Genomic DNA, 52,497 nt, shown 5'->3' on the forward strand with positions numbered 1-52,497 from the left:
TGCTCAGCGCCGACGGCACGCCCCACGACGTCGTCGTCACCATTACCGGCACCAACGACCTGCCCGTCGTCAGCAGCAATTCGCTGACCGTGGCGGAAGGAAGCGTGGGCACCCCGCTGGGCCTCCAGGCGCCCACCGACGTCGACGGCGATGCGCTGAGCATCACCGTCACCGGCCTGCCCACCCTGGGCAGCGTCACCCTGGCCGACGGCACCGCCGTCAGCAACGGCCAGACGCTGACCAGCGCCGAACTGCAGGGCCTGAAGTACAACGGGCCGGCCGACTACACCAGCGGTCAAGCGGTCGGCAACTTCACCTACAGCGTCAACGATGGCACGGCCACCGTCACGGGTACCGTCACCCTGGGCGCGACCCCGGTCAACGACAACCCGGATGCCGTGGACGACCCGAGCGGCGTGGCCTACAGCGTTGCCCTCGGTCAACTGGCCGGCGGCACCAGCGCTTCCCATTGGGATGCGCTGGACAGCAAGGGGCTGGGCATCACGCCGGTCGCGCTGAACGCCGACGGAACGCCCGGAACCCTCTACGCGGGGAATGTGGATGGCGATCGCAACGCGCTCGGCGTGGCAGGCACGCCGCGTGATTCCACCGCCGTCGCCAACCAGATCGAATACGACCGGGCTACCGACAGGAGCGAATCCGTCGAGCTGAACTTCAACGGCAACCTCAACCAGGCCGAGTTCACCGTCAGCCATCTGATCGCCAACGAAAACGGCGGCGAGATTGGTCAATGGGTCGCCCTGTACAACGGCTCGGTAGTCGCCAGCGGCACCTTCAGCGCCGCGACTGGCGGCACCACGACCGTGCAGATCGATACCGGTGATCTGGTCTTCGACAGCATCCGCTTCGAGTCCGTGGATACCGCCAACCGGAGCGGGGACGGCTCCGACTACTACCTCACCGGCTTCAAGGGAACCGGGCCTGCCAGCGCCAACACCGCCTACACGATCAACGAGAACGCCACGCTGTCGATTGCCGATGGCAAGCGCGATCTGCTGGCCAATGACACCGACGCCGATGGCGACACGCTCACCGTCATCCAGATCAACGGCAGCAACCTCACCAGCGGTGCGATCACGCTCGCCAGCGGCGCATTGCTCGTCGCGAATGCCAACGGCAGCTTCAGCTACGACCCCAACGGCAAGTTCGACGGTCTGAAAGCCGGTCAGGTCGCCACCGACACCTTCACCTACACCGTCAGCGACGGGCATGGCGGTACCGATACCGCCACGGCGACCATCACCATCATCGGCACCAACGATGCGCCCGTGGCTACCGGCACCTATGCCAGCACCATCAACGACACTCCGGCGACCGACGACTTCGCCAACATCACCGGCACCCTGGTGGCCACCGATGCCGATGACAGCGTGCTCACCTGGAGCGGCAGCGCTTCGGGCACCTATGGGCAACTGATCGTCGAAGCCAACGGCAACTACACCTACGTGGTGAACGACGCGGCGGTCAACGGGCTCAACGCAGGTCAGTCGGTCACCGAGAACTTCACCGCGACGGTCACCGACCCGAATGGTGCGACCGATACCCGGACCATCGCGATCACCCTCAACGGGGCGAACGACATCCCGGTGATCACCTCCTCCGCCGCCGCGGCTACCGGTTCGGTAACCGAAGCGGGCGTCAACGGAAACGGCCAGCCCAGCGTTTCCGGCACCCTCGCCTCGAGCGACGCCGACGCAGGAGCCACCGCGTCCTGGTCACTGGCGTCCACTGCCGGCACCTACGGCAACATCGCCATGACCAGCGCCGGCGTGTGGACCTATACCCTGGACAACAACGCTGCGGCCACGCAGGCGTTGAAAGAGGGCGAGTCCAAACTGGAGACCTTCCAGGCGACGGTTTCCGACGGCCACGGCGGCACCGCCACGCAGACCATCACGGTCAACGTGCTGGGCGCCAACGACGCGCCGGTTGCCGTGGACGATCACTACAGCCTGGGTCTCACCGGTCAGTACTTCGGCTATGCCCAGGGCGGTTCCAACGCCAACCTGACCAGCATCGCCCAGGTGGAGGGGTTCATCGCCGGCAAGACGCCGAACGCCACCTTCACCGCCACGTCGATCAACTACGGCTCGGTGGGTGGGGACCTTGGCCGCGCCGACCACCTGCAGCAGTTCCTCGGCAACGACAAGGGCAGCCTGTCGCAGGACCCGGGCGACACCTCTGACGCGATCATCAAGCTGAGCGGCCAGGTGACCCTGGCAGCGGGCAGCTACGACTTCAAGGTCACCTCGGACGATGGCTTCATCCTGCGCATCGACGGGCAGGACGTGGTCAAGTTCGACGGCATCCGCAGCCAGGGCGTGACCACCTCCACCGTTCCCTACACCATCGCCACCGGCGGCGCGCACCAGGTCGAGATCATCTATTGGGATCAGGGCGGCGACGCCATTCTCAAGGTGGAAAGCAAACCCGCCGGCGCGCCCGACAGCGCTTACAGCGTACTCGGCGCGAGCGGCGGCACCAGCTCGCTGGTGACCACCGAAGACACGCCGCTGACCATCAGCGCCGCTTCGCTGCTGGCCAACGACAAGGACGTCGACGGCACGCTGCTGACCCTCAAGAGCGTGCAGTCCGCCGAGCACGGCAGCGTGTCACTGGTCAACGGGGTGGTCACCTTCACCCCGACCGCCAACTACAACGGCGAAGCGACCTTCACCTACACCGTGCAGGACGCCAACGGCGCCACCGCCGATGCGAAGGTCACGCTCTACGTCACCGCCGCGACCGACGCCTTCAACGACACCGCCTCGGTCAAGGAAGACACGCCGATCACCCTCGACGTGCTGGCCAACGACACCTTCGGCACGGCGGCGAAGACCATCACCGCCATCGACGGCAAGGCCTTCGGCAGCGACGGCACCGTGAGCGTCGAGCACGGCGTCGTCAAGCTCGGCGCCGACGGCAAGCTGACCTTCACCCCGGCCGCCGACTACCACGGTGCCGCGACCTTCACCTACACCGTCTCCTCCGGCGGCGTAAGCGAAACGGCTACCGTCAACCTCGATGTGGTGTCGACCAACGATGCCGTCAACCCGACGCTGAACGTCACGCCGAAAGGCTTCTGGACCTTCAATGAAGCGCCTGGCAGCAGCGTCACGACCAACCAGTCCAGCGGCGCCAAAGGCACCCTGGCGGACAGCGACAGCGCGGGCGGGACCGGCCTGCCGACCTTCGTCACCACCCCGCGCGCCGAAGGGGCCGGCAACTACATCTCGCTGAACGACACCGGCGACCGCATCAACCTCGACGCCAGCGCGACCCATGCGCTGATGGGAGCCGCGGCCACCCTCACCTTCTGGATCAAGGCGGCTGCCCAGCCAGACAGCGGCAACGATGGCGCAGGAAGATCCTGGGACCTGCCGAGCGTGATCGGCAGCGAACACAACGGTGGCGGCAACGACATCCAGTGGGGCGCGATCAACAACGCTGGCCAGATCGGGCTGGCGGTCGGCAACGCCGCTGGCGTCTACAGCACCACCTCGGTGACCGACAACCAATGGCACAACGTGGCGATCACTCACAGCGGGTCGACCGTCGACATCTACATCGACGGTGTTCTCAACGCTAGCGGATCGACCAGCGACTCGGCGTTCAACGGCCTGTACAACCAGTTGCTGTCGATCGGCGCGACCAACCGCTTCGACCTCAACGGCAGTAACGTGACCGATTTGACGGACACCAAGTACCTGACGGCCGCCCTCGATGACCTGCGGATCTACAGCGGCGTGCTGAGCGCCGGCCAGATCGCGGCGATCCACAACGTCGAGAACGGTTACGAGCACACCGCCATCGCCAACGCCTGGGGTTCGGCCGCCGACAAGCTCAGCCTGGGCCTGGCGGAAAGCGCCGGAGTGACCTCCACCACCGTCAGCGGTCTGGCCAAGGACATCGTCATCAGCGACGGCACCCACAGCCACACGTCGACAGGGGTCAACGACAACGTCGACCTGACCGGCTGGACTTTGGGCTCGCTGACCCTGAGCAACACGGGTACGGAATCCGGCACCCTGGTGTTCACCGCCACCAGCACCCTGCCCAACGGCGACTCCGCCAGCACCAGCGAGTACCTGACGCTGGCCAACGGCAACTCGGTGCTCAGCACCGGAACCTCGGGCAACGACACGCTGAAAGGCTCCGAAACCCTCGCCGCGGCTGACCTGCTGCGCGGTGGAGACGGCAACGACACGCTGTATGGCTACGGTGGCGACGATCGCCTCGAAGGCGGCAACGGTAACGACACGCTGTATGGCGGTGGCGGCAACGACATCCTCATCGGTGGAAAAGGCAACGATGTACTGTGGGGGGGGGCCGGCGCGGATACCTTCGTCTGGAAATCCGGCGATGCCGGCAGCATCGGGTCGCCGGCTGCCGACATCATCAAGGACTTCAGCCTGAGCCAGAAGGACAGCATCGACCTGCGCGACCTGCTGCAGGGCGAGACCACGGACTCCATCGACCACTTCCTGCAAATGAGCACGCAGAATGGCATCAGTACGTTGCTGGTCAGCACCACCGGCCAGTTCGATACCGCTGCCAGCGCCACCGCCAACACCGGCAAGGCCGACCTGACCATCCAGCTCGACGGGGTTGACCTGAGTAGCAGCAACCTGGGCGCCAACTCGTCGCAGATCATCAACTCGCTGATTCAAAGCGAACACCTGAAGGTCGACCACTAAGCGGCGAGGTCTCCGGCAGCACCCCAGCGGGTGCTGCCGGGATCGGCCGTTCGATAACGAGGATCAGCGATGCTTTACGTGCAACGCGACATGCAGGGACAGCTGGTTCGCGTGGAAGCGGCCGATTTTCCTGGCAGGACCGAGACGCTTCCGGCGGACGATCAGGAGGTGCTGGCCTGGTATTCCAACCAGTCGGTGGAGACCAGCCTGCTGCAACTCAAGCAGAGCGACCTGGACATGATCCGGGTGCTCGACGACCTGTTGCAGTTGCTGATGATCAAGGGCGTCATTCGCCTCACCGATCTGCCGGCCGCGGCCCAGGCCAAGCTGCTCAACCGTACCCAGGCGCGTGAAGCCCTGGGCGGGTTGAACAGCCTGATCAACGAGGAAGAAGACGGGATGATCTGAACGGCAACGCCGGGAAGAAGGCCGTTACATCCACCGCAATGAAAAAGGACGCGACCTTGGCCGCGTCCTTTTTTCATTTCAGCCCTGCCAGACGGCGATCAGTTGCCCACCCACGGCCCCGGTTCGCCGAACAGGCGGCCCTGCACGCCCTGGATGCCCATCTCGCGCAGCACCTGCAACTCACCCTCGGTTTCCACGCGTTCGGCGATCAGGGGCAGATCGATGCTGTTGGCGGCGCGCTGGACAGCCTCGATGAACAGGCGCTTGTCGCTTTCCTGGTCGATATTGCGGATGTAGCTGCCGTCGAGCTTCAGCCAGGCGAGGCCGAGGCGCGCCAGGTTTCCGATCATGCTGAAACGTCCGCCGAAATGCTGCAGGCTGAGGCTGAAGCCCAGCTCGTGCAGGCGCTTGTTCAGGCGCTCCAGCGCCGCCTGCTCGGGCAGACGATTCTCTTCCAGCTCCAGGGTCAGACGTGAGCCGAAGGCGCTGTACTGGGCCAGTTTTCCCAGCACCGCGTCGAGCGCCGTCGAGTCCTCCAGCGTCGCGCCGGAAAGGCTCAAGGCCAGCGACGCGTCATGGTTGACCATCTGCGCCAGCACCAGGTCCAGCATGACCAGATCGAGCCGCCCGGCCCAGCCGAAACGCTCGATCCAGGGCAGGAAGCGACCCGCGGGAATCAGCGCGCCCTCACCGTTCTGCAAACGCGACAGCACCTTGTAATGGAGCACGCGGCCGGTCTCGTGACTGCCCACCACCGGCTGGAAGAACAGCTGGAAGCGCTTGTGCAGTAGTGCCTGATCGAGCAGCGCATGCCAGGCGTGAGTCTCGTCGCCCGGCTGCGGCTCGCCTCCGAGTTCCACGCAGGTCCAGCAACGCTCGGTCAGTCCTTCGGCCTGGGTCAGCGCTTCGTCCACCTGGCTCAACAGCGTCGCCGGGGAACTTGCCGGGCTGAAGGGCGCCAACCCCATGGTGGCTACCGGCAGCACATCGGTGGCACCGGTGGCATGCAGGCTGGCCAGCGCGCTTTCCAGGCTGGTCGCCAGTTGCTCGGCCTCTTCGCGCACCAGGCCCGGCACCAGCAAGGCGAACTCACCGCCGCGGATCCGGGCGATCAGTACGTCACTGCGCGTCGGCGCAATCTGTTGGCGCAGCAGTTCGCCGATGGCCGTAAGCAACTGGTCGGTCCGCTGACCGCCCAGCCGGGCATTCAGCCCGACCAGGTCGTTGACCCGCAGCAACAGCAGATAACCGTGACTGGCCCGCTCCTCGGTGCCCAGTCGGCTGTGCAGTTGCATGTCGAAATAGCGCCGGTTGGCCAGGCCGGTGAGGCTGTCCTGGTACGCCTCCTCGCGCAGCTTCTCGCTGCGCAGTGCCTGCTCCTGGAACAGCGTCTTGAGCTTCTCGACCATCTGGTTCATGGCCTGCACGACCCGGCGCAGCTCCGGCGTGCGCGGCAGGTTCGGCAGGCTGAGGAATTCGCGACGGGCGATGGCGTGGGACTGTTCGACCATGTAGTCGAGCGGGCGCAGCTGACGACGCAGGAGGAACGCGCCGAGCAGGCAGCTGACGACGCCGCAGACCGCCAGCCAGGCCAGGCTGCCGAGGGCGTTGCGCCACAGCCGGGCGACGGCGAACATCGGATGGCTGACCACCTCGACCCGCGCCGCCTGCTCCCAGCCGCGGCTGACGATGGCATCGCCGCCGGCCGGTTCGAGGCCGATCAGCTTGACGAACCAGGCGGGCACCGAGGGCACGTCCGGCGTGCCGCTGCGTTCGACGATCACGTTGCCGCTGGCCAGGTCGACCACACGGATGCTCTCGTAGTAGCCACTGTCGAAGATGGAGCTGACCATCAGCTCGACCATTGCCGGATCATCGATGTTCGGCGTCAGCGACAGGCCAAGCGCCGTCGCAGCATCCTGCGCGTGGGAACGCAACTGGTTGACGTACTGCTCGCGCGAGCTTTCCAGGCCAACCAGGAAACTTCCGCTGAACGCCACTACCAGGAACAGGCAGATGGCAAGCAAGAGCTGTTTGAACAGGGACATCGTTTCTCCTATTGGGGCAAGTCCATGGGGAAACCCTCGGCTTCCATCTTCTTCAGCAGGTCCTGCCAGCGCGACAGCCGTTTGGCGTCGCCGACACGTTTGTTGCCCGCGGCGCCCTGCAACCAGAGACCGTCGGCGTTGAAGGCATAGACCGGTAGCAGATCCTTGCGTTGACTCGCCGGCCGAATGCTGTCGATCAGGTTGTCCAGCACAAGGGGCACCGCCTCAGGCGTTTCGTAATACGTCAGCACCATGTGTGCCTGATTCAGCTTCAACGCCTTGACGTAGGTGATGCGCAGCTTCTCGCTGGGAATCCCCAGGTGACGCAAACTCATGTACTTGGCGATGGCGAAATCCTCGCAATCGCCGCCCCCAACCCGCAGCGCCTCGATCGGCGTTGCCCAGTAATCCTCGGTGTTCCACAGCGAGCGGTCGTCGGTGAACTCCAGCGAACGGTTGAAGAAGTCGTTCACTTCGCGCATCTGCTCATCCACGGGCTTACCGGCCTCCTGTTCGAGCAGACGCTGCCAGGCGTTGATCCGCCCACGGCCGCTACCCAGCGGACCGTACAGCGATTCGGCGCGTTCGGTGATCAGGGAGAAATTCCAGTCCGCCTGCAGCGAGCCGATCAGCACGCCCAGCAGCAGGCACAGCAGCACCCTCAGCGAACAGCGCCGACGCCATGCGCAGAACCTGACGGACCCTTTGAACACAGCCTGGATTCCAAAAAAGTAACGCTGGCTCGTCAAGCGACCGATGGTCGTCCAGCGAGGCCCTTATGGGGTAGGAATGGTGCGGGCTGGCGGGTGAAAAGACAATGGCACTCTGGAATCACCGCGAACGCCATTCATCGCGGCAGCAGGGCGCCGCCGCGGCGTCCGTGACCTGCCGACGCCGCCGTCAGCGGCGCGGCATGCCATGGATCACGCCGCCCTGCGGGCGGCCCTGGGGACGCGGACCGCCATAGCCAGGCGGACCGTAGTGACGCGGCGGCTGATAGTGCCGCGGCGGCGGTGGCGGACGGCGGTAATGGTGGCGCGGCGGCGCCTGACGATAGCGGTAATTGTCGTTGCGGAAATCCTCGCGGTAGTAATACCGGCCATCGTTCCAGCGACGTTCGATGGGAGTGGCCCGCTAGTACTCGTAGGAATCGTAGCGCTGCACGTTGTAACCGCCATAGCCACCGCCACTGTAGATACGCACGCCATCGGCGTCGGCATAGGGCGAGGCGCAGCCGACCAGCGAGAGACCCATCACGGCGAACAGCATTGCTTTGAATGACATGGGCGGCCTCCTGCGACCGCTGGAGAACCTGCTCACGAACCACGGTGGTGGCATTCGCAGGCGGTTCTGGGAAAGCGTCGACGGGCGTCGACACCCGGGATTCACTCCCTGCCAGCTTGGACAACGAATCGGCGATTTTGCTGTGTGACGGCGCAAAATCTTGATTTCCAGTTATGTCGCGCACCGTTAGGGAGCACAAATGGCAACCTGCCCTTTGCGTGGAAAGCCGGCGAAACGCCCAGCCCGTGCGGATCGCCCCCAGGTTGGCACGTCATTCGCTTTGACCTTGGCGTGCAGGAGCTGCCCAGGACACCGGGTACGGCACCACAATTTGCAAATAGCCGACTAGGGTTCCGGCTCGCCACCTTCGAGTGCGACGAGTGTCTGGTCCGAGAGTTGGCGACCTCCAGTCGAGGTTACACGGCGGGATAAAAGCCCGGGAGAACGCGCGCCCCTCAACGCTTGGGGGACAGATCGCGAAGCTCCTGCCCGCCCCGAAACGAACTGGAGGTTACATGCACGATCCCCGCTCAATCGCCTTCCTCGTTGCCCGGCACCCGGGCGCCACGGCTCACCTCGCGCTGCGTTCCGCCACCCACGGCGGCAGGCGCTGATGCACGCGCCTGCCCGACGACGCCCCGCTTCCCGCACGAGGACACGCCCATGCGCCTGATCAACCGCTATCCGGATCGGCCCAGCCGGCTGCTTCTGGTGCTCATGCCGTTCGCCCTGGTGTTGCTGGTGTACTTCATCGGCTCGGCCGACAGGCTCGCGGAAAACCCCAACGACAAGCTGCTGCCCAGCGCCGCGCAGATGGTCGATGCCGTCCACCGGCTGGCTTTCGAAGCGGACAAGCGCTCCGGCGACTACCTGTTCTGGGGCGATACCCTGTCCAGCCTGCAACGCCTCGGCATGGGCCTGGGCATCGCCGCGCTGGTCGGCCTGTGCCTGGGCATCGCCGCCGGTAGCCTGCCGCTGTTCGGCGCACCGCTGTCGCCACTGATCGGCGTGCTGTCGATGGTGCCGCCGCTGGCGATCCTGCCGATCCTGTTCATCGTCTTCGGCCTCGGCGAACTATCCAAGGTGATGCTGATCGTGATCGGCGTCGCCCCGGTGCTGGCCCGGGACCTCGAACAGCGCGCCCGCGAGATCCCCAGCGAGCTGCTGGTCAAGGCTCAGACGCTGGGCGCTACCACCTGGACGCTGATCCTCCGGGTGATCCTGCCGCAGTTGCTGCCGCGCCTGCTGATCGCCCTGCGCCTGGCGCTCGGCTCGGCCTGGCTGTTCCTCATCGCGGCCGAGGCGATCGCCTCCACCGATGGCCTCGGCTACCGGATCTTCCTGGTGCGCCGCTACCTGGCGATGGACGTGATCCTCCCCTACGTCGCCTGGATCACCCTGCTCGCCTGGCTGATGGACCTCGGCCTCAAGCACCTCACCCGCCTGGCCTTTCCCTGGTACGAAGGGGGCCGGGCATGATCGAAGTACGCAATCTGTGGAAGCAGTACGGCGACCAGACCGTGCTCGAACGCATCAACCTGACCATCAAGGAAGGCGAGTTCTGCTCGCTGGTCGGCGCCTCCGGCTGCGGAAAGTCGACCTTCCTGCGCATGCTGCTCGGCCAGGAGCGCCCCTCGCGCGGCGAAATCCTCCTCGACGGCAAGCCACTGGCCGATGAGCCGGACAGCAGCCGAGGCGTGGTCTTCCAGCGCTACTCGGTGTTTCCGCACCTGTCGGTGCTGGACAACGTCGCCCTCGGCCTGGAACTGCCGCGCGCGCCCCTGCTCGGCCGCCTGCTCGGCAGTGCCAAGGCCGAAGCCCGCGAACAGGCGCGCCAGCTGTTGCAGCGCGTCGGCCTCGGGCATGCGCTGGAGAAGTACCCGGCGCAGCTCTCCGGCGGCATGCAGCAGCGTCTGGCGATCGCCCAGGCGCTGATCATGAAACCGCGCGTGCTGCTCCTCGACGAACCTTTCGGCGCGCTCGATCCGGGCATCCGCAAGGACATGCACGCGCTGTTGCGCGAGCTCTGGCAGGAAACCCGGCTGACCGTGTTCATGGTCACCCACGACCTCAACGAAGGCTTCAGCCTGGCCAGCCGCGTGCTGGTCTTCGACAAGCTGCGCGTAGATCCGCACGAACCGGGCGCCTATGGCGCACGCATCACTTACAACATCCCGCTCAGCCGCCGCCGCGAACCGGTGTCGCTGGCTGCAGTGGTCACGTCGCCCGGCGCTTCAGCCGCGGCCCTGATCCCGAGGTAATCGCCATGACTTCGAGCTTGCCCCTGCGCCCCGCCCTCTACCAGGAAACCGTTCCGGGCGGCGGCCACACCTCCTTCGTGCTCAAGCGCGGCCAACTGCTGCGCATCACCGATCTCGAAGGCGGCGCCAACGTCAGCCTGATGCTGCTAAACGCCACCGAGAAGAGCGAACGGCTGAACCTGCCGGACACCCTCAAGTGCCAGCACACCGCCAAACTGACCACCGGTCACTGCCTGTATTCGGACATGGGCCGCGTGCTGGCGGCGATCACCGCCGACACCTGCGGCTGGCACGACAGCTTCGGCGGCCTGCTCAACGCCGCCGAGGTGAAGGAGAAGTACGGCGAGGGCCGCTATCAGGAACTGCGCAACGGCTTCTTCCGCAACGGCGTGGACAACCTGCTGGTGGAAATGGGCAAGTGGAACCTCGGCCTGGCCGACCTGCTGATGGTGCTCAACCTGTTCAGCAAGGTCAGCGTCGATGCCGAGGGCTACTTCCATTTCGAGGCGGAGAACTCCAAGGCCGGCGACTACATCGAGCTATACGCGCCGATGGACTGCCTGGTGGTGCTCACCGCCCTGCAGCACCCGATGGACCCGACCCCCGAGTACGCGCCCAAGCCGGTCCAGCTGAGCTGGAGCCAGGTCGCCAGCGATGGCATCAGCGTGCTCTGCCGCACGTCGCGCCCGGAAAACGGCCGCGGCTTCCACAACACCGAACGTCTGTACCTCTGAGGGCTGCCGCCATGTCCCTGACCACCAGCGAAAAACATTCCGACGCCGCCACCCGCACCTACATCCCGGCGGGCGAACCGAGCCTGACCGAGCTGAAAGCCGGGCAGACCCTGCGCATCCACGACCTGGAGGGCAACCAGGCGGTCGACACGCTGTTCTTCAGCGCGCGCAACCCGCGCGAGCGCTACGACGCCCAGCGCACCCTGCGCAAACAGAACCGCGTCTACCTCACCACCGGCACGGTGCTCTGGTCCAACCTCGGCAACCCGATGCTGACCATCGTCGCCGACACCTGCGGTCGCCACGACACCCTCGGCGGCGCCTGTGCGCAGGAGAGCAACACCGTGCGCTACGCCCTCGACAAGCGCTACATGCACAGCTGCCGCGACAACTTCCTGCGCGCCAGCCTGCACGACGGCCGCCTGAGCAAGCCGGACATCGCGCCGAACATCAACTTCTTCATGAACGTCCCGGTGACCCCGGAAGGCGGGCTGACCTTCGAGGACGGCATCTCCGCACCGGGCAAGTACGTCGAACTGCGCGCCGAGATGGACGTGATCGTGCTGATCTCCAACTGCCCGCAGTTGAACAACCCGTGCAACGGCTGGAACCCCACGGCGGCCGAGCTGCTGGTCTGGGAGTGACGCGACGTCACGAAAGGACAACCGGAGGATGGGTTGAGCCCGCGATACCCATCGCTTTCCAACGCCGGTCCTGATGGGTATCGCTTCGCCCGACCCAGCCCCCGAATACGCAACGCCCTCACCGTCCGAAAGGGATGAGGAAATACAGAGATACCACCCACCACGGACGACCGTGGTGTCAACCGAATAGCGGCGGGACGCCCCGCCCCTTCATGGGGAACACCTCATGTTCAGCACGCTGCTGATCGCCAACCGCGGCGCGATTGCCTGCCGCATCCTGCGAACCCTGCGCACGCTGCAGGTGCGCGGCGTCGCCGTGTACTCGGAAGCCGACGCCGCCAGCCTGCACATCAGCCAGGCCGACGAAGCCTTCAGCCTCGGTGAAGGCCCCGCGGCCGGCACCTATCTGGACGTCGCCAAGCTGCTCGACATCGCCAAACGCAGCGGCGCTCAGGCGATCCATCCCGGCTACGGTTTCCTCTCCGAAAACGCGGCGTTCGCCGAAGCCTGCGAGGCCGCCGGCATCGCCTTCGTCGGGCCGACGCCCGAACAGCTGCGCGTGTTCGGCCTCAAGCACACCGCCCGCGCGCTGGCCAGGCAGCACGACGTGCCGATGCTGGAAGGCACCGAGTTGCTGGAAAACCTCGACGCCGCGCTCAGCGCCGGCGAACAGGTCGGCTACCCGGTGATGCTGAAAAGCACAGCCGGCGGTGGCGGCATCGGCATGCGCGTGTGCCGCTCGGCGCAGGAGCTGGCCGATGCGTTCGACGCGGTCAAGCGCCTCGGGCAGAACAACTTCAGCGACTCGGGCGTATTCATCGAGAAATACATCCAGCGCGCCCGCCATCTGGAAGTCCAGGTGTTCGGGGACGGCCAGGGCGAAGTCATCGCCCTCGGCGTGCGCGACTGCTCGGTGCAACGGCGCAACCAGAAGGTGCTGGAGGAAACCCCGGCACCGAACCTGCCGGCCGGCATGGCCGACGAACTGTGCGCGGCAGCGATCAAGCTGGCCAAGGCGGTCAGCTACCGCAGCGCCGGCACCGTGGAGTTCGTCTACGACAGCGAGGCCGAGCGCTTCTACTTCCTGGAAGTGAACACCCGCCTGCAGGTCGAGCACGGCGTCACCGAACAGGTCTGGGGCGTCGACCTGGTGCGCTGGATGATCGAGCTGGCGGCCGGCGACCTGGCGCCGCTGAGCGAACTGACGAAGCACCTGAAACCCAGCGGCCACGCCATCCAGGCACGCCTGTATGCCGAAGATCCGGGCCGCGACTTCCAGCCCAGCCCCGGCCTGCTCACCGCCGTGGACTTCCCCGAGACCGACGGCAAGGCCCTGCGCATCGACACCTGGGTCGAGGCCGGCTGCGAGATTCCGCCCTACTTCGACCCGATGATCGCCAAGCTCATCGCCTGGGCACCGACCCGCGAGGCCGCCAGCGTCGGGCTGGATCGGGCGCTGGCCGACACGCGGCTGTACGGCGTGGAATCCAACCGCGACTACCTGCGGCAGATCATCGAAGACGCGCCCTTCGCCAGCGGCTCGCCCTGGACCCGCTGTCTGGAAAACCTGGTCTACCGGGCCAACACCTTCGAGGTGCTCTCCGCCGGCACCCAGACCACAGTGCAGGACTTCCCCGGCCGCCTCGGCTACTGGGCGGTCGGCGTGCCGCCCTCGGGGCCGATGGACGACCGCGCGCTGCGCCTGGGCAACCGCCTGCTGGGCAACGACGAAGGCGCCGCCGGCCTGGAAATCACCATGAGCGGGCCGTCGCTGCGCTTCAACACCGACGCAGTGGTGGCAGTCACCGGCGCGACGATCCCGTTGAGCGTGGATGGCGTCGAACGCCCGATGAACACCGCGCTGCTGATCGAGGCCGGCAGCACGTTGAGCCTCGGCACCCTCGCCGGCAGCGGCGCGCGCACCTACCTGACCCTGCGCGGCGGCCTGCAGGTACCGCAATACCTGGGCAGTAAAAGCACCTTCACCCTCGGCCAGTTCGGCGGCCACGCGGGCCGCGCCCTGCGCGCCGGCGACGTGCTGCACCTTCCGGCCCTGAGCGACGCCAGCAACGGCGCGCAACTGCCTGCCGAGCTGTGCCCCGCCTTGCCCGCCGTGCGCGAAATCCGCGTGATCTACGGCCCGCACGGTGCGCCGGAATACTTCACGCCGGCCTACATCGACACCTTCCTCGCCACCCATTGGGAAGTGCACTTCAACTCCAGCCGCACCGGCGTGCGCCTGATCGGCCCGAAACCGGAATGGGTTCGCGACAGCGGCGGCGAAGCCGGCCTGCACCCGTCGAACATCCACGACAACCCCTATGCCATCGGCGCGGTGGACTTCACCGGCGACATGCCGGTAATCCTCGGCCCGGACGGCCCGAGCCTGGGCGGCTTCGTCTGCCCAGTGACCATCATCGAGGCCGATCTCTGGCAGCTTGGCCAGCTCAAGGCCGGCGACAAGCTGCGCTTCGTGCCGGTGAACATCGAGACCGCCCGCACGCTGGCCAAGGCACGCAAAGCAGAAGTGGCCGGACTGGAAGCGGTCGCGGTGAACTGGCAGCCAATCCCGCTGGAGCCGCCGGTGATCCTCGACATCGGCAGCCAGGACAAGCGCCTGGTCGCCCGCCTCTCCGGCGACACCCACCTGCTGCTGGAAATCGGCCAGCCGGAACTGGACCTGGTGCTGCGCTTCCGCGGTCATGCGCTGATGCAGGCGCTGGAAGCCAAGAGCCTGAAGGGAGTGATCGACCTGACCCCCGGCATCCGCTCGCTGCAGGTGCACTACCAGCCGGAAACCCTGTCGCTGGCGAACCTGCTGGCGGTGGTGATCGGCGAGTGGGACGCGGTGTGCAACACCCGCGACCTCAAGGTGCCGTCGCGCATCGTCCACCTGCCGCTGTCCTGGGACGATCCGGCCTGCCAGCTGGCCATCGACAAGTACATGACCACAGTGCGCAAGGACGCGCCCTGGTGCCCGAGCAACCTGGAGTTCATCCGCCGCATCAACGACCTGCCCGACCTGGATGAGGTCTACAAGACCGTCTTCGACGCCAGCTACCTGGTGATGGGCCTGGGCGACGTCTACCTCGGCGCGCCGGTGGCCACGCCGTTGGACCCGCGCCACCGCCTGGTCACCACCAAGTACAACCCGGCGCGCACCTGGACCGCGGAGAACTCGGTGGGCATCGGCGGCGCCTACCTGTGCGTGTACGGCATGGAAGGCCCCGGCGGTTACCAGTTCGTCGGCCGCACCCTGCAGATGTGGAACCGCTACCGCGAAGTCGGCGCCTTCCACGGCAAACCCTGGCTGCTGCGCTTCTTCGACCAGATCCGCTTCTACCCGGTGGGCGCCGAAGAGCTGCTGCAGATCCGCCGCGACTTCCCGCTCGGGCGCTTCGACCTGCGCATCGAGGACAGCGAGCTGGCCCTGGCCGATTACCAGGGATTCCTCAACGAGGAAGCCGAGGGCATCGACGCCTTCCGCACCCAGCAACGCGCCGCCTTCGACGCCGAACGCCAGCGCTGGATCGCCTCCGGCCAGGCCCATTACGAAAGCGAGGAAGTGCTCGCCGAGCTGGGCGACGACGCCCCGCTCGCGGCCGGCCAGCACAGCATCGACAGCCATATCGCCGGCAACCTCTGGCAGGTGCAGGTCGAGGAAGGCAGCGCGGTGAAAGCCGGCGACGTGCTGGTGATCCTCGAGTCGATGAAGATGGAAATCCCGCTCACCGCCCCACGCGATGGCGTGGTCCGCGAAGTCCGCGTGCAACCCGGCTCGCCGGTACGCGCCGGGCAGCGCGTGGTGGTGCTCGAAGAGGCCTGAAACCGATCCGGGAGGCGGCTGGGGACACACCCTCCGCCCCGAAACTCACAGACGCGCGGTGCCCTAGGGTGCGCCGCGCGCACCAACCGAACCTGCGGTGCGCACGGCGCACCCTACGAGGGAACTGCGATGACCCATGAATTCGACCTGCGCCTCGGCGCTCTGAAAACCGCCTATGCCGAAGGCCGCCTGAACCCACGCCAGTTGATCCTCGCCCTGCGCGAAAAAGCCGCCGCGCTGAACCCGGACTTCAACCTGTTCATCCACCTGCTCAGCGTGGAAGAGCTGGAGCCCTACCTCGCCGCGCTGGACGGCAAGGCCGCCGACAGCCTGCCGCTGTTCGGCGTGCCCTTCGCGCTGAAGGACAACATCGACCTGGCCGGCATTCCCACCACCGCCGCCTGCCCGGCCTTCGCCTACACGGCGGAGCGCTCGGCGACGCTGGTCGAGCAACTGATCGCCCTCGGCGCGGTGCCGATTGGCAAGACCAACCTCGACCAGTTCGCCACCGGCCTCAACGGCACCCGCTCGCCCTATGGCGAATGCCGCAACAGCGTGCACCCGGATTACCCATCGGGCGGCTCCAGCGCCGGCTCCTCGCTGGCCGTGGCGCTGGGCGTGGCGAGCTTCTCGCTGGGCACCGACACCGCCGGTTCCGGCCGCGTGCCGGCGGCGCTGAACAACCTGGTCGGGCTGAAGGCGACCAAGGGCCTGGTGTCCACCGCCGGCGTGGTGCCGGCCTGCCGCACCCTGGACGTGGTCAGCTTCTTCACCGCCAGCGCCCGCGAAGCCAGCCAGCTGCTCGCCCTGACCGCCGCCCTCGACCCGCGCGACGCCTACAGCCGCGCCAACCCGCTGTGGAACGACGGCAGCGCCTTCGGCAAGCCACGTCCGTTCCGCTTCGGGGTGCCGACCCAGCTGGAGTTCCTCGGCTGCACGGAAAGCCCGGCGCTGTTCGCCGAGGCCGTCGCCAGCCTGGAAGCCCTCGGCGGCACCCCCGTGCCGCTGGACTTCGCGCCCTTCCTCGAGGCCGCGCGCCTGCTCTACGAAGGCCCGTGGGTCGCCGAGCGCTACAGCGTCGCCGGCGAGCTGATGGAGAAGGACCCGGAAACCGTGCTGCCGGTGATCCGCGCGGTGCTGGCCAAGGCGCCGGGCACCACGGCTGTCGAGGCGTTCCGCGCGCAGTACCGTCTGCAGGAACTCAAGGCGATCTGCGACAAGGCGCTCGAGGGTCTGGATTGCGTGCTGACGCCAAGCATTCCACGCCCGGTAACGCTGGCAGAACTGCACGCCGAACCGGTCGCGCGCAACTCCGACCTCGGCTACTACACCAACTTCATGAACCTGCTGGACTACGCCGCCGTCGCCGTGCCGAGCGCCTTCATGGCCAACGGTCTGCCGTGGGGCGTGACGCTGTTCGGCCGCGCCTTCACCGACCAGTACCTGCTCGGCATCGCCGACGCACTGCAGGGCGAACGCAACCTGCCGCTGGTGGGTGAATGGGCGCTGGACGCCGTCGCCTCGGCCACGCCGGCACGCAACGACAGGGCCCGCGTGGTGGTCTGCGGTGCGCACCTCGACGGCCTGCCGCTGAACTGGCAGCTGCGCAAGCGTGGCGGGCGGTTGCTGCAGACCACACACAGCTCGCCTGACTACCAGCTCCATGCGCTGGCCGGCGGCCCGCCGTTCCGCCCGGGCATGGTGCGGGTCGCCGAGGGCGGCGTGGCCATCGAAGTGGAAGTCTGGGAGCTGCCGAGCGCCGAGCTGGGCTCCTTCCTCACCGGCATCCCCGCGCCACTCGGCCTGGGCAAGGTGCAACTGGCCGATGGCAGTTGGGAAACCGGTTTCATCTGCGAGCCCTACGGCCTGCAAGGCGCCACCGACATCACCTCGTTCGGCGGCTGGCGCGCCTACATGAAGAGCCGCTGACCCCGGCGCGTGACGCCCCGGCGGCGCCACGCTAGCATGGCGGCGCGTTCAACCAGGCCCGCCGTCCATGCCGCTGCCCACCGATTCCGGCGCTCGCGCCGCATCCTCCGTCGATCCCGCTCGCTGCCCGTTGTGCGGGCAAGCCAACCGCTGCGCGCAGAGCGACCCGGCGACCCGCGAGCTGCCCTGCTGGTGCTTCTCTACGCCGGTTTCGCCAGGCGCCCTCGCGCGCCTGCCGGAGGAGGCACGCGACAAGGCCTGCCTGTGCCCGAACTGCGCCGCGCTCGACGAGCCGAGCTGACGCGTGCGTCTGGATCGTTTTCTCGCCAACCTGCCGCAGCTAAACCGCCAGCAGACCCGGCGCCTGCTGGCGGAGCGACGTATACGGGTCGACGGCGAGCCGGTTACCGACGGCCGCCACGAAGTGCGCGTGTTCAGCCGCATCGAGCTGGGCGATCAGCTGTTGCAGGCCGGCAAGCCGGCGCGCTACTTCATGCTGCACAAGCCGGCCGGCTGGGTCAGCGCCACCGAGCATGACGAACATCCCACGGTCCTCGACCTGCTGGACGAGCCGGACAAGCACGAGCTGCACCTGGCCGGGCGCCTCGACCTGAACACCACCGGGCTGCTGCTGATCACCAATGACGGCCAGTGGTCGAGACGACTGACCCAGCCGCAGACGCACCTGCCCAAGGTCTACCGTGTCGAGACCGGCGAGCCGATCCTTGAGGAATACGTCGAGGCGTTCGCCCGCGGCCTGTATTTTCGCTTCGAGGACCTCACCACCCGCCCCGCCCGGCTGCGGATTCTCGACAGTCATCACGCGCTGCTGACACTGGTCGAGGGTCGTTATCACCAGGTCAAGCGCATGTTCGGTCACTTCCAAAACCCCGTGCTGCGCCTGCACCGGCAGAGCATCGGGCCGCTGCAGCTGGACCCTGCGCTGGCCGAAGGTGCCTACCGCGCACTGCGCGCGGATGAACTGCAGGCGTTGCAGCGCGCGGTGGCAGACGCCTCCTCGGCCGACGGCCTGGCGGATGGCATCGAACCGGACTAGTCGCCCGACGCGAGGCATCCAGCCGCGGGCAAGCCACCACGGCCCTCAGCAGATCCCAGCCTGAAAGGCGCGACCAGGCCACACAAGCCGCTTTTCGCGCTCGGCCGGGTCGCGCGCCAACGCCCCGCAGGCCGCCAACCACGGTGCCTGCAGCCGCCCGTCCGAGCCGATAGGTGGCAGTTGGCCGTTACCGGGAAACGGCGCATGCTCTGGCTCGCAGCTGTCCCTGTTCGCGGCACGTCCGACCTTTTCTGGCAGGAACCCCGAACGCCATCTGCGTCTTCGGTCCAGACTTAACTGAATGCCTCGTCAGCCCGTGCTCCCGCCAGCAACGGGCCGTTCGTGGTAGGGGGGTGGATGGCCATGGGTATCTGCTCGATCCGCAACGCCGCAGGCGCCCCTACGCCTATTCCTCGGTCCGGGCGATCGCCAGCATGGGCCGCAGGCATATTTTCAAAACCGCCGAACGTTATTGCGAGAAACCGGGTCAATTTCCGTGGCGGGATACGGGTGTTACGCACGACATGCAGTCCGGGGATAAAAATGCGCAAAGGATGGGGCTGGTATGAAAAAGTCTGATAGCGAGATCACCAAGATCGCGTTCGTTTTCGTGCCCATGGTCCTGCAACCGCTGCTGAACTTCCTCTTCCTGATCCTCGTGGCCAAGCATTCTTCGCTGGAGGAATACGGCTCGCTGGCGCTGAGCATGGTGCTGGTGTCGGTGGTGGTCGGCTTCTCGGATTTCGGCCTGCGCGATTACCTACTGAGCAAGGGCGCCATCGCCAAGGGCCTTTCCAGCGGCGAGAACCTTTTCCTGCCGGCGACCGTGGGCTACCTGATCCTGGTCATGGCCACGATGTTCTACCTGGGCCAGGTCGGCGGCACCAATGCGTCCTACTACCTGCTGATCTGCTTCCTGCCCGAGGCGCTGGCCTTCGCCGTCCTGCAGCGCTGCCTGTTCTTTCACTACCAGCGCCAGGACCGGCTGGTGCGTTTCTCCTCGCTGGACTCGCTCTTCAAATCGCTGCCCTTCGCGGTGAAGATCGGCGTATTCCTGCTCAGCGACAACCTGGTCCTGTCCGTGTCGCTCGGCGCGAGCGTGGCGATGCTGTCCTACCTGGCCTGGTTCTACCTGCGTTGCATCCGCGAGCCGGGTTTCTTCGCCGCCAATACCCAGGTCTTCGCCACGCTGGGCAAGATGCTGACGCTGTGGCGCTCCTGGCTGCCGTTCACCATCTCCTTCTTCGCCTTCTTCCTCTACTTCGGCGCGGACCGGATTCTTATCGAGGCCCTGCTCGACGCCGAGCACCTGGCGGTGTACGCCGCCGCCACCTCGTTCATTGCCATCGGCCAGATCGCCGTCACCGCCTTCTGGTCGCTGTACATGCCGCGCATCTCCCGCGGCTACAACGAACTCGGCCAGCGCAAGTTCATCCTGCTCGCCTTCGGCCTTTCGCTGGCGATGTTCGCCGCGTACCAGATCTTCGCCCTGTTCCTGTTCCACCTGTTCTATCCGAACACCTACGAAGAGGCCTCGCTGATCCTCAAGATCATGGCCTGCTTCTTCATCTTCCGGCTGGTCAACGTGGTGTTCGAGATGTACTGGGTGGCCAAGGAGCGCTACGCGATCTTCGTCAAGATGCGGGTGTTCTGCGGGCTGCTCAGCGTCGGCCTGAACTGGGTCTTCATCCCCGTCTTCGGGCTGATCGCGCCCGCGGTCATCGTGGTCCTCTGCGAACTGACGCTGACGCTGTTCATTCTCGTCGCCGAGTACCGCTGGAAAGCCCTGCCCGTCGCCGAATTCCAGGAAACGCCGGTGGAGATTCAGCCGGCGGCCATACCGCTCGAGGTCAACGCCGAATCGCCGCCGGGCGCGATCGCCAGCAACACCTTCGTCGAGCAGACGGTGCTGGGCTCCGGCCGGCCCGGCGCTTGACCCGCCCCGCCGCTCAGCGACGGCTGCGCAGCGCGCGTTCGCGCAGGTAATCCACCAGTTCGTCCTGCTTGCCGGCGAATTCGATGCGCTCGGCCTTGCTCTCGCGCTGGAAGGCGTACATCGGATCGTAATACTCGCGCAGAAGCCCCTCGATCCAGCCGCGGTGCAGGTCCACCGCGCCGCTGCGGCGCTGCTCGTCGAGCGCCTCCTGCATGATCGCCAGCAAGCGCTGGTAGCGCTCGCCGCCGAGGCGCTTGTGGATGTTGCCCAGGCTCTCCAGCAGCCGTGCGGCATACTGCTCGAAGCCGGCCTCGCCCTGAAGGTCGACGAATTCGGCGCACAGATCGACCACGTAATCGCGCAGGATGCGCTCCACCCGGTCGTCGAACGCATCCTCCAGCCAGACCAGCGGGAACCCCTGCATGCCCTGGTGCAGTTCCAGCGGCAGCGCGCAGCGACCGATCATCCGCCCCTCGTCCTCGACCACGAACTGCTCGATGCCGGCGGCGCGCTTCTTCAGTACGTCGACGGCCAGGCGGTTCTCGAAATCGATGTTCGACGGCTGCCCGGTGGCGCGCTTGCCGAAGCTGGAGCCACGGTGGTTCGCGTGGCCCTCGAGATCGAGGCTGTTGTCCAGCCGGGCGATGACGTCGGTCTTGCCGGTTCCGGTCAGCCCGCCGACGACGACGAACGCGCACTGCTCCAGCGCCTCGCGGGTGGTTTCGAGGAGAAAGGTACGCATCGCCTTGTAGCCGCCGACCACCCGCGGATAGGTGATGCCCGCCTCGCTCTGCAGCCACTGCTGGACGATCTGCGAGCGCAACCCTCCGCGGAAACAGTACAGGTAGCCCTGCGGGTTGGCCTGGGCGAACGCCGCCCAACGGGCGATGCGCTCGGCCTTGGTGGCGCCGGAAACCAGCTGGTGGCCCAGCTCGATGGCGGCCTGCTGGCCGTGCTGCTTGTAGCAGGTGCCGACGCGCTGGCGCTCGGTATCGGTCATCAGCGGCAGGTTGACGGCGCCGGGGAAGGCGCCCTTGTCGAATTCGACCGGTGCGCGGGCGTCCATCATCGGCAGGTCGTTGAGGAAGATTTCGCGGTAGTCGGCGCTGTTGTCTCGCATCAGCAGACCTCGACCGCGTAACGCTGTCGCTCGACCAGCTCGCCGATCGGCGCCAGGTCCAGCCCGAGTTCGGCGGCAACGGCGAGGAACTTTGCTTCCCCCTCGGCACTCACCGCCACCAGCAGGCCGCCACTGGTCTGCGGGTCGCAGAGCAGGTGCTGCTGCTCCTCGCTGAGCGCGCCGATGCGCTCGCCGTAGCTTTCGTAATTGCGCAGGGTGCCGCCGGGCACGCAGCCTTCGGCGAGGTAGTGCTCGACGCCGGGTAGCCGCGGGACCCGGGCGTACTCCAGGCGCGCGCTGAGCCCGCTGCCGTCGGCCATCTCCACCAGGTGACCGAGCAGGCCGAAGCCGGTGACGTCGGTCATCGCGGTGACTCCGGCCAGCTTGCCGAAGCGGCTGCCGGGCTTGTTCAGCGTGCACATCCAGTCACGCGCCAGGCCGACGTCCTCGGCACGCAGCCTGGCCTTCTTCTCCGCGGTGGTGAGGATGCCGATGCCCAGCGGCTTGGTCAGGTAGAGGCGGCTGCCGACGCGGGCGGTGTCGTTGCGCTTCATGTGGCGCTTGTCCACCACGCCGGTGACGGCGAGGCCGAAGATCGGCTCGGGCGCATCGATGGAGTGCCCGCCGGCCAGGGGAATTCCGGCGGCGTCGCACACCGCGCGGCCGCCGCGGATCACCTCGCGCGCCACTTCCGCGGGCAACAGGTTGACCGGCCAGCCGAGGATGGCGATGGCCATCAGCGGGTCGCCGCCCATGGCGTAGATGTCGCTGATGGCATTGGTCGCGGCGATGCGGCCGAAGTCGAACGGATCGTCGACGATCGGCATGAAGAAGTCGGTGGTGGAAACCACGCCGCGCTCCTCGTCCAGCGCGTAGACCGCCGCGTCGTCGCGCGACGCGTTGCCGACCCAGAGTTTCGGGTCGAGGTTTTGCGCGCCGCTGCCGGCGAGGATCACTTCCAGGACCTTGGGAGAAATCTTGCAGCCGCAGCCGGCGCCGTGGCTGTACTGGGTCAGACGAATCGGCTCGCTCATCGGGGTTACCTCGGGACTGTGGCGGCGGATTCTAGCAAAGCTGACCCGTGCCCCTCGCCTCCTCTATACTCGCGCCGCCCGAATACAAGGTGCGAACGCCCGACCAGGCGTCGCCCATTCCGTTTTTTCCGCTATTGAACCGGAGAACTCCCATGCTCAAGCGCTCCCTCGCGCTCGCCGCCGGCTTTGCCTTTTGCCTGTCCGCCACCCTCGCCAGCGCCGCCGACGTGCTGCGCGTCAGCGCGATTCCGGACGAAGCCCCCACCGAACTGCTGCGCAAGTTCAAGCCGCTGGGCGAATACCTGGAGAAGCAGATCGGCATGAAGGTCGAGTTCGTCCCGGTCGCCGACTATCCGGCGGTGGTCGAGGCGCTCGCCACCGATCGCCTGGACATGGCCTGGCTCGGCGGTTTCACCTTCGTGCAGGTGCACCTGAAAGCCAAGGACGCTATTCCGCTGGTGCAGCGCGAGCAGGATGCGCAGTTCACCAGCAAATTCATCAGCGCCGATCCGGCGGTGAAATCCCTCGCCGACCTCAAGGGCAAGACCTTCGCCTTCGGCTCGATCTCGTCCACCTCCGGCAGCCTGATGCCGCGCTACTTCATGTTGCAGGACGGCATCAAGCCGGAAACCTACTTCAGCCGCGTGGCCTACTCCGGCGCGCATGACGCCACCGCCGCCTGGGTCCAGGCCGGCAAGGTCGACGCCGGCGTGCTCAATGCGAGCGTCTGGCAGAAGCTGGTGGACAGCGGCAAGGTCGACACCGGCAAGGTGCACGTCTTCGCCACCACGCCCAGCTACTACGACTACAACTGGACCGTGCGCGGCAGCCTCGACCCGGCCATCACCGCCAAGCTGAAGGCCGCGTTCCTCGCCCTCGACCCGGCCGTCCCGGAGCAGAAGGCCATCCTCGACCTGCAGGCGGCCAGCCGCTTCATCGAAACCAGCCCGGACAACTACAAGGGCATCGAGGAAGCCGCGCGCGCCGCCGATCTGCTGAAATGACCCTGCGCCTCACCCAGGCCGGCCTGCAGCATCGCGACGGCAGCCACGCCCTGCACAGCGTGGACCTGAGCATCGAAGCCGGCGAACGGGTCGCCATCATCGGCCCGTCCGGCGCCGGCAAGTCGAGCCTGCTGAACTTGCTGGGCACCGCCACGCCGCCCAGTTCGGGGCGGCTCGAGGTGCTCGGCCAGCAGCCCTGGCAGTTGACCGGCCGCCAGCGGCAGAAGCTGCGCGCACGCATCGGCCTGATCCACCAGGCGCCGCCCCTGCCGCCGCGCCAGCGGGTGGTCACCGCGGTGCTGGCGGGCAAGCTCGGCCGGTGGGGGCTGGGCAAAAGCCTGCTCAACCTGCTCTATCCGCTGGACATTCCCGGCGCCCGCGGGCAACTGGCGAAGCTGGATCTGGCGGACAAACTGTTCGCCCAGTGCCAGCAACTGTCCGGCGGCCAGCTACAGCGCGTCGGCATCGCCCGCGTGCTGTACCAGGCGCCGGAACTGCTGCTGGCCGACGAGCCGGTGTCGGCGATGGACCCGGTGCTGGCCGATCACACGCTGTCGGTGCTCTGCCGGCATGCCGGCGAGCATGGCGTGACGCTGGTCGCCAGCCTGCATACGGTGGAACTGGCGCTGGCGCACTTCCCCCGGGTGATCGGCCTGCGCGAAGGACGAATCGTCTTCGACCGCCCCGCCGCGGAGGTCGACCGGGGGTTGCTTGACGCCCTCTATGCCAACGAGCAGTTGCTCCCGCCGGCCCCGCCGCACGTCGGGGCCACGGCCGTACAGATTCCCCGATGCTGAAGACTGCCGAACGCGACCCCGCCGCCCTGCCGCGCCTGATGATCGCGTTGCTGGCCATTGCCCTGCTGTGGCCGGGCGTGCGCCTGAGCGAGCTGGACCTCGGGGTATTCCTGCAGTCCGGCAGCAGCGAGGTCGGCCGCTTCCTCGCCGGTTTCTGGCCGCCGGCGCGGGATGCCGAGCTTCTGCAGATCCTGCTCGACGCCACTCTGCAGACCCTGGCCATCGCCACCGCGGGGATGACCCTGGCGCTGCTCATCGCGCTGCCCGCCAGCCTGATCGCCAGCCGCGCGCTGTCGCTGTCCGCCGCGGTGCGCGGCGGCCAGCCGCTGTGGTGGGCGCAGTTGCTGCGCTGGCCGGTGCGCGGCCTGCTGATCTTCCTGCGCAGCGTGCCGGAGATCGTCTGGGCGCTGCTGTTCGTGCGCGCCGTCGGCCTCGGCCCCACGGCCGGCGTGCTGGCCATCGCCATCACTTACAGCGGCATGCTCGGCAAGGTCTATGCGGAAATCTTCGAATCAGTGGACCAGCGCCCGGCCCACGCCCTGATGCAGGCTGGCAGCGGTCGGCTGGCGGCCTTCCTCTATGGCGTACTGCCGAATGCCGCGGCGGAAATGCTCTCCTACAGCGTCTACCGCTGGGAGTGCGCGATCCGCGCCTCGGTGGTGATGGGTTTCGTCGGCGCCGGCGGCCTCGGCCAGCAGATCGACCTCTCGCTGCGCATGTTCGCCGGCGGCGAGGTCGCCAGCATCCTGCTGACCTTCTTCGTCCTGGTGCTGCTGGCCGACCTGCTCAGCCGCCTATTGCGCGGGAGGCTGGGATGAAGCGCCTGCTCGACGCCGGCCTGCTGCTGGCATTGCTGGCGGCAGTGATTGCCGCATTCGCCTACCTGCGCATCGATCTCGGCGCCCTGACCGGCAGCGAGAACCTCGGCCGCATGGGCGACTACGCCAGGCGCTTCCTCAGCCCGGACCTCAGCGCCGGGCACCTCGGGGCGATCGGCAAGGGCGCACTGGAAACCCTGGCGATGTCGGCCGTGGGCACGCTGCTCTCGGCCGTCTTCGGCCTGCTGCTCGCGCTGCCCGCTTCCGGGCGTTTCGGCTGGGCCGCGGCGAACCTGGCGCGGCTGCTGCTGAACGCACTGCGGGCGATTCCGGAACTGGTCTGGGCGGCGCTGATGGTATTCGCCGCCGGCCTCGGGCCGAATGCCGGCACCCTCGCCCTCGCCCTGCACACCACCGGCGTACTCGGCCGGTTGTTCGCCGAAGCGCTGGAAAACACCCCGCCGGCGCCGGCCCAGGCGATCCGCCTGCAGGGCGGCGGCGCCGTGCTGGCGTTCGTCTACGGCACCTTGCCGATCCTCTGGCCGCAACTGCTCGCCTACAGCCTGTATCGCTGGGAAAACAACATCCGCATGGCCAGCGTGCTCGGTTTCGTCGGCGCCGGCGGCCTCGGGCAGATGCTCTACGTGCACCTGAGCCTGTTCCAGGAGGCCCAGGCCAGCAGCGTGATCATTGCCATGCTGGCGCTGGTATTCGCCGTCGACGCCTTGAGCGGCTGGAGCCGTCAGCGCTGGGTCAAGGCCTGAGCGCGGGAGTGCTCGGTTAGCGCGAATCCGCTCAGCGTTCTTCGCGCCGGGGCGCCAGTTCGTCGGCCTGGAGGTCCAGCCCCCAGTCGCCGGAGGCATGCCAGTCCTCGCCGAAGAGTTCCGCCGGATGCTGAGTGCGGCTGGCGCCATTGCCGCAGTCCATCGCATCGGCCGCGCAGTAGCGGTCGCAGCCCCAGCAGATGCGCTCAGGATGCCCGGGGTTCAGGGGAAATTTCTTGGCCATTGGCGTGGTGTCTTGTTCTGTCGATTTCACGTTCGCAGAGGATGCGCCAACGGCTTTTCCAGGAGCTTGACCATGCTCAAGACGTCGGCCGAAGCCGCGACATTTTGCCCGCGGTGCGACCGCCCGGAACCCTTGCTGCGTCATTCTGTCTGAGCCTCGGCTCCCCCTCATCCGCCGCCCCGTCAGGCCTGCCGATCCGCGAGAACGAAGCGACGGCGCGCCTGTCCACCGCTTAGCTACCTCGACTCCGGAACCGCCGAACGACGGGGCCTGTGCTACGCTTGAAGTCACTCACCGGCTCCATTGCGATAGGGCCGGAGCGGCCGGAAACGGAGGTTGGGAAGCTGGATCGTTCATGACCAATGACCCGGACCGCAGACTGATCCGGCCCCCATTCAAGCGGCAGAGAAGCGCTGCAATGATAGGAAGAGTGAAGGGATTGTGGCTGACAGTGATGTCGGTGCCCCGCGACAATCCTCGGCTGTTGAGGGCCCAGTACGTCGCCTTGTCCCGTCAGTTGCCGATGATGTATTTCATCCTGCTGGTGAATACCTGGGCGCTCGCCGTCACCCACTTCGACACGGCGCCCGGCTGGCTGACCCTTGCAATGCCGGCGTTGCTCACGATCATCAGTTTCTGGCGTGCGCAGATTTGGTGGCGCAACCGGAACGACCCGGTTTCCGGGGTCGACATTCTCGCCACCCTGACGCGCACCAATCAGTTGGCGCCGTTCATCGCCGCCGGATTCACCGCCTGGTCCCTGGCCCTCTATCCCTATGGCGATGCCTACGCCCAGGCGCATGTGGCGTTTTTCATGGGCATCACGGTGATCGTCTGCATCTTTTGCCTGATGCACCTGCGCTCGGCGGCGCTGATCACCACGCTGGTGGTTGACGTGGCGTTCGTGGTGTTCTTCGCCTCCACCCATAACCCGACGTTCATCGCGACGTCCATCAACATCCTGCTGGTATCGTCGGCGATGCTCATCGTCCTGCAGAACAACTACCGCGATTTCACCAGCCTGGTGAACGTACAGGCGAAAACCGAGCAGCTGAGCAACGAGAACCTTCGCCTGGCCAATCTGGACAGCCTCACCGGCCTGCCGAACCGGCGCCAATTCTTCACCACCCTCGACGACGCGGCGTCCGAGGCATTGAAAAATCGCAAACGCCTGGCAGTGGGCATTCTCGATCTCGATGGCTTCAAGCCGGTCAACGACCTGTACGGCCACAGCGTCGGAGACAAGGTGCTGACGCTGGTCGCCGAACGCCTGCTGGAACTGTCCAGCCCGACCGTGCACGTGGCGCGGCTGGGTGGCGACGAGTTCGCCCTGGTGATGAAGGACGACCTCAGCGATGAATCGCTGCAGGCCTTCGGTCGCAAGGCCTGCGGTCTGCTGCGCACCGAGTTCATGCTCGCCGACGTGCCCATCCACATCGGAGCGACCCTGGGCATCGCCACGTTTCCCGGCTCGGCCTCCGACACCACGCAGCTCTATGAGTACGCCGACTACGCGCTTTACCAGGGCAAGCGCAGCAATCCGGGCACCGTCTGCCTGTTCTCCGCCAGCCACCACGAACAACTGCATCGCGACGCCATGACCGAGCAGGCGTTGCGTCGCGCCGACATGGAGGAAGAGTTCTACGTCCTGTTCCAGCCGATCCTCAACAGCCACAGCCATGAGACCGTGGCATTCGAGGCGCTGGCCCGATGGAACAGCCCCGAGCTGGGTCCGGTCGCGCCCGGGGTGTTCATACCCGTGGCCGAACACACGGGCCTGATCAGCCGCCTGACGCCTCCGCTGCTCGGCAAGGCGCTCCGCGAAGCCCACGCCTGGCCGGAGGGCATACGCCTTTCCTTCAATCTCTCCGCGATCGACTGTGGGTCACACGAAAGCGTCCAACAGATCATCGCGCTGATCCGGGAGAGCGGATTCGACCCTGCCCGCCTGGACCTGGAGATCACCGAAACCGCCATCGTCCAGGACATGGCGCAGATGCAGCGCGCGATCATCCAGTTCCGCCAACTGGGCTGCGGCATCTCGCTGGACGACTTCGGCACCGGCTATTCCAGCCTCAGCCAGCTGCACGCGTTGTCCCTCACCAAGCTGAAGATCGACCGCAGCTTCGTCGCCGGCATCCAGCACAATCCGGCGACCTTCAAGATCGTCAAATCGCTGGTGGGCCTGACCCACGACATGGATCTGGAGTGCGTCATCGAAGGCGTCGAAACCCGTGAGGAGCTTGCCGCCCTCACCAGCCTGGGATGCACCCAGGTACAGGGCTACCTGTTCAGCCGCCCCATCCCCGCCGCCGAAACGCTGGCCTGGCTGGGGCGGGCCCGTGTGGAACGGCTATCGAGCTAGACCCACGAATCCCCCGCAAGCAATCGCCAGAGCCTTCCCGCCCCGCAACCCACCAAAAGCCAGACTCCAGAAACGACAAAGCCCCGAAAACGGGGCTTTAACACAGCGATTCTGGAGCGGGCGAAGGGAATCGAACCCTGTTCTTTGCGTTTCGTTCTGAACCTATGGGGCGTATTCCGAGGCTTTCAGGTCCACCGCCGATGCCGATTCGTGCCTTTTAGGCTCGTTCGCTTCGACACTTTTTCGACATTGCCTGCTAGGATATTTGGCAAAATTTGGCAAAGGAGGTCGCAGCTATGAGCACCATGAACATTTCCCTGCCGGACACCTTGAAAAGCTTCGTCGACGATCAGGTCAATCAGCGCGGCTATGGCACCAGTAGTGAATACGTCCGCGAGTTGATCCGCAAGGATCAGGACCGCCAGCACCTGCGTGGCCTGCTCCTGGCCGGCGCCGCCTCGGCTCCGACCGCTCCCGTCGATGCCGGTTACTTCGACGCGCTTCGCCAAAGGGTTCGGAACGTCCAGGAATGAAAGCCAAACCCGTCATTCCGAGGCAACAGGCCAATCAGGACGTTGAAGACGCTGTCAGCTACTACCTGGGCGAACACGCCGAGACGGCGGCCTTAGGCTTCATCGACGAACTGGAGCGCGCCTACGCTCATATCGCCCGCAACCCAAACGCGGGATCTACCCGCTACGCACACGAACTCGATTTGCCGGGGCTGCGCTCATGGCCGTTGAAGTGCTACCCGCATCTGGTGTTCTACGTTGAGCGGAACGATCACATCGATGTATGGCGGGTACTGCACGGCATGAGGGATCTTCCCGCTTGGCTTGAGGGTGACGTGTAGCTAAATCACCAGAACCGCTATCGGTTCCTCGCATCTAGGTTGATACGCGCCTTGCAGTTCCTTTGCTCGATGCTTCCTTTCGCAAACGGGCAATAATCACTGAACTTGGGATCAGGTTTGCCCACAACGACAATCTCCTGTTTCTTCGCCGGCGCCTTGAAAGGCTCCTTAGGCAGCGGTGTAGCTGGCACAACATTCCTTGCCCCCTGGGGCACATAGCTCGCGTCACTGAATGAGGTTTGCCGCTCTTGCTGCTTCTCCGCCTGGGCGTTAGACCATTGAAGCTCGCGCTGTGCTTGAGCGTTCCGCTGCGCAACGTCGCTGGATCTGATCCAGTTCTTCTCCTCCATGGGTGGAGGCTGGTAGCGCTGTTGGCTGGCTAGCTGGAGCGCTCGCACTTTCTCGTTGTGTTTCCGTATCGCTTCGGCATTCAAGCGTGCCACTTGGGCCTCTGCTCGCGGGTTCGGTTTCATCTGCCCTGATGCCAGATAAAGCCCCCCTCCTGTAATGCTTAATCCGAACGCCAACGATACGCACCACATAATGGCGTTTTCAGCTTTGCGCTGGATTCTTGAGGGCGCGTCTTCCCAGTCTGCATTCATATCAAAGCCCTATCCCTGGATCCTATTAAGTTCTAGCTTCCCTAAATACATCTAAGAACGCTTATTACGACTCATCCATTTAGAGAATCGTTTATCCAAAATACCAACCCTACCCGTATGACTTTGCAAGTCATTGGTACTTCGATTAAAATTATCATATTCGACCATCTCCGGATCTAAAATAACTCCGGAACTCTTATCACGATTCATGCTTCTATCATTCTCAAACTTCACCAAGAACTCACGAACAAGATGATATTCAGACTCTTCTCTATTTTTAATAAACCAAAAGTACACTGGTACAACCCCAGCGTTGGACAAAAGTTTATCTTTAGGCAAAAAGATTTGGGACATATCATCAATAGTCGTCAAGACGCGCCTCAGTGCCAACTCAAGTTTACCTTTACTGCTAGAGCTTTCTGACACAAAGTCATCCAAGGTTTTCTTCTTGGTCTCTACCAATTGCTCATTATATTCAAACATTAGTAGTTTCGCCGCAGCATTAAGGTCAGCACCACGCTTGACTGAAAAATTTATATTTGTTTCAAAGAAATCATGCTTTGATATCTCCCGTATTGCCTCCGGGGCTTTGCCAACCATCGCATTTCTAATTTCTGCACCAGTCAAGCTTTTGCTTCTATTTAGCCTTACGAAGAGCTCATTAATTGGCTCATCAGAATTCGCAACTACGCTCACTATAGACAGCGGAAAGGTCTCAAATATCTCAGCAATCTCGTAGTAGTTATCAACCAAATCCTTGTAACCTAGACCACCTAGCTTTAGGCCAGGATCTGCCAGATATATGAAATCCTCATTGAGAACAATTGCCCCATCAAAAAAATCAAAAATAGCTTCGAGCCTTTGCTTCCCATCTACAATGGCATATGGAAGACGGTTTATGTTTAGTGGAGAATCCCCCCATGTAAAATCTGCCATATACAGTTTAGGTACGTCATACCCATTTAAAATTGAGTCAATGAGATACGCCTTATCTGTATCCGACCACAACCTACCGCGTCGCTGATATGATGGATTCATGTCAATCTTGCTTCTACGACTTTTCCACCACGTTAGAGGCTTAGGCTCCATCAACTGAATTTTGAAATTCCGATCTCTCATACTCAAGCCTCAAATCCAAAGTAGCGACGCATTTCCGCAGCGACACCATCCAAATCCGGGTAAATAACGGACTCGGTTATTCCGTAGGAGAGAATAGACCGTCGCAAATCACCCAAAATATCTTTTCCTAGTATTATCTTTTTTAACGAGCTTTCAGGGAATCCATGCTCATCATATGCATCATCCATTGCCTGAAAGTTCTGACCAAAAATCGTGAAGACACCCCTCTGAGCGACTATCCGCGGGCTATTGTGCGCCCCATATAATGCCACCGCATGATTATTCATCTTTGAAAAGATAGTTGTTGGTTGGTATCCATTTAGCTCAGCGTCCTTAGTCACTAGAATTCCGCCATCAAAACTTTGATGCGATAGAGCATGCCGGTTCCACGCGACAGGATCTAGAGCCCAGACGACAGCATCTTCTTTAAATTTCTTAATGCCACCTTTACCGGTCGAGAAGTATGCACTCATTACAGCAAAGTAGAATGCAACAAAAGGGTTCTCACTCCAATCCAAAAGACGCGTGGGAACCCTATGATGCTGCATAAAAAACAGTGCATCCCAGTCATCCACCAATGACTTATCAGTAAAGGGAATACTTCTTTGTCTGAAACGAGTCATTGTATCTCGTTCTAAGCCTGCAATTTCTGCAACCAATTTTTTGCTCGGATGGCGATAAAGCCCCGGCAGTAATTTATAGCTTGCCTTACCCGCACCACGAAACCAAATGGGTGTATCACCAACAGAATTAATTTCTTCTATAGCCCGAATGTATTCAGAAAAATTGGCAGGATGTATCTCCGTAACGTTCGCCATCTGCATTCCTTTTTAAATTATCTTTCCACCGGCTTTGCCTTTGGCATACCAAAAATTTTTCCACTTAACAATCTTATCGCTATCCCGCATTTTGATTGGGAAATTTTATGTTTGTTTCTTCGTAAGCGGGGCTTAATTGACCTTTGTCTGGCATTACTTCGCCCGTCATTAGCCACCACCTAAACTGAGGGTACTTTTCACCGAGCACCTCTAACTCTTCCGCGCTGATTCTCGCCCGCCCTCTTTTGATACTCTGCCATCGCACGTAGTCCTTGCTGTTCACTTCTGCAAGTTCTTTAAGGCTCGTTCGTTCTAGCAATTGAAGGGCTCTATCAGCCATTCCAGAAGCCATTGAAAAATACCATTTATGGACTATTGTCATAAGCAATTTCTCATGTACAGTGTCCATATGGACTATATCCATGAGGCAAGCTCAATTGCCATTAATTGACACGAATAGTGACGGAACGAGCATGGAACTGGAAGAGCTGGACCCTTCAAAGCTGATCGGCCCGCAACAGGACGTTGAAACCATCGAATCCTGGGCAGACAGAAACGGCCTTGCCTACGGCGTAGCCCGCGCCTGGGCCATGAAAGGCGTCCTCCCCACCGTAAAGCTCGGCAAACGCCGCATGGTCAACAGCGCCATGCTCCGTCACTGGCTGCTGGAACAGGAATGGACCGCATGATCTACGCGCACCTTGATAAGCCAGGGAGGGGCATGACCTATGGTCACCCTCGTCAGTTATCTGCGGATCACCCACGCGCCGGACTGCTCCTGCTCTGTGTGCTGGTCCAAAGCCGCTTTTCGGCACCACGCACCCTCCCCGTGCACACCCTGTCCCGACTGCACGCCCCGTGGCGAGCCGTATCAGGTCGATGGCCGGTGGTACTGCCAGACGGCCTCCTTCTGCGCGAAACACACGCCGTCCAAGCGTCCGCCGAAGTTCTGGCGCGTTGTTTACGACAGCGGCAAGCCGACGCCTTTCGTTCCTGTGCACGAGCCGTTCGAGTTGGAGCCGTAAATCATGTCTAGTAAATCGTTCAAAGATGTCCGTAGCGGCTTTATTGGCAACTTCTTGGTTTGTCTCGTCATATTTCTTTTATTTGTTCTGTTTTGCGCAACTATTTGGTTTGCAAATTTCGCTTTTGTTGAACTGCATTGGTTCGCTGCATTTGTTAGTACCGCCGCCGTCGTCCTTCTTGTAGATGTACCGCTGTTGATTTCCTTCATGGATTGGGCGCCGTAGCCATAACCCGCCGCCCTGCCGGTAGCAGGGCGTCAACGGATGTCGAGAATTAGCTCATGCCACCAATCGAAATCCCCGACCCGCTCTTTTTCGCCCTGGCGTTCACGGGTTGGCTGCTGATGCTGTTGCTTCTCCCCGGTGAAGACGCCCCCGAACCCGATGAGGTCAGGGGCCGCCGTACCGGCTCGTCTGGACAGGCTTCATCGTCCAGTCGAACGGAACGCCGGGCGAAGCGAACCCTTGACCCACCCCGACCTGATACAGCCTCGGCTCTGGAGAGTGGGGCAGCTCCACCGCCCCGCGCTCCTGAGCCCTCGGCGGCAAGAGTGGGATGACAAGGGCAAAGCCCTTGGTGTGAAAGAACAACCGGCCGCGCCGGAACAACCGAAGTAACGCAAGACAGCCAGCAACTTTGAAACGGCCCGAGTTAAGGGCGGGGGATTCCTCACGCCGAATTTCGCCAATCGAGTTCACGGCTAATTAACCGACCGCGCAATCAAGCGCATTTAACTGAGGTACGAAACCATGATGTTCGATATTCCGACTGCAAAAGCCACCCTGGAAATTCTCGTCGTTCAAAGCGACTGGTACGCCAAGAAAGACACCGGCGAAGTGTTTGCCAGCCTGCAAGGCTTCTCGCCGATTCCGAAGGGCTCGAAAGAGCGCCCCAACGCCCGTGGCTTCGAATTCACCGGCTACAACTGCGACCCGGCCGTGCTCGAACAGATCAACTTCGACCAAGGCCCGGTGAAGATGAAGTTCGAAACCGCCGTGCGCCCGACCCGCGACCAATACGGCCGGATCGAAAACAAACAGGTCATCGTCGCCATCGTCCACGACGAACCCGCCCCGCGTCAGCAACAGACCCGCCCGAACTCGCAGGTATCCGCCAGCGAGCCGGCCAAGTCCTGACCGTAAACCCAGGGGAGAGACGCCATGTACCGCTACCTGTTCATTGCCGCGCTGGGCTTCCTGGGCGGCTACGCCTCAGGGCACTTCGACGGCCTGAATACAGGTCTCGCCATGGCGCCTCTGTTCAACCCCATTGCTGCTTTCTGAGTAGCCACGAATGACAGGCGTGGTTGCTGTGCAGGTCTGCACAAGCTGGACGATGAATGCTGACGACAGCATGTCCTGCGGTGCACTTGCGTGGCAGCAGGCCTACCTGATTCCGCCCGAGGCCGCCGGATATGTAGACATCCTGGTTTCGGGTGGTTTCGACGCCCAGTCCTTCGCCATCGGTTTTGGCGGGGTGCTGATGGTGTTCGCAATTGGTCTGTCCGCCGGATGGATCGCTTCAATCCTACGTCGCATGAGGTGACACCATGAAACAACTGAAAGCTCTCAACACCGCTGCTCGCAACCTCGCCATCGCTTCCGTTGGCACCGTGATGGCCGTTCCGGCCTTCGCCGCTATCGATGTGGCCCCTGTTCAAGCCGAACTCACGTCGGCCGGTGAAAACGCCGGCACCGTGGCCGGCTGGGTCGCTGTCGCCCTGGTGGTGCTGGCGGGCGCCGGCATCATCTTCGGCATGCTGCGCAAGGCCTAAGCCGTGCTCTGGTCAGTCTGGCTCGGCGCCTTCGTGGCCGGGGCCTTCATCACCGGCTATCGCTGCGGCGAGTTCTTCTGACCAGCGCTACGCCGGCCTGAGCATCGATCTGGTGCCGAAGCAACTAAACCCCGCTCCGGCGGGGTTTTCTTTGGGTGGCTGTAAGTATGAGCATGCATATCCGAACGACTAATTTCAGGGCGCTGCTGGGCAATCTCTGTGCTGTTTCGTGCTTACTTTTTTCGCACGGCGCAAGTGCCACTGAATATTCTTGGGAAGCGCACAATGCTTCCGGTGTATTGATTTCCTCTCATCATTCGACACCATTAGTTGCGTGCCGCGCCATGAACTCTGCTTACACTTCTGTTCGTGCGCAAACTGATAGTCAATTTCGTTGTTATGAAGGTAATTATCAGTACGGACAATATGCGCTGCGAGTTGGCGACTCTTGTCCGCCTGATACGGAATACGATTCTACAATTGGTGAATGTAAGACTCCGCCCCCTCCCTGCGAAGTAGGCGATCCGGGAATTTTTGCCTCTGGTGATGGCCCTGTAATCACTTCCGGTGGCCGTAACTATGTAGTGAATCCTCCCATGGGGGATTCGGTTTGTTACAACCAATGCCGCTTCGATCTTAAATCCAGTGCCACTAGTTGCTTCCGGGTCAGCGGCACCACCGACCGGGGTTTCTGCAATTACCTGGGCACTGGTAACGGCCAAAGCTGTTCGGAACCTGACGCCGCGCTGGGCAGAACCGGGCCGGAACTCAATACGCCTGATACGCCCGATGTTCCTCCTTCTGATCCGAACGATCCTGGGTGCCCTGATGGGTACTCATGGTCGGGAACTACCTGCGTCAAAACGCCTGCGGATGATGGCGGCTCTGGCGACGGGGATGGCGACGGCAATGGTAATGGCAGTGGCGATGGCGATAACGACGGTGGTTCAGGTGGCGGCTCAGGTAATGGGGGTGGCTCCGGCGACGGCGGCTCGGGAAGTGGCGGCGGTGGTTCTGGAAGTGGTGGCTCCACTGGCGGCGGCTCCGGAAGCGGTGATGGGGACGGCGGATCAGGAGGTGGGGGTTCAGGGGATGGCGACGGTGATGAAGGCGGTGTTGCTGGGCCGACGCGGTCACTGGTTGCGCCTGAACCCGGCAGCTTCGCCGAAGGCATCGCCGAATGGGATAAGAAGATAGCCACCGTTCGCGCCGAGCTGGAGCAGAAGATTGACCAATATTCCTCACTGTTCTCCGGCGCCTTCGATCTGAATTTGGGGCAGTCCGGCGGCCATCTCCCCTGTCACACATTCTCGGTCTATGGGCAGACCGCAAAGCTCTGCCTTTCCGATTATGAAGACTCATTAATCAACCTTCGTTATGTCCTCTTGCTGGTCGCTGCTGTGGTGGCTGGCTTAATTATTTTGAAGGATTAAAGCATGGAATGGATCAGCGGATTTCTCGATCAGATCGTTGGATTCTTTCAGTCCATATGGGACTTTCTCGTCTCCGGCATTTATGACTTTGCTAAAGACGGCATGGTGCTGTTAACCAAGGCCGCCATGTATTCGTATATCCAGATTCAGATATTCGCGCTTGATGTAGCTTATACATCTGCTCAGGAAATCATTGGCGAGCTGGGTATCGCGCAGTTCATTCAGCAAAAGTACAACGGCATTAACGGCGACCTGCTCAGCGCGTTCTCCTTCTTTGGTGTCCCCGAAGCGTTGAACATTATCTTCTCTGCCCTCTCGACGCGCTTCGCCCTGCGCTTCGTGCCGTTCATAGGCCGCTGACCATGGCCATCAAGATTCACCACGGCCCGAACGGCTCCTACAAAACCTCCGGCGCTATACAGGATGACGCCGTTCCAGCGCTCAAGGCCGGGCGCTACATCATCACCAACGTGCGCGGCTTCACCTTGGAGCGCGTGCTACAGGTCATGCCCGATATCCCGGCCAGCACCGACATCATCAACCTGTCGCTCGAATCGCTTGATGATATGGAAAAGATGCGCACGTGGTTTCAATGGGCACCGCGGGGCGCCTTCATCATTTTCGACGAAACCCAACTGGTGTTTCCGAAGGCATGGCGCGAAAAGGATCTGGAGCGCTTCGACTTCCCCGGTGGCCCGGAGGCGGCGCAGAAGGCAGACCGGCCGATGTCCTGGCTTGATGGCTGGACACGTCATCGCCATTGGAACTGGGACATCGTCCTGACCACCCCGAACATCTCCTATATCCGTGATGACATCCGCATGACCTGCGAGATGGCCTACCGGCATTCCAACCTCGCCGTTATCGGCATCAAAGGCCGTTACAAGGAGTCGCAGCATGACGCCCAGCAGAACCGAGCGCCCGCCGATGGCACCATCATCGAATACAAGCGAATCAAGCCCGACACCTTCAAGCTCTACCAGTCCACCGCCACCGGCGCGACCCAGGACACCACCGCCGGTAAGAGCCTTTTTAAGTCGCCTAAGTTACTTCTACTACTGGCACTTATGGCCGGCCTGCCTGTGCTGCTTCTATCTTGCGGAAGCCTTTCTTTGTTCGGGGGCGGCACTCACAAGCCAACTACTCCGACTCCTGTGGCGCCTGCTTCGGCCGGTACTGCGCATGCTGGGCAAGCTGGTGGCTTACCTGCTGGTCCGCCTGCTGTTCTTCGGCCTGGCTCTGTGGCTGGTCGGAAAGACGATCCGCCTGCTCCTGAGCTGAACCATCCATTCGCCGGCCGGACCTTCTATGTCCAGGGCGCCGGCGAAGGCACCCGCAACGGCAAATTCTTTCGGCGTGTGGTGCTCAGTGTCGTGGATGACGACGGTCGAGCATTCCAGCAAACCTCCGAGGACCTGCTCGCCATCGGCTACACGCTTCGATACCGGGGCCCCTGCTTCGTTGAGCTGTCTTTCCGCAAGTGGAAGGGCTCAGCGATGTGCCGTGGAATCAGTCCTAGCGACCGCACCGTCCAGCCCCTGACAGCTGCAACGGTGCGTCCTTCATCCCTCATCACACCGGACATGCCCACCACTGTCACAGCGCCGTCCATGGGCTCGGTGACCTCGGGACGCTCTTCAATGACGGTCGTGTCCGATTCCGAGTACGCCAGCAGGCCATGGCGATGAGCGCAGGTAATGGACGGCGCGTGGTAAAGCCCGCCGCCGGAGCGCCCGGAGTGGTTCAGTTCAGAGCGAAGGGCGCGCAGGCGGCGGGCGCGACGTCCCTGTAGCACGTCTTATAACTAGCTTTTCAAAGTGTCGTTTCGTTTCACTGGGGAGTTTCAAGCGTGAAGAAAGCAGTAGATCAAGTTCGCCTGGACCTGATGACCGGCCTGGAGTCTCGGGACTCTCGCCTGTTCTTCGATCCGAAGACGGCACGCATGACCGATCTGTCCAAAACCCGCCTGCTGGGCTGCCGCGTCGATACCGTCCGCCAGCTCTACCGGGGCCGTATCCGTCCCGATGTGCTCGCCCTGGTCGAAGAACCGGGCCTCGTCGAGTTCGCCGGTCACCAGTGGCACGCCGGACGCGTTGGCCGTGATTCCGGCTACCAGTTCAAGCTGCAAAACGCCGACCTCGGCTTCGTCCTGCTGCTGAAAAACTTCAACGTGAAGATCGATGTGATCGGCGCCCACATGAAGATCGAAGTGAGCCCGCACGCTATCCAGTCCTGCACGCCCGCCGTGCTGCAAGAGTGGATGGACCGCCTCGCGACCGAAGCCCTGGAGTTTGTCGAGCCCAACCAATGCGCCGTGCACCTCGCCTTGGACGTGCAAGGCTGGACGCCCCCCTCGGATCTGATCGACCGCCTGCTGTGCCGCGCCCGAACGCGCCGGGATCTATCCGGCATCAAGGAGATTCACTACGACGGGGAAGCCGTCAGCTACGGTCGTGGGCAATCCTTCCTATTCGGCTCCGCTTCTGGCATCCAACTGGCGATCTACAACAAAACGCTGCAGGCCTATGCCATCGACAAGCTCGACTACTGGCGCGCCACCTGGGCCAGCCTGGACAACCCCTTCGACGCCGAAGACCCGCAGAACTACGACCCTGACGCGCCTGTCTGGCGGGTCGAACTGCGCTTCCATCACTCCATCGTCCAGCAATTCGCAGACGGCTCCGAATGTGCCGGCCGGGTGCTGGAAAGCTCCACCTATGCCGAACTCGCCGGCCACCTCGACGGGCTGTTCCAGTACGGTCTGGAGTCCTTCCGCCTGTGCTCGAGCAAGGGCGTCTTCGACGCCTTCTGGACCCTGATGCGGCAGGACGTGCACGTCTCCGTACCGGTCGAATCACTGCTGGGCCAGACCTACTACAAACGCCACTTCAAGACCTCCAAGGGCTTCAGCGGCAAGAACGTCGAACTGTTCCTGGGCAACATGATCAGTCTCGCCTCAAGGCAGCGAATCGGCGCGGGAAAGGTGTTCGCCAGCCTCCGGGAGTGGGAGTGCTGGCCGGTAATCCGAGACCATTACGCGGACAAGGGAAAGACTGAGCGCGATATCTACAAGCACGTCCAGAAGCTCCTAGCCGAACGCACGGTTCGATGGGGTCGGGCTGTCTGATGGCGATTTTCCAACTCTCAGACGGACGCTGGAAAGTCGACGTAGAGCCGATCAAGGGCAAGCGTTTCCGCAAGGTGTTGAAGACCAAAGCCGAAGCCCAGCGGTTCGAAGCCACGTGCCGTTCGAAGTGCATCGATACGCCCAATTGGGCACCAAGGCCGAAAGACAGGCGTCGCCTCTCCGAGCTGGTCACGTTGTGGTTCGATCTGCACGGGGTATCGCTGTCCGATGGGGTACGGCGCCATGCCATTCTCAAGGCCACGGCAAAAGCCATGGGTGACCCGCTCGGCCGATCCGTCGAAGGCTCACACGTCGCCGCCGTGCGTGCACGCTGGATCTCCAACGGCATAACGGGCAAGACCGCGAACAATCGCCTGGGCTATCTGAAAGCCGTCTACAACGAACTGCACAAGCTCGACGTGATTGACTATCCCTGCCCTTTCACCCGTATTCGCCCGATTCGCCTGCAAGAACGCCCGCTGGCCTACCTGACCAAGCCGCAAATCGCCGAGCTACTCGATGCGCTACGCGCGCGCCAGACCGCGCCCCATACCGCAATGGTCGCCTGCATCTGCCTCGCTACCGGCGCTCGCTGGGGTGAAGCTCAGTCGCTCCGGCCGGACAGCATCAAGGGCAACTCCCTGGTCTTCTCCAACACCAAGTCGAAGCGGGTCCGAGTGGTACCGGTCTCCCCTTCCCTGATCGACGCGATCCGCCAGCACTGGAATCAGCATGGTCCTTTCAGCAACTGCATTGGCGTGTTCCGCAAGATCTTGCTGGCGACATCGATCAACCCGCCTCGCGGCCAATCCAGCCATATCCTCAGGCACACGTTCGCCGCGCACTTCATCATGGGCGGTGGGCATATCGTTACGCTGAAAGAGATCCTGGGCCACGCCTCGCTGAGCATGACGATGCGCTATGCGCACCTCGCTCCGGATCATTTGAGCGATGCAATCAGGCTCGGGCCAATGGCGGATTTCGACACTTATTCGACACCAGTAACCGCCGAAAACGGAAAAGCCCTGTAAAAACAGGGCCTTAACATAGCGATTCTGGAGCGGGCGAAGGGAATCGAACCCTCGTCATGAGCTTGGGAAGCTCATTGTCGTGCTGTCGCAGCAAATCTCAGATAGTACCCTTGGGTCAGCTCAAGCCTTTAGAATCGCGGCCCTCAAGGGTATGGCGAATCTACGGCTGTCTCAGATCGTCTTACCTTGCTTCAGGCTAACGGCCCCCAGCAACGGACCCCAATGGACTGACCGCACGTGCTCACCGAAAAGCAGATTCGCGCCCTGAAACCAACCGACAAGGAATTCACTGTCAGCGATGGTAGCGGCGCCAAGGGCGAAGGCGTTCTCGTGATGAGGGTGCGGCCGAACGGAACCAAGGAGTTCTATCACCAGCGGCGCCAAGGCACCCGCAAGATCAAGGTCAAACTCGGGAACTGGCCAGCGCTCAGCCTCGTCGAAGCACGTGATCGCTGCAGAGAGGCAAGGGAGGTGCAGCTCCAGCCCGGAACATTCAAGGACTTGTTGGCGACCTATGTCGCGAAACTGCAGGCGAAGGAGGCGGCGACTGCCGACAACGTCAGGTGGTCCTTCAAGCACTACGTGGAAGAGCCTTTCCCCGACTTGATCAGCCGCCCGGCGGCACTGATCACACCCGAGGACATCAGGCAGATCCTGGTGAAGATGATCAATTCAGGTGTTACCACATACTCCAACCGCGTGCGGGCCAGGCTGCACGCTGCATTCCAAGCCGCGCTCAAGCAGGAATATGACCCCAGAACCTATCTCAGTGATGAGAGAAAGTTCGGGCTCAGGAGCAACCCGGTATCCAGCATTCCCGTGCAATCAGACTGGGAGAATCCCGGAGATCGAGCGTTGTCGGTGAAGGAGCTGGCAGCCCTCTGGAGCCTTCTGCCCGACCAGATGTCCCTTACTACCGCTGAGCTACTGAAATTCCTCATCGCTTCCGGTGGCCAACGACCTGAGCAACTGCTGCGCTCTGATCGCAAGATGTATCTGGATGACCACATGGTGATTCGCAACCGCAAGGGGCGAAACGGTGAATGGCAGCTGCACCTGGTGCCTTTCAATGCGGTGATGCTTGAAAGCCTGAACGTGATGAATGCGATCAGCGACAGCAGTGCTTATCCATTCCAAGGCAAGAAGGAAGGGACGAGTCTGCAGACCCAGTCGCTGTCCAAGGCGGTGACAGCACTCTGCCAACGGCACGCGGACAAGTTCGACGCTCCCTTCACACTTCGCGACATACGCCGTACCTGCAAGACGCTGATGGGGCGTGCCGGCCTCAGCAAAGAACTGCGAGACCGGATACAAGCTCACGCGTTCACCGACGTTGGATCGAAGCATTACGACCGCTACACCTACTTCGCCGAGAAGAAAGCAGGCCTCCGGAAGTGGGCTGCCTGGTTGCGTAAGAACGTTATCTCTCCCACCTGATCTGTACGGACACATGCTCATCACGCGGGCGTGCACGCACGCCTATAGGAATCCCACAAACGAAGGTAGTGGGGGGCATTTCCAAAAAAGTAATTTCTGTAACCTCCCTCTATCGAATGCCTTTAAGCCTTTGATTCGGATGGCTTTTCGGAAACGGATAAAAAGTAATTTTTAGGTAACTGAGTAGTAACCTAGTTACTTCTTTATGAGGTGATTTTGCGATTTGATAAAACCTATATAAATCAGCAAGTTAGAAAAAAGTTACCTATCCAATTACCTCTTGGTTACTTCCTTTTGTAACCAGCAAAGCCCCGAAGAACGCGGGCTCCAGCTGTGGTCCCCCGCCAGATCACCGAAATTACTCTTTCTGTAAACGCCCCCCTATCTCACTGTCCCAGCCATCTTCTCGGAAGCGCTGTTGACGCCCCTCTGCGCAGGGTTCTGAAGGGTTTCCAGCACCAGTGAAAGGCCCCGCCAGCCCAGCACCATGGCCGCTTGGCGGGCGCTGCAGGGGCGCAGAAATTGCCACACGTTTAGCCCGGAGGCGTGGCGGGGGGACGAGCGCGCGCGCCGGGGCAAAAATGGCCCTCCGGCCCCCTCCCGACCGGGCCTGGCTGGCCGGCTGCCGGACGCCTCCACGTCGAGACGATGCTGCCTCCCGCCGCCGGGTCCGCGCCAGCCCGCCGCACCGCTGCAACCCGCGCAAATACTGGCGTCCAGCCCCTGAAACGCTGGCTTGCATGCCCCGAAAGTGGTAGTGTGGGCTGGGGTTTTTCGCGCCGAGAAGCCGCAAACTTTCGCGTGCGCCGGGCAAAAAAAAGCCGCCTCAAGGGGCGGCTTTTTCGTGTGCGCTTTACGGTCAGTTGGTGGCGGCCGGCAGCTCGTACGGGGTGAACCGCACCACCTCTTCCCCCAACCAGTCGTTGATCTGCCGAAGCCGTGCTTGCTCCGGCTCCAGCTCGTTGACTGCCCACACCTGGGTGGCGTCGCGGATCGAGCCGAAGCCCCCGGCGTTCTGCGGCACAACGGCCAGCAGCTGCGGCGGGATGCGCAGCATCGCGAGCTGGTCGTCTCGGCTGATGTTCTTGATTGCGCCGAAGTCGTCCTTGGCGGCCACCTCGCTGATCGGGATCAGCTGCAGCCCTTCCTTCTTGCCGCCCGGGGCGTACATGAACAGGTTGCGGAAGTTTCCGGGCCCCTTGCTGTTCTTCATCGCCGAGCGCAGGTCGTTGATGAAATCCTCGTTGTGGGCGGGGTCGGTCATGTACAGGATGAATCCGGCATGCGACCCGTTCGCGTAGTACTTGCGCCGGAACAGCGTCGCCGCCTCGTTCAGCAGCGCGCTTTGCAACGCGGGCAGCCACTCTGGCAAACCGTAGATTTCCTGGTTGATGTCGGCCACGCGCAGGTGGCAGATGCTGCCGCGCTTGAACTCATGCTCATCCTTCCAGCCGTGGACCTGGTAGAAGCGGTCGAGCTCACTGCCGCGCCGCATGTACTTCGCCAGGCACGGCTGCAGGCCCAGCGCTTGCCTGAGCATGTTGTCGCGCTTCTCCAGATACAGATTGCCCGACCAGCCCATGTCCATGACGATCTGCTCGAACGCCTGCCGGCTCAGCAGCTTGTGCGGCACGAAGGTTCGGGCCAGCGCGTTGCGCTTGAACACCAGCCCCGACTGCAGATACACACTCGCCTTCGACGACCGCGCCAGACCATCCAGCGAGACCGGCGGCTCGTACCAGCGGCCGTTGTCGTAGCACTCCAGGTAGTCCAGGATTTCCCGGCCGTCCAGCACGGGCACCGGCTCGCCGAAGGTGAACGCCTCGGCACGTGCCGCCGTATCGACCAGCTGCTCCCCAAGGTTCGCCGGCGTCGCGCCGGACAGTTCGATAGCGCCCATCAGTAGATCTCCATGATGCCGGTATTGGCCGTGGTCTGGCCCTCCAGCGGTTCGTTGTGCAGGGCATGAAACAGCGCCCAGGCCAAGTCGGCGTGGCCCATGCTGTCGTTGCGCCCCGCGGTATAGGTGAATTGGCGTCCCCCGGCCGTGATGGTCTTGCGGATCGCCATCAGCGACTGCGCCACGTCCACCCAGCCTGCGTCGAACTCCAAGCGCCCCTTGCTGATCACGTCCCACGCCTTCATCACCAGGCGCGTCTTGACCTCCGGGTTGTAGGAGAACGTCTTCAGCGCCGGGAAGAATTGGCGCACCAGCTGGGCCACAGCGCTGCCGAGCCCCGTGGTATCGATCCCGATGTAGGCCACGTTGTAGCGCCGGGTCACCTGCCGGATCGTTTCGGCCTGCACGGTGAAGTCCATGCCTCTGAACTGGTGCCGCTCCAGGATGCGGAACTTGCCTCCCGGTACCAGCGGCGGCGCCACCACGATCAGGCCGGCGGAGTCGCCACTCTCCGCGGGGTCATACCCCAGCCAGACCGGCCGCTCGCCGAACGGCCGCATCGCGAACGGGCTGTAGTCCGGCCAGTCCCACGACTCCACCATGCACGGCTGCAGCATGCTGAGCGGGAAGATGCTCGCCCCATCGTCGACGAACTGGCACATCAGCAGGTTCTGGAACGCCCCGGCGTCGTACTCCTCGCGCAGCTCCTCCAGGTCGAACAGATTGCACCCGCGGGACTCGGCGTCGAGGATCGTCACGATCTGCCGCCAGATGCGGTCCTCGCACAGCCGCCCCTGCTGCAGCGCCTCGTGGCTCACATCCAGCTGAATATGCTTGGCGGCGGGCTTACCCTTGTTGAACCGCTCGCCCGTCCAGTAGGCATAGGCCGGGTGCGCCATGCTGCTCGGCGTCGAGAAGTACGTCTTGCGCCACTTCTTGTGCAGCGCCATACCCGACGCCACCTTGTTGATCTCGGCGAAGCCATGAACCCAGAAGAATTCGTCGAAATAGAAGTTCCCGCTGCGCCCCTGGGCCGTGCGGTAGTTCGTGCCCAGGAAGTGCAGCTCCGCGTTGTTCCAGAGCACGATGGGGTCGCCCGTCAGCTTCACCCCCAGCACCTCGTTGAGGAACGACTGCATGTAGGTCTTGAACTGGTGCGCCTGGGCTTTGCTGGCTGACAGGAAAATCTGGTTGCGCCCGGTGGTGATCGCGTCGATCAGCGCCTCGCGGGCGAAGTAGAACGTCGCACCGATCTGCCGGCTCTTGAGGATCATGCGCGTGCGCATGTTCCCGGCGCGGTGCCAGTCGAGCTGGTAATCGAAACAGCTGTCGCGGAAAGCCTCGACCAGCGTCTCGATCTGCTCCTCGCTCAGCTCGTTGCGCTTCGGCGCCTTCTTCGGCCCCTCGTTGCGCTTGGCGATGTTCGGATTGAGGTCCGTCTCAGTGCCGCCGGCCTGATACCGCTGAATCCGCGCCTGGCGCTCCAGCTGGCGGTGCAACAGGTCGATTTCCTTGAAATCGCCGCTGGTCTTCTCGGGTTTGAGGATCAGCTGCACGAGCCGCGCTTCAAGCGCCCCGCCGATCCGCTCGACGTTGTCGGCCCGGTCCCACTCGTCCCGGGCTTTCCAGCTGTGCAGCGTCTTCTCTTTCTCGCCGAGGTAGTCGGCGATATCGGTGATGCGCCAGCCAGTCCAGTACAGAAACTTGGCTTGGCGGCGCGGATCGGTGGTCGGCTGGGCGATAGCATTCATGGCGCCGATGCTGCCGCTCGCGCGCGCGTGGCCCTATCGCCGCGCCCTGTACCGCGGCGCGCTACACCCTCAGCGCGTTGCCGCGCCTTCCGCCACTGTCGACCATGCCCTCAACGCAACGGCACCCACAGCCACCGCCTTGAGGACAACCGAATGCCCGCCGCCACCAAGAAATTTCGCTCCAAATGGGTCCGCATCTTCTGTGAAGGCGCCACCACCGACGGTCGCACCGTCGAACGCGCCTGGATCGAGCAGATGGCCGCCAGCTACGACCCGAACACCTACGGCGCCCGCCTGAACTGCGAGCACATCCGCGGCCTCGGCCCGGACAGCGTGTTCGGCGCCTTCGGCGACGTGCTGGCCCTCAAGGCGGAAGAGGTCGACATCGCTGGCGAGAAGAAACTCGCCCTGTTCGCCCAGATCGAGCCGACCGACAGCCTCATCGAGCTCAACAAGAAAGGGCAGAAGATCTACACCTCCGCCGAGGTGCAGCCGAACTTCGCGGAATCGGGCAAGGCCTACCTGGTTGGCCTCGCCATCACCGATAGCCCCGCCAGCCTGGGCACCGAAGCGCTGAAATTCAGCGCCCACCGCAAGCTGCACAAGGAAAACCTCTTCAGCGTCGCCGAAGAAGTAGCCCTCGAATTCGAGGAGGTTGTCGAGACCCCCAGCATGTTCGCCGCCCTGCGCGACAAGGTCAGCAACCTCCTCAGCAAGAGCACGGAGAAAGAAGGCAAGGACGCCGCCAGCTTCACCGCCCTGGGCGAACTGATCGAGCAGCTCGCAACGCATGGCGCCGAACAGGCCAAGGCCTTCGCCTCCCTCAACGCCGAGCACGACAAGCTCCGGGTTGCCCACACCAAGCTCTCCGCCGACTTCGCCGAGCTGGTCGCGCGCCTGGGCGACACCGAAGACCACAGCCAGCAGCAGCGCCCGCCGGTCAGCGGCGGCAACGGCCAAGTCGTCGCCGAATTCTGACCCCAAGCCGCCGCCACCACGCGATCCCGCTCGGAGATACACCATGCAGAAGAACACCCGCATCGCCTTCAATGGCTACCTTGCCAACCAGGCGAAAATCAACGATGTCGGCTCGGCCACCGAGACCTTCACCGTAGCCGCCACCCCAGCGCAGAAGCTGGAAACCGCCATCCAGCAATCGAATGGCTTCCTGAAGAAGATCAACATCATTCAGGTCGACGAGGCCGAAGGCGAAGCCATCATGCTCGGCGTCAGCGGCCCCACCGCCAGCCGCACCAAGACTGGCCCGGGCAAGCCGCGCAAGCCGCGCGACGTCAGCGCGCTGACCAAGGACACCTACGCCTGCAAGAAGACCGACTTCGACACCGCGTTCCCCTACGCCAAACTCGACGCCTGGGCCAAGTTCCCCGACTTCCAGACGCGCCTGTCCGGCTCCATCGCCGTGCAGCAGGGTCTGGACCGCATCATGATCGGCTTCAACGGCAGGACGGCCGAAGAAGACACCGACCTCGACGCCAACCCGCTGCTGCAGGACGTCAACATCGGCTGGCTGCAGAAAATCCGCGCCACCGCTGCTGATCGCGTGATCGACGATGGCGCCACCGCCGGCAAGGTCGTCATCGGCGCCAACGGAGACTACAAAACCCTCGACGCGCTGGCCTTCGACGCCAAGCAGTTGCTCGACCCCTGGCACCGCAATCGCACCGACCTGGTCGTCATCGTTGACCCCGCCCTGCTGCACGAGAAGCAACTCAAGGCCCTGGAAAACGGCGCGGACTCCAACCAGGAAGCGAACGCGGCCGAAGACATCGTCGCCAATACCCGCCTGGGCGGCATGCCCATCGAGTACGACGCGCCCTTCTTCATCGAAGGCGGCCTGTTCATCACTCCACTGAGCAACCTGTCCATCTACGTCCAGACCGGCAAGCGCCGCCGCAACATCCGCGACGAACCGGACTACGACCAGGTCGCCGACTACCAGTCCTCCAACGAGGCCTACGTCATCGAAGACTTCGGCGCCGTCGCCCTGGTCGAGAACATCGAGAAGGCATAACCCGCCATGGCCATGACCCTCGCTCAACGCACCCAGCTGCGCAAACGTGCCGCCACCGAGGCGGCGCGCACCGCCCCTGCTGCCCTCATGGACGGCCTCACCAGCTACGAGCTCATGCTCGCCAAGCTCCAGCAGGATCAACAGCGCCTCAAGCAGGTCCAGTCGCAGCAGCACAAAGCGCTGGTCAAGGCCGAACTGCTCCCTGAATACGTGCCCTACGTCGACGGCGTGCTCGCCGCCGGCCAGGGCGCCCAGGACGACGTGCTCGTCACCCTCATGATCTGGCGCTTCGACGCCGCCGACTTCGCAGGCGGGCTGGACATCGCCGAATACGCCATCCGGCACAACCTGCAAACGCCCAACCGCTTCAACCGCACCACCGGCTGCCTGATCGCCGAGGAAGTCGCCCAAGCCGCGCTCACCACGCAGAAGGCCGGCGGCGTGTTCCCCCACGACATCCTCACCCGCACCGCCGTGCTCACCGCGGAGCAGGACATGCCGGACGAAGCCCGCGCCAAGCTCACCCTCGCCCTCGGCCGCTCCACCCTGGCGGGCCTAGACGAGAACAACCCCGGTCAGCCCGGGCAGATACAAGCCGGCATCGACCTGCTGAAAGCCGCCATCCAGCAGCACGACAGCTGCGGCGGCAAGAAAGACCTGGAGCGCGCCGAGCGGCTCCTCAAGAAACACGCTGGCGACGCCAGCTAACCGAGCGGTCCCCCGCACCCGGGCGGCTCGGGGCGGATCAGCCGGGTGACTCCTTCCCGCGCTGTGAAGCCCCGACCACCGCCCACTCATTCAAGGCCCGACCATGAGCGGATTCATCGCCGGCGGCGATACCACCGCCGCCTTTCCCATCAGCAATGGGGAATTCTGGCCCGAGATCGATGGCCAGCAGCTTCGCGCCGCCATGCGTATCGACTCCAGCGTCACCGATGCTCGCCTCGAAGTGGCCACCGTCAACGCCATGATCGAGGCCAATCGCGAGCTCGCCACCTACCGCGCCGCACGCCAGGGCGAAGGTCATGCCACCCTGGCCAACGTGCCGGCCGAGCAGATCAAGGGCGAAAGCCAGCTCCTGCACCTGTACCGCCGCGTCATCTACTGCGGTGCTCTGGCTGAGCTGATCGAGCGTTACAACAGCTACGACGCCACCAACACGGGCGAACAAAAGGTCACCGAGGAAGAAACCAGCCCCGACCAGCTACGGCGTGATGCCCGCAAGGCGTTGCGCACTCTGCTGGGCGTCAGCCACGCCACCGTGGAGCTGCTGTAGTGGCCACCGTCATCGCCGCCCAGGGCGACACCGTCGACCGCCTCTGCTGGCAGTACTACGGCCGCACCGCCGGCGTCACCGAGGCCGTCCTCGAAGCCAACCCGGGCCTTGCCGAGCTTGGCACCACCATCCCGCACGGCACCACCGTGATCCTGCCGGACGCCGCGGTGCAACCCGAACAACGCCAGGCGGTGAACCTATGGGACTGACCAACCGCGGATATTGGAACCATGCGCATGCCTGACAAACCGGAAACATGGGCCTGGCTCGCCGCCTGGCTGCAGGAAAACTGGCCCGCCCTCTACGCCGGCCTGGTCGCCTTCGGCATCGCCGGGCTCCGTATCATCTACGGCGGCGGCACCCTTCGGCGCGTAGCGCTGGAGGCACCGCTCTGCGGCCTGCTCGCGCTCGGCGCCTGCCATGGCCTCAGCCTGCTGGGCATCCCGAGCACCACCGGCCCCTTCTTCGGCGGTGTCATCGGCCTGCTCGGCGTCGAAGGCACCCGCAACCTGGCCGAGCGCTTCTTCAACAAAAAGGCTGACGAACTATGACCACGCTCCGCCATGGCGACCGCAACGACGACGTCCGCACCCTGCAGCAGCGCCTCAACAGCGCCATCGCCGCCGGGCTGCTGGTCGACGGCTTCTTCGGCGACACCACCGAAGCCGCCGTGCGTTCCTTCCAACTCAAGGTTGGCCTGGTAGCCGACGGCGTCGCCGGTCCCAAGACGCTCGCCACGCTCGCCGGTGCCGACTGTTCTGCACTGCTGCGCAACGCCACCCTGGTATCGGCAGCTGACCGCCTGGGCCTTGAGCTCGCCGTCGTGTACGCGGTCAACGAGGTAGAAAGCCTCGGCCAAGGCTTCCTCACCAACGGCAAGCCGAAGATCTTGTTCGAGCGGCACGTCATGCACGAGCGCCTGGCCCTGCCCCGCACCGCCGCCGACGATCCGGCGACCCTGCTGCGCCGCGCCGACGAGCTCGCCGTGAAATTTCCCGCCCTGGTCAACAGACAGCGCGGCGGCTACATCGGCGGCGCCGGCGAACACCAGCGCCTTGCCCAAGCACGCACCATCGACCCGCTGTGCGCGAATGAGTCGGCGAGCTGGGGGGCCTTTCAGATCATGGGCTACCAGGCGGAGCGGCTCGGCTACGCCAGCGTCGACGAGTTCGTCCAACTCATGGGTGCGAACGAGAACAATCAGTTCGAGGCCTTCGTCCGCTTCATCGAAGCGGAGCCGGCACTGCTCAAGGCCCTCAAGGCGAAGAAGTGGGCGGCGTTCGCCAAGGGTTACAACGGCCCCGGCTACGCCCGGAACCTCTACGACGTGAAGCTCGAACGCGCTTACGCGCAGCACGCCAGCTGCAACTGTGGAAAGGCGGTGGCATGAGCACGCTCCGGCAGGCCCTCTACGGCATCGCCCTGCTCGGCGCGCTCGCCCTGCTGCTCTGGGGCAACCACCAGCGCAGCGAGGCCGAGCAAGGCCGCACCGCCCTGGCCGAGGAGAAGTTCGCCAACGTCACCGCGCGCAGCGAGCGCCAGACCGCAACCATCGTCCGCCTGGTCGCCGAGGTGGCCAGCCAGCGCGCCACCCAGCAAGACCTGCAGCAAACCCAGGACGACCTGCACCAGGCGCAGGCCCAAGACCAGCTGATGAAAAAGGAAACCCGCCGCAATGACCAGGACCTCAACGCTTGGGCCGCTCAGCCTCTGCCTGCTGCTGCTCGCCGGCTGCACGCTCGTCCCGCAATCACCGGAGCAGACGCCTACCGTGACTGGCTGTCCCGTCGTAACACGCTGCAGCCTGCCGCCGGCAGCACCACAAGATAACGGCGACCTGAGCGACGCCGACGATGCCGTCCTTGCCGCCTGGGCCGACTGCGCGGCCAAGGTCGACGTGATCTACCAGCACAACCAGCGCGAGGCCCAGCCATGAGCCTGGGCATGGAACAGCTTGCCGAGCAGATCGACCGCCTGGACAACTTCGCGGCCGGCCTTGAGCTGCCGCTCCCCGAGCACCTACACCTGCAAGCCATGCGCGACGGCCTGCCGGAAATCGTCACCGAGCTCAAGAACGCCTTCATCACCGCCGGCGGCGACGACTACTGGAGCCTCGACGCGTGAACAAGCCCAACAGCCTGCGCGAGCACCTGCTCGCTGCCGTAGCGGAGCTCAAGCACAGCCCCGACCGGCTGCTGATCTTCATCGACACCGGCAGCGTCCGCTGCACCGCGGTGCCTGGGTTGTCCTTCGAGTACAGCTACACCCTGCAGGTCATCCTCACCGACTTCGCCGGCCACCCCGACAGCGTGTTCATCCCCGTCCTGGAATGGCTGCGCCGCCAGCAGCCTGAGCTGCTCACCAACCTGGAGCGCGGGAAGGACGCCATCACCTTCGAGGCCGACATCCTCGACGGGGGCAAGGTCGACATGGCGCTCAGCCTGCCACTCACCGAGCGCGTGATCGTCAAACGGCTGGACAGCGGCACACTCGACGTCACCCACCCCGAAGAGCCGGACTTCGGCCTGTGACCGACAACCTGCACGCCCTGGAAGAGTGGGCCGGCCTGCTGCTCGCCAAGCTCTCCCCGGGCGAGCGCCGCCAGCTCAGCACCGAGCTTGGCCGCAAGCTGCGCCGCAGCCAGCAGCAGCGCATCGCCAGCCAGCGCAACCCGGACGGCACCGCCTACGCGGCACGCCGCCCGCGGCAGCTGCGCGGTAAGGTCGGCCGCATCAAACGCCAGATGTTCGGCAAGCTGCGCCAGGCCAAGTACCTGCGCGTGCAAAGCAGCCCCGCCGGCGTCGCCATCGGCTTCACCGGGCGCGTGTCGCGCATCGCGCGCATTCACCAATACGGCCTGCGCGACCGCCCCGGCCGCGGTCAGGCCGACGTCCAATACGACCGCCGCGAGTTGCTCGGCTTCACCGACGCCGACCTCGAAATGATCCGCGACGCCACCCTCGAATACCTCACCCGCTGACCTCGCCCTGTAGCGCCCCCCGCTACACCGCCCGCCAGGTGCTTCCCGCGCGTGCGAGCCGCAGCATCAACGGCATGAACCAATTCGCCGAACTCGCCCGCCTCATCGAGAACCTCGTCCGCCTCGGCACCATCGCCGAGGTGCAGGTCACCCCGCCGCGCGTGCGTGTACAAACCGGCACCCTCACCACCGCCTGGCTGCCGTGGCTCGCGCTGCGCGCCGGTACCGCCAAGGAATGGGACCCGCCAACCGTAGGCGAGCAGGTCGTGCTGCTCAGCCCCTCCGGCGTGCTCTCCCAGGGCGTCGCGGTAACCGGCCTGTTCAGCGATGAGAACCCCGCCAACGGT

General features: G+C 63.8%; 55 protein-coding genes, 1 pseudogene and 1 riboswitch. Of the genes and pseudogenes, 43 read left to right on the top strand and 13 right to left on the bottom strand.

Translation table 11 applies throughout. The annotated features are described in order from the left end of the window. Together B3E91_RS21455 and B3E91_RS21460 are read left to right on the top strand one after the other, a co-directional pair. A partial coding sequence (locus B3E91_RS21455; protein WP_287031299.1) for an Ig-like domain-containing protein occupies nt 1–4,718 on the top strand: 4,718 nt, incomplete at its 5' end. Between the two features lie 69 nt (nt 4,719–4,787). Next, entirely contained in the window at nt 4,788–5,126 is a 339-nt protein-coding gene (locus tag B3E91_RS21460) for a tryptophan synthase subunit beta (RefSeq protein WP_287031300.1), read from the top strand. Nucleotides 5,127–5,224: 98 nt separating this feature from the next. Here B3E91_RS21460 and lapD read toward each other — a convergent pair whose 3' ends face one another. From lapD to B3E91_RS21475, 3 genes are all read right to left on the bottom strand, one after another. Further along, entirely contained in the window at nt 5,225–7,174 is a 1,950-nt protein-coding gene (gene lapD, locus B3E91_RS21465) for a cyclic di-GMP receptor LapD (protein ID WP_287031302.1), read from the bottom strand. Nucleotides 7,175–7,182: 8 nt separating this feature from the next. Beyond that, nucleotides 7,183–7,839: a cysteine protease LapG gene (gene lapG / locus B3E91_RS21470; protein WP_287031415.1), complete on the bottom strand. Its 657-nt coding sequence runs from the start codon at nt 7,837–7,839 to the stop codon at nt 7,183–7,185. 469 nt (nt 7,840–8,308) lie between these two features. Beyond that, nucleotides 8,309–8,458 (bottom strand): hypothetical protein, encoded by a 150-nt coding sequence (locus B3E91_RS21475; RefSeq protein ID WP_287031303.1) that lies wholly within the window; start codon nt 8,456–8,458, stop codon nt 8,309–8,311. Nucleotides 8,459–8,792: 334 nt separating this feature from the next. Further along, nucleotides 8,793–8,903: riboswitch (guanidine-I (ykkC/yxkD leader) on the top strand. Nucleotides 8,904–9,121: 218 nt separating this feature from the next. On the opposite strand from B3E91_RS21475, the gene B3E91_RS21480 reads away from it, so the two are divergent. From B3E91_RS21480 to B3E91_RS21520, 9 genes and pseudogenes are all read left to right on the top strand, one after another. Beyond that, nucleotides 9,122–9,937 (top strand): ABC transporter permease, encoded by an 816-nt coding sequence (locus B3E91_RS21480; RefSeq protein WP_090229906.1) that lies wholly within the window; start codon nt 9,122–9,124, stop codon nt 9,935–9,937. Then, a complete protein-coding gene (locus B3E91_RS21485) occupies nt 9,934–10,719 on the top strand; it encodes an ABC transporter ATP-binding protein (RefSeq protein ID WP_090229908.1) in 786 nt (261 codons plus the stop codon). The genes B3E91_RS21480 and B3E91_RS21485 overlap by 4 nt, the downstream gene beginning before the upstream one ends. A gap of 5 nt (nt 10,720–10,724) precedes the next feature. Continuing rightward, nucleotides 10,725–11,453, top strand: coding sequence for an urea amidolyase associated protein UAAP1 (locus B3E91_RS21490; protein ID WP_287031304.1), 729 nt, complete (start codon nt 10,725–10,727; stop codon nt 11,451–11,453). A gap of 11 nt (nt 11,454–11,464) precedes the next feature. Next, on the top strand, nt 11,465–12,097 hold the full coding sequence (locus tag B3E91_RS21495) for an urea amidolyase associated protein UAAP2 (RefSeq protein ID WP_090229913.1): 633 nt from the start codon (nt 11,465–11,467) through the stop codon (nt 12,095–12,097). Between the two features lie 226 nt (nt 12,098–12,323). Next, nucleotides 12,324–15,923 carry an urea carboxylase gene (gene uca, locus B3E91_RS21500; protein ID WP_287031305.1) on the top strand — a complete coding sequence of 1,200 codons (3,600 nt, stop codon included), beginning with the start codon at nt 12,324–12,326 and terminating at the stop codon, nt 15,921–15,923. Between the two features lie 129 nt (nt 15,924–16,052). Beyond that, nucleotides 16,053–17,852: an allophanate hydrolase gene (atzF, locus tag B3E91_RS21505; RefSeq protein WP_287031306.1), complete on the top strand. Its 1,800-nt coding sequence runs from the start codon at nt 16,053–16,055 to the stop codon at nt 17,850–17,852. A gap of 67 nt (nt 17,853–17,919) precedes the next feature. Beyond that, complete coding sequence (locus B3E91_RS21510) at nt 17,920–18,153, top strand: cysteine-rich CWC family protein (protein WP_287031307.1); 234 nt, start codon at nt 17,920–17,922, stop codon at nt 18,151–18,153. A 3-nt stretch (nt 18,154–18,156) separates the two neighbouring features. Next, nucleotides 18,157–18,840: pseudogene (locus tag B3E91_RS21515) on the top strand (pseudouridine synthase); the annotation flags it as partial. Between the two features lie 634 nt (nt 18,841–19,474). Then, nucleotides 19,475–20,845, top strand: coding sequence for an oligosaccharide flippase family protein (locus B3E91_RS21520; RefSeq protein ID WP_287031308.1), 1,371 nt, complete (start codon nt 19,475–19,477; stop codon nt 20,843–20,845). Between the two features lie 13 nt (nt 20,846–20,858). Here B3E91_RS21520 and mnmH read toward each other — a convergent pair whose 3' ends face one another. Both mnmH and selD read right to left on the bottom strand, forming a co-directional pair. Beyond that, nucleotides 20,859–21,965, bottom strand: a complete 1,107-nt coding sequence (gene mnmH / locus B3E91_RS21525) for a tRNA 2-selenouridine(34) synthase MnmH (protein WP_287031309.1) — start codon at nt 21,963–21,965, stop codon at nt 20,859–20,861. Further along, nucleotides 21,965–22,999 carry a selenide, water dikinase SelD gene (gene selD / locus B3E91_RS21530; protein WP_287031310.1) on the bottom strand — a complete coding sequence of 345 codons (1,035 nt, stop codon included), beginning with the start codon at nt 22,997–22,999 and terminating at the stop codon, nt 21,965–21,967. Before selD ends, mnmH begins: the two co-directional genes overlap by 1 nt. 152 nt (nt 23,000–23,151) lie before the next feature. Between selD and B3E91_RS21535 the strand changes: the two genes are divergently transcribed. Genes B3E91_RS21535 through phnE form a run of 4 tightly spaced genes read left to right on the top strand, consistent with a single transcriptional unit; the run spans nt 23,152 to nt 26,382 of the window. After that, the gene (locus tag B3E91_RS21535; protein ID WP_286786009.1) at nt 23,152–24,003 is read left to right on the top strand and encodes a putative selenate ABC transporter substrate-binding protein; all 852 of its coding nucleotides are present in this window, start codon (nt 23,152–23,154) and stop codon (nt 24,001–24,003) included. Next, nucleotides 24,000–24,800, top strand: a complete 801-nt coding sequence (locus B3E91_RS21540; protein ID WP_287031311.1) for a phosphonate ABC transporter ATP-binding protein — start codon at nt 24,000–24,002, stop codon at nt 24,798–24,800. The genes B3E91_RS21535 and B3E91_RS21540 overlap by 4 nt, the downstream gene beginning before the upstream one ends. Continuing rightward, nucleotides 24,794–25,618, top strand: a complete 825-nt coding sequence (locus B3E91_RS21545; RefSeq protein ID WP_287031312.1) for a PhnE/PtxC family ABC transporter permease — start codon at nt 24,794–24,796, stop codon at nt 25,616–25,618. The genes B3E91_RS21540 and B3E91_RS21545 overlap by 7 nt, the downstream gene beginning before the upstream one ends. Beyond that, entirely contained in the window at nt 25,615–26,382 is a 768-nt protein-coding gene (gene phnE, locus B3E91_RS21550) for a phosphonate ABC transporter, permease protein PhnE (protein WP_287031313.1), read from the top strand. The genes B3E91_RS21545 and phnE overlap by 4 nt, the downstream gene beginning before the upstream one ends. Before the next feature lie 31 nt (nt 26,383–26,413). Here the strand turns inward: phnE and B3E91_RS21555 are convergent, their stop codons facing one another. Beyond that, nucleotides 26,414–26,626, bottom strand: a complete 213-nt coding sequence (locus B3E91_RS21555; protein WP_287031314.1) for a DUF3079 domain-containing protein — start codon at nt 26,624–26,626, stop codon at nt 26,414–26,416. 418 nt (nt 26,627–27,044) lie between these two features. Here B3E91_RS21555 and B3E91_RS21560 point away from each other — a divergent pair, with 418 nt between their 5' ends. The 3 genes from B3E91_RS21560 to B3E91_RS21570 all read left to right on the top strand — a co-directional run bounded on the left by B3E91_RS21560 (nt 27,045) and on the right by B3E91_RS21570 (nt 29,844). Continuing rightward, nucleotides 27,045–28,991, top strand: coding sequence for a putative bifunctional diguanylate cyclase/phosphodiesterase (locus B3E91_RS21560; RefSeq protein ID WP_287031315.1), 1,947 nt, complete (start codon nt 27,045–27,047; stop codon nt 28,989–28,991). 296 nt (nt 28,992–29,287) lie between these two features. Further along, a complete protein-coding gene (locus B3E91_RS21565; RefSeq protein ID WP_287031316.1) occupies nt 29,288–29,524 on the top strand; it encodes a type II toxin-antitoxin system ParD family antitoxin in 237 nt (78 codons plus the stop codon). Then, nucleotides 29,521–29,844 (top strand): type II toxin-antitoxin system RelE/ParE family toxin, encoded by a 324-nt coding sequence (locus tag B3E91_RS21570; RefSeq protein ID WP_287031317.1) that lies wholly within the window; start codon nt 29,521–29,523, stop codon nt 29,842–29,844. Before B3E91_RS21565 ends, B3E91_RS21570 begins: the two co-directional genes overlap by 4 nt. 17 nt (nt 29,845–29,861) lie before the next feature. Here B3E91_RS21570 and B3E91_RS21575 read toward each other — a convergent pair whose 3' ends face one another. The 4 genes from B3E91_RS21575 to B3E91_RS21590 form a co-directional block, all read right to left on the bottom strand. Next, the gene (locus B3E91_RS21575) at nt 29,862–30,446 is read right to left on the bottom strand and encodes a hypothetical protein (protein WP_287031318.1); all 585 of its coding nucleotides are present in this window, start codon (nt 30,444–30,446) and stop codon (nt 29,862–29,864) included. Between the two features lie 51 nt (nt 30,447–30,497). After that, the gene (locus B3E91_RS21580; protein WP_287031319.1) at nt 30,498–31,484 is read right to left on the bottom strand and encodes a DUF262 domain-containing protein; all 987 of its coding nucleotides are present in this window, start codon (nt 31,482–31,484) and stop codon (nt 30,498–30,500) included. Between the two features lie 83 nt (nt 31,485–31,567). Beyond that, nucleotides 31,568–32,383 carry an FRG domain-containing protein gene (locus B3E91_RS21585; protein WP_287031320.1) on the bottom strand — a complete coding sequence of 272 codons (816 nt, stop codon included), beginning with the start codon at nt 32,381–32,383 and terminating at the stop codon, nt 31,568–31,570. Nucleotides 32,384–32,462: 79 nt separating this feature from the next. Beyond that, entirely contained in the window at nt 32,463–32,792 is a 330-nt protein-coding gene (locus tag B3E91_RS21590; protein WP_287031321.1) for a DNA-binding protein, read from the bottom strand. Nucleotides 32,793–32,856: 64 nt separating this feature from the next. Here B3E91_RS21590 and B3E91_RS21595 point away from each other — a divergent pair, with 64 nt between their 5' ends. From B3E91_RS21595 to B3E91_RS21655, 13 genes are all read left to right on the top strand, one after another. Beyond that, on the top strand, nt 32,857–33,072 hold the full coding sequence (locus B3E91_RS21595) for a DNA-binding protein (protein ID WP_287031322.1): 216 nt from the start codon (nt 32,857–32,859) through the stop codon (nt 33,070–33,072). 39 nt (nt 33,073–33,111) lie between these two features. Beyond that, entirely contained in the window at nt 33,112–33,408 is a 297-nt protein-coding gene (gene pflM, locus B3E91_RS21600) for a lysogeny maintenance protein PflM (RefSeq protein ID WP_287031323.1), read from the top strand. A gap of 3 nt (nt 33,409–33,411) precedes the next feature. Next, nucleotides 33,412–33,633: a hypothetical protein gene (locus B3E91_RS21605; protein ID WP_287031324.1), complete on the top strand. Its 222-nt coding sequence runs from the start codon at nt 33,412–33,414 to the stop codon at nt 33,631–33,633. Nucleotides 33,634–34,158: 525 nt separating this feature from the next. Then, nucleotides 34,159–34,545 (top strand): DNA-binding protein, encoded by a 387-nt coding sequence (locus B3E91_RS21610; RefSeq protein ID WP_287031325.1) that lies wholly within the window; start codon nt 34,159–34,161, stop codon nt 34,543–34,545. Nucleotides 34,546–34,569: 24 nt separating this feature from the next. After that, a complete protein-coding gene (locus tag B3E91_RS21615; RefSeq protein ID WP_287031326.1) occupies nt 34,570–34,692 on the top strand; it encodes a hypothetical protein in 123 nt (40 codons plus the stop codon). Nucleotides 34,693–34,744: 52 nt separating this feature from the next. Next, nucleotides 34,745–34,954, top strand: a complete 210-nt coding sequence (locus tag B3E91_RS21620; protein WP_287031327.1) for a hypothetical protein — start codon at nt 34,745–34,747, stop codon at nt 34,952–34,954. A gap of 4 nt (nt 34,955–34,958) precedes the next feature. Then, complete coding sequence (locus tag B3E91_RS21625; protein WP_287031328.1) at nt 34,959–35,183, top strand: major capsid protein; 225 nt, start codon at nt 34,959–34,961, stop codon at nt 35,181–35,183. Nucleotides 35,184–35,350: 167 nt separating this feature from the next. Continuing rightward, on the top strand, nt 35,351–36,616 hold the full coding sequence (locus B3E91_RS21630; protein WP_287031330.1) for an attachment protein: 1,266 nt from the start codon (nt 35,351–35,353) through the stop codon (nt 36,614–36,616). A 3-nt stretch (nt 36,617–36,619) separates the two neighbouring features. Then, nucleotides 36,620–36,976 carry a DUF2523 family protein gene (locus B3E91_RS21635; protein ID WP_287031332.1) on the top strand — a complete coding sequence of 119 codons (357 nt, stop codon included), beginning with the start codon at nt 36,620–36,622 and terminating at the stop codon, nt 36,974–36,976. 2 nt (nt 36,977–36,978) lie between these two features. Beyond that, nucleotides 36,979–38,304 carry a zonular occludens toxin domain-containing protein gene (locus B3E91_RS21640; RefSeq protein ID WP_287031333.1) on the top strand — a complete coding sequence of 442 codons (1,326 nt, stop codon included), beginning with the start codon at nt 36,979–36,981 and terminating at the stop codon, nt 38,302–38,304. Nucleotides 38,305–38,465: 161 nt separating this feature from the next. Further along, a complete protein-coding gene (locus tag B3E91_RS21645) occupies nt 38,466–39,743 on the top strand; it encodes a hypothetical protein (protein WP_414708320.1) in 1,278 nt (425 codons plus the stop codon). Further along, nucleotides 39,743–40,774 (top strand): phage integrase, encoded by a 1,032-nt coding sequence (locus B3E91_RS21650; protein WP_287031335.1) that lies wholly within the window; start codon nt 39,743–39,745, stop codon nt 40,772–40,774. Before B3E91_RS21645 ends, B3E91_RS21650 begins: the two co-directional genes overlap by 1 nt. A 237-nt stretch (nt 40,775–41,011) precedes the next feature. Continuing rightward, entirely contained in the window at nt 41,012–42,211 is a 1,200-nt protein-coding gene (locus B3E91_RS21655; RefSeq protein ID WP_287031336.1) for a tyrosine-type recombinase/integrase, read from the top strand. Nucleotides 42,212–43,070: 859 nt separating this feature from the next. Here B3E91_RS21655 and B3E91_RS21660 read toward each other — a convergent pair. Together B3E91_RS21660 and B3E91_RS21665 are read right to left on the bottom strand one after the other, a co-directional pair. Further along, nucleotides 43,071–44,111: a phage portal protein gene (locus tag B3E91_RS21660; protein WP_287031337.1), complete on the bottom strand. Its 1,041-nt coding sequence runs from the start codon at nt 44,109–44,111 to the stop codon at nt 43,071–43,073. After that, on the bottom strand, nt 44,111–45,862 hold the full coding sequence (locus B3E91_RS21665; RefSeq protein ID WP_287031338.1) for a terminase ATPase subunit family protein: 1,752 nt from the start codon (nt 45,860–45,862) through the stop codon (nt 44,111–44,113). Before B3E91_RS21665 ends, B3E91_RS21660 begins: the two co-directional genes overlap by 1 nt. A 153-nt stretch (nt 45,863–46,015) precedes the next feature. Here B3E91_RS21665 and B3E91_RS21670 point away from each other — a divergent pair, with 153 nt between their 5' ends. The 7 genes from B3E91_RS21670 to B3E91_RS21700 all read left to right on the top strand — a co-directional run bounded on the left by B3E91_RS21670 (nt 46,016) and on the right by B3E91_RS21700 (nt 50,560). After that, nucleotides 46,016–46,840 carry a GPO family capsid scaffolding protein gene (locus B3E91_RS21670; RefSeq protein ID WP_287031339.1) on the top strand — a complete coding sequence of 275 codons (825 nt, stop codon included), beginning with the start codon at nt 46,016–46,018 and terminating at the stop codon, nt 46,838–46,840. Between the two features lie 43 nt (nt 46,841–46,883). Continuing rightward, nucleotides 46,884–47,894 carry a phage major capsid protein, P2 family gene (locus tag B3E91_RS21675; RefSeq protein WP_287031340.1) on the top strand — a complete coding sequence of 337 codons (1,011 nt, stop codon included), beginning with the start codon at nt 46,884–46,886 and terminating at the stop codon, nt 47,892–47,894. A gap of 6 nt (nt 47,895–47,900) precedes the next feature. Then, nucleotides 47,901–48,602 (top strand): phage terminase small subunit, encoded by a 702-nt coding sequence (gpM, locus tag B3E91_RS21680; protein ID WP_287031341.1) that lies wholly within the window; start codon nt 47,901–47,903, stop codon nt 48,600–48,602. Between the two features lie 103 nt (nt 48,603–48,705). Beyond that, nucleotides 48,706–49,170, top strand: coding sequence for a head completion/stabilization protein (locus tag B3E91_RS21685; RefSeq protein ID WP_287031343.1), 465 nt, complete (start codon nt 48,706–48,708; stop codon nt 49,168–49,170). Further along, nucleotides 49,170–49,379: a tail protein X gene (locus tag B3E91_RS21690; protein WP_273228686.1), complete on the top strand. Its 210-nt coding sequence runs from the start codon at nt 49,170–49,172 to the stop codon at nt 49,377–49,379. Before B3E91_RS21685 ends, B3E91_RS21690 begins: the two co-directional genes overlap by 1 nt. Before the next feature lie 27 nt (nt 49,380–49,406). Continuing rightward, the gene (locus B3E91_RS21695; RefSeq protein ID WP_287031345.1) at nt 49,407–49,721 is read left to right on the top strand and encodes a phage holin, lambda family; all 315 of its coding nucleotides are present in this window, start codon (nt 49,407–49,409) and stop codon (nt 49,719–49,721) included. Next, on the top strand, nt 49,718–50,560 hold the full coding sequence (locus tag B3E91_RS21700; RefSeq protein WP_287031346.1) for an N-acetylmuramidase family protein: 843 nt from the start codon (nt 49,718–49,720) through the stop codon (nt 50,558–50,560). The genes B3E91_RS21695 and B3E91_RS21700 overlap by 4 nt, the downstream gene beginning before the upstream one ends. Here B3E91_RS21700 and B3E91_RS22125 read toward each other — a convergent pair. Further along, nucleotides 50,515–50,814 (bottom strand): hypothetical protein, encoded by a 300-nt coding sequence (locus tag B3E91_RS22125; protein WP_349681600.1) that lies wholly within the window; start codon nt 50,812–50,814, stop codon nt 50,515–50,517. The genes B3E91_RS21700 and B3E91_RS22125 overlap by 46 nt on opposite strands. Nucleotides 50,815–50,845: 31 nt before the next feature. Here B3E91_RS22125 and lysC point away from each other — a divergent pair, with 31 nt between their 5' ends. The 5 genes from lysC to B3E91_RS21730 all read left to right on the top strand — a co-directional run. After that, the gene (lysC, locus tag B3E91_RS21710; RefSeq protein ID WP_349681601.1) at nt 50,846–51,106 is read left to right on the top strand and encodes an Rz1-like lysis system protein LysC; all 261 of its coding nucleotides are present in this window, start codon (nt 50,846–50,848) and stop codon (nt 51,104–51,106) included. After that, nucleotides 51,103–51,294, top strand: a complete 192-nt coding sequence (locus tag B3E91_RS21715; RefSeq protein WP_273228692.1) for a hypothetical protein — start codon at nt 51,103–51,105, stop codon at nt 51,292–51,294. Before lysC ends, B3E91_RS21715 begins: the two co-directional genes overlap by 4 nt. Further along, a complete protein-coding gene (locus tag B3E91_RS21720) occupies nt 51,291–51,701 on the top strand; it encodes a phage tail protein (protein WP_349681602.1) in 411 nt (136 codons plus the stop codon). Before B3E91_RS21715 ends, B3E91_RS21720 begins: the two co-directional genes overlap by 4 nt. Next, nucleotides 51,698–52,150, top strand: a complete 453-nt coding sequence (locus B3E91_RS21725) for a phage virion morphogenesis protein (protein ID WP_287031348.1) — start codon at nt 51,698–51,700, stop codon at nt 52,148–52,150. The genes B3E91_RS21720 and B3E91_RS21725 overlap by 4 nt, the downstream gene beginning before the upstream one ends. Before the next feature lie 74 nt (nt 52,151–52,224). After that, nucleotides 52,225–52,497, top strand: a 273-nt coding sequence (locus B3E91_RS21730) for a phage baseplate assembly protein V (protein WP_287031349.1), incomplete at its 3' end; no start/stop codon positions are given.

It is taken from the genome of Pseudomonas sp. UBA6310, from assembly GCF_002438225.1.
Lineage (GTDB): Bacteria > Pseudomonadota > Gammaproteobacteria > Pseudomonadales > Pseudomonadaceae > Pseudomonas_O > Pseudomonas_O kuykendallii.

What these genes read in the sequence shown, in the direction of transcription:
- B3E91_RS21460 (WP_287031300.1), top strand. Translation starts at nt 4,788, where the DNA reads ATGCTTTACGTGCAACGCGACATGCAGGGACAGCTGGTTCGCGTGGAA.
- lapD (WP_287031302.1), bottom strand. Translation starts at nt 7,174, where the DNA reads ATGTCCCTGTTCAAACAGCTCTTGCTTGCCATCTGCCTGTTCCTGGTA.
- B3E91_RS21475 (WP_287031303.1), bottom strand. Translation starts at nt 8,458, where the DNA reads ATGTCATTCAAAGCAATGCTGTTCGCCGTGATGGGTCTCTCGCTGGTC.
- B3E91_RS21480 (WP_090229906.1), top strand. Translation starts at nt 9,122, where the DNA reads ATGCGCCTGATCAACCGCTATCCGGATCGGCCCAGCCGGCTGCTTCTG.
- B3E91_RS21485 (WP_090229908.1), top strand. Translation starts at nt 9,934, where the DNA reads ATGATCGAAGTACGCAATCTGTGGAAGCAGTACGGCGACCAGACCGTG.
- B3E91_RS21490 (WP_287031304.1), top strand. Translation starts at nt 10,725, where the DNA reads ATGACTTCGAGCTTGCCCCTGCGCCCCGCCCTCTACCAGGAAACCGTT.
- B3E91_RS21495 (WP_090229913.1), top strand. Translation starts at nt 11,465, where the DNA reads ATGTCCCTGACCACCAGCGAAAAACATTCCGACGCCGCCACCCGCACC.
- uca (WP_287031305.1), top strand. Translation starts at nt 12,324, where the DNA reads ATGTTCAGCACGCTGCTGATCGCCAACCGCGGCGCGATTGCCTGCCGC.
- atzF (WP_287031306.1), top strand. Translation starts at nt 16,053, where the DNA reads ATGACCCATGAATTCGACCTGCGCCTCGGCGCTCTGAAAACCGCCTAT.
- B3E91_RS21510 (WP_287031307.1), top strand. Translation starts at nt 17,920, where the DNA reads ATGCCGCTGCCCACCGATTCCGGCGCTCGCGCCGCATCCTCCGTCGAT.
- B3E91_RS21520 (WP_287031308.1), top strand. Translation starts at nt 19,475, where the DNA reads ATGAAAAAGTCTGATAGCGAGATCACCAAGATCGCGTTCGTTTTCGTG.
- mnmH (WP_287031309.1), bottom strand. Translation starts at nt 21,965, where the DNA reads ATGCGAGACAACAGCGCCGACTACCGCGAAATCTTCCTCAACGACCTG.
- selD (WP_287031310.1), bottom strand. Translation starts at nt 22,999, where the DNA reads ATGAGCGAGCCGATTCGTCTGACCCAGTACAGCCACGGCGCCGGCTGC.
- B3E91_RS21535 (WP_286786009.1), top strand. Translation starts at nt 23,152, where the DNA reads ATGCTCAAGCGCTCCCTCGCGCTCGCCGCCGGCTTTGCCTTTTGCCTG.
- B3E91_RS21540 (WP_287031311.1), top strand. Translation starts at nt 24,000, where the DNA reads ATGACCCTGCGCCTCACCCAGGCCGGCCTGCAGCATCGCGACGGCAGC.
- B3E91_RS21545 (WP_287031312.1), top strand. Translation starts at nt 24,794, where the DNA reads ATGCTGAAGACTGCCGAACGCGACCCCGCCGCCCTGCCGCGCCTGATG.
- phnE (WP_287031313.1), top strand. Translation starts at nt 25,615, where the DNA reads ATGAAGCGCCTGCTCGACGCCGGCCTGCTGCTGGCATTGCTGGCGGCA.
- B3E91_RS21555 (WP_287031314.1), bottom strand. Translation starts at nt 26,626, where the DNA reads ATGGCCAAGAAATTTCCCCTGAACCCCGGGCATCCTGAGCGCATCTGC.
- B3E91_RS21560 (WP_287031315.1), top strand. Translation starts at nt 27,045, where the DNA reads ATGATAGGAAGAGTGAAGGGATTGTGGCTGACAGTGATGTCGGTGCCC.
- B3E91_RS21565 (WP_287031316.1), top strand. Translation starts at nt 29,288, where the DNA reads ATGAGCACCATGAACATTTCCCTGCCGGACACCTTGAAAAGCTTCGTC.
- B3E91_RS21570 (WP_287031317.1), top strand. Translation starts at nt 29,521, where the DNA reads ATGAAAGCCAAACCCGTCATTCCGAGGCAACAGGCCAATCAGGACGTT.
- B3E91_RS21575 (WP_287031318.1), bottom strand. Translation starts at nt 30,446, where the DNA reads ATGAATGCAGACTGGGAAGACGCGCCCTCAAGAATCCAGCGCAAAGCT.
- B3E91_RS21580 (WP_287031319.1), bottom strand. Translation starts at nt 31,484, where the DNA reads ATGAATCCATCATATCAGCGACGCGGTAGGTTGTGGTCGGATACAGAT.
- B3E91_RS21585 (WP_287031320.1), bottom strand. Translation starts at nt 32,383, where the DNA reads ATGGCGAACGTTACGGAGATACATCCTGCCAATTTTTCTGAATACATT.
- B3E91_RS21590 (WP_287031321.1), bottom strand. Translation starts at nt 32,792, where the DNA reads ATGGACACTGTACATGAGAAATTGCTTATGACAATAGTCCATAAATGG.
- B3E91_RS21595 (WP_287031322.1), top strand. Translation starts at nt 32,857, where the DNA reads ATGGAACTGGAAGAGCTGGACCCTTCAAAGCTGATCGGCCCGCAACAG.
- pflM (WP_287031323.1), top strand. Translation starts at nt 33,112, where the DNA reads ATGGTCACCCTCGTCAGTTATCTGCGGATCACCCACGCGCCGGACTGC.
- B3E91_RS21605 (WP_287031324.1), top strand. Translation starts at nt 33,412, where the DNA reads ATGTCTAGTAAATCGTTCAAAGATGTCCGTAGCGGCTTTATTGGCAAC.
- B3E91_RS21610 (WP_287031325.1), top strand. Translation starts at nt 34,159, where the DNA reads ATGATGTTCGATATTCCGACTGCAAAAGCCACCCTGGAAATTCTCGTC.
- B3E91_RS21615 (WP_287031326.1), top strand. Translation starts at nt 34,570, where the DNA reads ATGTACCGCTACCTGTTCATTGCCGCGCTGGGCTTCCTGGGCGGCTAC.
- B3E91_RS21620 (WP_287031327.1), top strand. Translation starts at nt 34,745, where the DNA reads ATGAATGCTGACGACAGCATGTCCTGCGGTGCACTTGCGTGGCAGCAG.
- B3E91_RS21625 (WP_287031328.1), top strand. Translation starts at nt 34,959, where the DNA reads ATGAAACAACTGAAAGCTCTCAACACCGCTGCTCGCAACCTCGCCATC.
- B3E91_RS21630 (WP_287031330.1), top strand. Translation starts at nt 35,351, where the DNA reads ATGAGCATGCATATCCGAACGACTAATTTCAGGGCGCTGCTGGGCAAT.
- B3E91_RS21635 (WP_287031332.1), top strand. Translation starts at nt 36,620, where the DNA reads ATGGAATGGATCAGCGGATTTCTCGATCAGATCGTTGGATTCTTTCAG.
- B3E91_RS21640 (WP_287031333.1), top strand. Translation starts at nt 36,979, where the DNA reads ATGGCCATCAAGATTCACCACGGCCCGAACGGCTCCTACAAAACCTCC.
- B3E91_RS21650 (WP_287031335.1), top strand. Translation starts at nt 39,743, where the DNA reads ATGGCGATTTTCCAACTCTCAGACGGACGCTGGAAAGTCGACGTAGAG.
- B3E91_RS21660 (WP_287031337.1), bottom strand. Translation starts at nt 44,111, where the DNA reads ATGGGCGCTATCGAACTGTCCGGCGCGACGCCGGCGAACCTTGGGGAG.
- B3E91_RS21665 (WP_287031338.1), bottom strand. Translation starts at nt 45,862, where the DNA reads ATGAATGCTATCGCCCAGCCGACCACCGATCCGCGCCGCCAAGCCAAG.
- B3E91_RS21670 (WP_287031339.1), top strand. Translation starts at nt 46,016, where the DNA reads ATGCCCGCCGCCACCAAGAAATTTCGCTCCAAATGGGTCCGCATCTTC.
- B3E91_RS21675 (WP_287031340.1), top strand. Translation starts at nt 46,884, where the DNA reads ATGCAGAAGAACACCCGCATCGCCTTCAATGGCTACCTTGCCAACCAG.
- gpM (WP_287031341.1), top strand. Translation starts at nt 47,901, where the DNA reads ATGGCCATGACCCTCGCTCAACGCACCCAGCTGCGCAAACGTGCCGCC.
- B3E91_RS21685 (WP_287031343.1), top strand. Translation starts at nt 48,706, where the DNA reads ATGAGCGGATTCATCGCCGGCGGCGATACCACCGCCGCCTTTCCCATC.
- B3E91_RS21695 (WP_287031345.1), top strand. Translation starts at nt 49,407, where the DNA reads ATGCCTGACAAACCGGAAACATGGGCCTGGCTCGCCGCCTGGCTGCAG.
- B3E91_RS21700 (WP_287031346.1), top strand. Translation starts at nt 49,718, where the DNA reads ATGACCACGCTCCGCCATGGCGACCGCAACGACGACGTCCGCACCCTG.
- lysC (WP_349681601.1), top strand. Translation starts at nt 50,846, where the DNA reads ATGACCAGGACCTCAACGCTTGGGCCGCTCAGCCTCTGCCTGCTGCTG.
- B3E91_RS21715 (WP_273228692.1), top strand. Translation starts at nt 51,103, where the DNA reads ATGAGCCTGGGCATGGAACAGCTTGCCGAGCAGATCGACCGCCTGGAC.